This is a genomic window from Pseudomonas sp. DSV-1, assembly GCF_035830915.1.
In the GTDB taxonomy this organism is placed as follows: Bacteria; Pseudomonadota; Gammaproteobacteria; order Pseudomonadales; family Pseudomonadaceae; genus Aquipseudomonas.
Genome location: NZ_JAYMYG010000003.1, coordinates 1 through 53,901, shown reverse-complemented (window position 1 = coordinate 53,901; position 53,901 = coordinate 1). Strand labels below are relative to the sequence as shown.

64 protein-coding genes are annotated in these 53,901 nt (G+C 54.8%); 28 read left to right on the top strand and 36 right to left on the bottom strand.

The features are described from left to right. Positions 1 to 117 precede the first annotated feature (117 nt). From VSQ83_RS26610 to VSQ83_RS26595, 4 genes are all read right to left on the bottom strand, one after another. A complete protein-coding gene (locus tag VSQ83_RS26610; protein ID WP_326427932.1) occupies positions 118 to 555 on the bottom strand; it encodes a DUF6530 family protein in 438 nt (145 codons plus the stop codon). Between the two features lie 150 nt (positions 556 to 705). Then, positions 706 to 3,675 (bottom strand): MobF family relaxase, encoded by a 2,970-nt coding sequence (gene mobF, locus VSQ83_RS26605; RefSeq protein WP_070414896.1) that lies wholly within the window; start codon positions 3,673 to 3,675, stop codon positions 706 to 708. 10 nt (positions 3,676 to 3,685) lie between these two features. Further along, positions 3,686 to 5,239, bottom strand: coding sequence for a type IV secretion system DNA-binding domain-containing protein (locus VSQ83_RS26600; protein ID WP_070414895.1), 1,554 nt, complete (start codon positions 5,237 to 5,239; stop codon positions 3,686 to 3,688). After that, the gene (locus VSQ83_RS26595) at positions 5,239 to 5,625 is read right to left on the bottom strand and encodes a hypothetical protein (protein ID WP_032901706.1); all 387 of its coding nucleotides are present in this window, start codon (positions 5,623 to 5,625) and stop codon (positions 5,239 to 5,241) included. The genes VSQ83_RS26600 and VSQ83_RS26595 overlap by 1 nt, the downstream gene beginning before the upstream one ends. A gap of 428 nt (positions 5,626 to 6,053) precedes the next feature. Between VSQ83_RS26595 and VSQ83_RS26590 the strand changes: the two genes are divergently transcribed. The 4 genes from VSQ83_RS26590 (at position 6,054) to VSQ83_RS26575 (ending at position 8,545) form a co-directional block, all read left to right on the top strand. Continuing rightward, positions 6,054 to 6,503 (top strand): TraD protein, encoded by a 450-nt coding sequence (locus VSQ83_RS26590; RefSeq protein WP_070414894.1) that lies wholly within the window; start codon positions 6,054 to 6,056, stop codon positions 6,501 to 6,503. Beyond that, positions 6,500 to 7,222, top strand: a complete 723-nt coding sequence (gene stbB, locus VSQ83_RS26585; protein ID WP_070414893.1) for a StbB family protein — start codon at positions 6,500 to 6,502, stop codon at positions 7,220 to 7,222. The genes VSQ83_RS26590 and stbB overlap by 4 nt, the downstream gene beginning before the upstream one ends. 5 nt (positions 7,223 to 7,227) lie before the next feature. Next, entirely contained in the window at positions 7,228 to 7,617 is a 390-nt protein-coding gene (locus tag VSQ83_RS26580; protein WP_070414892.1) for a hypothetical protein, read from the top strand. Positions 7,618 to 7,750: 133 nt separating this feature from the next. Further along, on the top strand, positions 7,751 to 8,545 hold the full coding sequence (locus VSQ83_RS26575; protein ID WP_070414891.1) for a SprT-like domain-containing protein: 795 nt from the start codon (positions 7,751 to 7,753) through the stop codon (positions 8,543 to 8,545). 562 nt (positions 8,546 to 9,107) lie between these two features. On the opposite strand, the gene VSQ83_RS26570 is transcribed toward VSQ83_RS26575, so the two are convergent. From VSQ83_RS26570 to VSQ83_RS26535, 8 genes are all read right to left on the bottom strand, one after another. Further along, positions 9,108 to 9,377: a hypothetical protein gene (locus VSQ83_RS26570; protein WP_070414890.1), complete on the bottom strand. Its 270-nt coding sequence runs from the start codon at positions 9,375 to 9,377 to the stop codon at positions 9,108 to 9,110. A 58-nt stretch (positions 9,378 to 9,435) separates the two neighbouring features. Further along, on the bottom strand, positions 9,436 to 9,810 hold the full coding sequence (locus VSQ83_RS26565) for a hypothetical protein (RefSeq protein ID WP_070414889.1): 375 nt from the start codon (positions 9,808 to 9,810) through the stop codon (positions 9,436 to 9,438). Between the two features lie 164 nt (positions 9,811 to 9,974). Further along, positions 9,975 to 10,295: a hypothetical protein gene (locus VSQ83_RS26560; RefSeq protein WP_139145743.1), complete on the bottom strand. Its 321-nt coding sequence runs from the start codon at positions 10,293 to 10,295 to the stop codon at positions 9,975 to 9,977. Positions 10,296 to 10,299: 4 nt separating this feature from the next. Next, the gene (locus VSQ83_RS26555; protein WP_070414887.1) at positions 10,300 to 10,674 is read right to left on the bottom strand and encodes a hypothetical protein; all 375 of its coding nucleotides are present in this window, start codon (positions 10,672 to 10,674) and stop codon (positions 10,300 to 10,302) included. Then, positions 10,674 to 10,868: a hypothetical protein gene (locus VSQ83_RS26550; RefSeq protein ID WP_070414886.1), complete on the bottom strand. Its 195-nt coding sequence runs from the start codon at positions 10,866 to 10,868 to the stop codon at positions 10,674 to 10,676. Before VSQ83_RS26550 ends, VSQ83_RS26555 begins: the two co-directional genes overlap by 1 nt. Beyond that, entirely contained in the window at positions 10,865 to 11,182 is a 318-nt protein-coding gene (locus VSQ83_RS26545) for a TrfB-related DNA-binding protein (RefSeq protein WP_070414885.1), read from the bottom strand. The genes VSQ83_RS26550 and VSQ83_RS26545 overlap by 4 nt, the downstream gene beginning before the upstream one ends. A gap of 53 nt (positions 11,183 to 11,235) precedes the next feature. Beyond that, a complete protein-coding gene (locus tag VSQ83_RS26540; RefSeq protein WP_070414884.1) occupies positions 11,236 to 11,694 on the bottom strand; it encodes a hypothetical protein in 459 nt (152 codons plus the stop codon). A 54-nt stretch (positions 11,695 to 11,748) separates the two neighbouring features. Beyond that, on the bottom strand, positions 11,749 to 12,582 hold the full coding sequence (locus VSQ83_RS26535) for a DUF932 domain-containing protein (protein ID WP_070414883.1): 834 nt from the start codon (positions 12,580 to 12,582) through the stop codon (positions 11,749 to 11,751). A 179-nt stretch (positions 12,583 to 12,761) separates the two neighbouring features. Between VSQ83_RS26535 and VSQ83_RS26530 the strand changes: the two genes are divergently transcribed. The 4 genes from VSQ83_RS26530 (at position 12,762) to VSQ83_RS26515 (ending at position 18,542) form a co-directional block, all read left to right on the top strand. After that, on the top strand, positions 12,762 to 13,064 hold the full coding sequence (locus VSQ83_RS26530) for a type II toxin-antitoxin system RelE/ParE family toxin (RefSeq protein ID WP_032901694.1): 303 nt from the start codon (positions 12,762 to 12,764) through the stop codon (positions 13,062 to 13,064). Then, positions 13,061 to 13,354 (top strand): addiction module antidote protein, encoded by a 294-nt coding sequence (locus tag VSQ83_RS26525; protein WP_032901693.1) that lies wholly within the window; start codon positions 13,061 to 13,063, stop codon positions 13,352 to 13,354. The genes VSQ83_RS26530 and VSQ83_RS26525 overlap by 4 nt, the downstream gene beginning before the upstream one ends. 800 nt (positions 13,355 to 14,154) lie before the next feature. After that, positions 14,155 to 16,176 (top strand): site-specific DNA-methyltransferase, encoded by a 2,022-nt coding sequence (locus VSQ83_RS26520; protein ID WP_070414882.1) that lies wholly within the window; start codon positions 14,155 to 14,157, stop codon positions 16,174 to 16,176. Beyond that, on the top strand, positions 16,173 to 18,542 hold the full coding sequence (locus VSQ83_RS26515) for a DEAD/DEAH box helicase family protein (RefSeq protein WP_203321047.1): 2,370 nt from the start codon (positions 16,173 to 16,175) through the stop codon (positions 18,540 to 18,542). Before VSQ83_RS26520 ends, VSQ83_RS26515 begins: the two co-directional genes overlap by 4 nt. A 164-nt stretch (positions 18,543 to 18,706) precedes the next feature. On the opposite strand, the gene VSQ83_RS26510 is transcribed toward VSQ83_RS26515, so the two are convergent. The 5 genes from VSQ83_RS26510 to VSQ83_RS26490 all read right to left on the bottom strand — a co-directional run bounded on the left by VSQ83_RS26510 (position 18,707) and on the right by VSQ83_RS26490 (position 22,658). Continuing rightward, positions 18,707 to 19,258, bottom strand: coding sequence for a hypothetical protein (locus VSQ83_RS26510; RefSeq protein ID WP_032901689.1), 552 nt, complete (start codon positions 19,256 to 19,258; stop codon positions 18,707 to 18,709). Between the two features lie 519 nt (positions 19,259 to 19,777). Further along, positions 19,778 to 20,401, bottom strand: coding sequence for a recombinase family protein (locus tag VSQ83_RS26505; protein WP_070414863.1), 624 nt, complete (start codon positions 20,399 to 20,401; stop codon positions 19,778 to 19,780). Between the two features lie 232 nt (positions 20,402 to 20,633). Further along, positions 20,634 to 20,975: a TrfB-related DNA-binding protein gene (locus VSQ83_RS26500; protein WP_070414864.1), complete on the bottom strand. Its 342-nt coding sequence runs from the start codon at positions 20,973 to 20,975 to the stop codon at positions 20,634 to 20,636. After that, positions 20,972 to 21,880, bottom strand: coding sequence for a ParB/RepB/Spo0J family partition protein (locus VSQ83_RS26495; RefSeq protein ID WP_070414865.1), 909 nt, complete (start codon positions 21,878 to 21,880; stop codon positions 20,972 to 20,974). The genes VSQ83_RS26500 and VSQ83_RS26495 overlap by 4 nt, the downstream gene beginning before the upstream one ends. A 10-nt stretch (positions 21,881 to 21,890) precedes the next feature. Continuing rightward, positions 21,891 to 22,658: a ParA family protein gene (locus VSQ83_RS26490; RefSeq protein WP_070414866.1), complete on the bottom strand. Its 768-nt coding sequence runs from the start codon at positions 22,656 to 22,658 to the stop codon at positions 21,891 to 21,893. Between the two features lie 914 nt (positions 22,659 to 23,572). Here VSQ83_RS26490 and VSQ83_RS26485 point away from each other — a divergent pair. Genes VSQ83_RS26485 through VSQ83_RS26420 form a run of 15 tightly spaced genes read left to right on the top strand, consistent with a single transcriptional unit; the run spans position 23,573 to position 35,402 of the window. Then, complete coding sequence (locus VSQ83_RS26485) at positions 23,573 to 24,043, top strand: TrbC/VirB2 family protein (protein WP_070414867.1); 471 nt, start codon at positions 23,573 to 23,575, stop codon at positions 24,041 to 24,043. Beyond that, entirely contained in the window at positions 24,040 to 24,339 is a 300-nt protein-coding gene (locus VSQ83_RS26895; protein ID WP_081036823.1) for a VirB3 family type IV secretion system protein, read from the top strand. The genes VSQ83_RS26485 and VSQ83_RS26895 overlap by 4 nt, the downstream gene beginning before the upstream one ends. Further along, positions 24,326 to 27,010, top strand: a complete 2,685-nt coding sequence (locus VSQ83_RS26480) for a type VI secretion protein (RefSeq protein WP_238933283.1) — start codon at positions 24,326 to 24,328, stop codon at positions 27,008 to 27,010. Before VSQ83_RS26895 ends, VSQ83_RS26480 begins: the two co-directional genes overlap by 14 nt. Then, on the top strand, positions 27,010 to 27,696 hold the full coding sequence (locus VSQ83_RS26475) for a type IV secretion system protein (protein ID WP_081036824.1): 687 nt from the start codon (positions 27,010 to 27,012) through the stop codon (positions 27,694 to 27,696). Before VSQ83_RS26480 ends, VSQ83_RS26475 begins: the two co-directional genes overlap by 1 nt. 29 nt (positions 27,697 to 27,725) lie before the next feature. After that, positions 27,726 to 27,938, top strand: coding sequence for a hypothetical protein (locus VSQ83_RS26470; RefSeq protein WP_048377561.1), 213 nt, complete (start codon positions 27,726 to 27,728; stop codon positions 27,936 to 27,938). Then, a complete protein-coding gene (locus VSQ83_RS26465; RefSeq protein WP_070414868.1) occupies positions 27,931 to 28,320 on the top strand; it encodes a hypothetical protein in 390 nt (129 codons plus the stop codon). The genes VSQ83_RS26470 and VSQ83_RS26465 overlap by 8 nt, the downstream gene beginning before the upstream one ends. Next, positions 28,308 to 29,168: a type IV secretion system protein gene (locus VSQ83_RS26460; RefSeq protein ID WP_070414869.1), complete on the top strand. Its 861-nt coding sequence runs from the start codon at positions 28,308 to 28,310 to the stop codon at positions 29,166 to 29,168. The genes VSQ83_RS26465 and VSQ83_RS26460 overlap by 13 nt, the downstream gene beginning before the upstream one ends. Further along, positions 29,168 to 29,833, top strand: a complete 666-nt coding sequence (locus VSQ83_RS26455; protein WP_070414870.1) for a type IV secretion system protein — start codon at positions 29,168 to 29,170, stop codon at positions 29,831 to 29,833. The genes VSQ83_RS26460 and VSQ83_RS26455 overlap by 1 nt, the downstream gene beginning before the upstream one ends. 26 nt (positions 29,834 to 29,859) lie before the next feature. Then, entirely contained in the window at positions 29,860 to 30,639 is a 780-nt protein-coding gene (locus tag VSQ83_RS26450; protein ID WP_070414871.1) for a TrbG/VirB9 family P-type conjugative transfer protein, read from the top strand. Positions 30,640 to 30,641: 2 nt separating this feature from the next. Continuing rightward, a complete protein-coding gene (locus VSQ83_RS26445) occupies positions 30,642 to 31,901 on the top strand; it encodes a TrbI/VirB10 family protein (RefSeq protein WP_070414872.1) in 1,260 nt (419 codons plus the stop codon). A 9-nt stretch (positions 31,902 to 31,910) separates the two neighbouring features. After that, the gene (gene virB11, locus VSQ83_RS26440; RefSeq protein WP_070414873.1) at positions 31,911 to 32,939 is read left to right on the top strand and encodes a P-type DNA transfer ATPase VirB11; all 1,029 of its coding nucleotides are present in this window, start codon (positions 31,911 to 31,913) and stop codon (positions 32,937 to 32,939) included. Continuing rightward, positions 32,923 to 33,837: a lytic transglycosylase domain-containing protein gene (locus VSQ83_RS26435; protein WP_070414874.1), complete on the top strand. Its 915-nt coding sequence runs from the start codon at positions 32,923 to 32,925 to the stop codon at positions 33,835 to 33,837. Before virB11 ends, VSQ83_RS26435 begins: the two co-directional genes overlap by 17 nt. A 29-nt stretch (positions 33,838 to 33,866) precedes the next feature. Next, the gene (locus VSQ83_RS26430) at positions 33,867 to 34,193 is read left to right on the top strand and encodes a TrbM/KikA/MpfK family conjugal transfer protein (RefSeq protein WP_070414875.1); all 327 of its coding nucleotides are present in this window, start codon (positions 33,867 to 33,869) and stop codon (positions 34,191 to 34,193) included. Next, positions 34,183 to 34,758, top strand: a complete 576-nt coding sequence (locus VSQ83_RS26425) for a phospholipase D family nuclease (protein WP_070414876.1) — start codon at positions 34,183 to 34,185, stop codon at positions 34,756 to 34,758. The genes VSQ83_RS26430 and VSQ83_RS26425 overlap by 11 nt, the downstream gene beginning before the upstream one ends. A 14-nt stretch (positions 34,759 to 34,772) precedes the next feature. Further along, entirely contained in the window at positions 34,773 to 35,402 is a 630-nt protein-coding gene (locus VSQ83_RS26420) for a KfrB domain-containing protein (RefSeq protein WP_070414877.1), read from the top strand. Positions 35,403 to 35,537: 135 nt separating this feature from the next. Here the strand turns inward: VSQ83_RS26420 and VSQ83_RS26415 are convergent, their stop codons facing one another. From VSQ83_RS26415 to istA, 5 genes are all read right to left on the bottom strand, one after another. Beyond that, complete coding sequence (locus tag VSQ83_RS26415) at positions 35,538 to 36,257, bottom strand: hypothetical protein (protein WP_070414878.1); 720 nt, start codon at positions 36,255 to 36,257, stop codon at positions 35,538 to 35,540. A gap of 15 nt (positions 36,258 to 36,272) precedes the next feature. Next, the gene (locus VSQ83_RS26410) at positions 36,273 to 36,488 is read right to left on the bottom strand and encodes a hypothetical protein (RefSeq protein WP_070414879.1); all 216 of its coding nucleotides are present in this window, start codon (positions 36,486 to 36,488) and stop codon (positions 36,273 to 36,275) included. Next, positions 36,481 to 36,765, bottom strand: coding sequence for a hypothetical protein (locus tag VSQ83_RS26405; protein ID WP_070414880.1), 285 nt, complete (start codon positions 36,763 to 36,765; stop codon positions 36,481 to 36,483). Before VSQ83_RS26405 ends, VSQ83_RS26410 begins: the two co-directional genes overlap by 8 nt. 209 nt (positions 36,766 to 36,974) lie before the next feature. Further along, entirely contained in the window at positions 36,975 to 37,778 is an 804-nt protein-coding gene (gene istB, locus VSQ83_RS26400; protein ID WP_010454871.1) for an IS21-like element ISPst3 family helper ATPase IstB, read from the bottom strand. Further along, positions 37,771 to 39,270, bottom strand: a complete 1,500-nt coding sequence (gene istA, locus VSQ83_RS26395) for an IS21-like element ISPst3 family transposase (protein ID WP_024012635.1) — start codon at positions 39,268 to 39,270, stop codon at positions 37,771 to 37,773. The genes istB (VSQ83_RS26400) and istA overlap by 8 nt, the downstream gene beginning before the upstream one ends. Positions 39,271 to 39,431: 161 nt before the next feature. On the opposite strand from istA, the gene VSQ83_RS26890 reads away from it, so the two are divergent. Continuing rightward, positions 39,432 to 39,752 (top strand): c-type cytochrome biogenesis protein CcmI/CycH, encoded by a 321-nt coding sequence (locus VSQ83_RS26890; RefSeq protein WP_032677089.1) that lies wholly within the window; start codon positions 39,432 to 39,434, stop codon positions 39,750 to 39,752. Between the two features lie 238 nt (positions 39,753 to 39,990). Next, positions 39,991 to 40,836 (top strand): AraC family transcriptional regulator, encoded by an 846-nt coding sequence (locus VSQ83_RS26390; RefSeq protein ID WP_003464995.1) that lies wholly within the window; start codon positions 39,991 to 39,993, stop codon positions 40,834 to 40,836. A gap of 29 nt (positions 40,837 to 40,865) precedes the next feature. Here the strand turns inward: VSQ83_RS26390 and VSQ83_RS26385 are convergent, their stop codons facing one another. After that, positions 40,866 to 41,384 carry a YkgB family protein gene (locus tag VSQ83_RS26385; RefSeq protein WP_003464991.1) on the bottom strand — a complete coding sequence of 173 codons (519 nt, stop codon included), beginning with the start codon at positions 41,382 to 41,384 and terminating at the stop codon, positions 40,866 to 40,868. 730 nt (positions 41,385 to 42,114) lie between these two features. Between VSQ83_RS26385 and sdhC the strand changes: the two genes are divergently transcribed. Further along, positions 42,115 to 42,489 carry a succinate dehydrogenase, cytochrome b556 subunit gene (sdhC, locus tag VSQ83_RS26380; RefSeq protein WP_005005993.1) on the top strand — a complete coding sequence of 125 codons (375 nt, stop codon included), beginning with the start codon at positions 42,115 to 42,117 and terminating at the stop codon, positions 42,487 to 42,489. Positions 42,490 to 43,349: 860 nt separating this feature from the next. Here the strand turns inward: sdhC and VSQ83_RS26375 are convergent. The 5 genes from VSQ83_RS26375 to VSQ83_RS26355 all read right to left on the bottom strand — a co-directional run bounded on the left by VSQ83_RS26375 (position 43,350) and on the right by VSQ83_RS26355 (position 46,247). Further along, on the bottom strand, positions 43,350 to 43,616 hold the full coding sequence (locus tag VSQ83_RS26375) for a hypothetical protein (protein ID WP_003464988.1): 267 nt from the start codon (positions 43,614 to 43,616) through the stop codon (positions 43,350 to 43,352). A gap of 169 nt (positions 43,617 to 43,785) precedes the next feature. Next, positions 43,786 to 44,067 (bottom strand): DUF427 domain-containing protein, encoded by a 282-nt coding sequence (locus VSQ83_RS26370; protein ID WP_003464986.1) that lies wholly within the window; start codon positions 44,065 to 44,067, stop codon positions 43,786 to 43,788. Between the two features lie 67 nt (positions 44,068 to 44,134). Then, positions 44,135 to 44,407 carry a glutaredoxin 3 gene (gene grxC, locus VSQ83_RS26365; RefSeq protein WP_005005995.1) on the bottom strand — a complete coding sequence of 91 codons (273 nt, stop codon included), beginning with the start codon at positions 44,405 to 44,407 and terminating at the stop codon, positions 44,135 to 44,137. A 453-nt stretch (positions 44,408 to 44,860) separates the two neighbouring features. After that, positions 44,861 to 45,607, bottom strand: a complete 747-nt coding sequence (locus VSQ83_RS26360) for a ferredoxin reductase (RefSeq protein ID WP_002118292.1) — start codon at positions 45,605 to 45,607, stop codon at positions 44,861 to 44,863. Next, a complete protein-coding gene (locus VSQ83_RS26355; protein WP_002118288.1) occupies positions 45,600 to 46,247 on the bottom strand; it encodes a sulfite oxidase-like oxidoreductase in 648 nt (215 codons plus the stop codon). Before VSQ83_RS26355 ends, VSQ83_RS26360 begins: the two co-directional genes overlap by 8 nt. Positions 46,248 to 46,669: 422 nt before the next feature. Between VSQ83_RS26355 and VSQ83_RS26350 the strand changes: the two genes are divergently transcribed. Continuing rightward, entirely contained in the window at positions 46,670 to 47,140 is a 471-nt protein-coding gene (locus tag VSQ83_RS26350; RefSeq protein WP_003464979.1) for a TlpA family protein disulfide reductase, read from the top strand. 325 nt (positions 47,141 to 47,465) lie between these two features. Here VSQ83_RS26350 and VSQ83_RS26345 read toward each other — a convergent pair whose 3' ends face one another. The 3 genes from VSQ83_RS26345 to VSQ83_RS26335 form a co-directional block, all read right to left on the bottom strand. Further along, the gene (locus VSQ83_RS26345; protein ID WP_010591688.1) at positions 47,466 to 47,759 is read right to left on the bottom strand and encodes a DUF1330 domain-containing protein; all 294 of its coding nucleotides are present in this window, start codon (positions 47,757 to 47,759) and stop codon (positions 47,466 to 47,468) included. Between the two features lie 58 nt (positions 47,760 to 47,817). Further along, entirely contained in the window at positions 47,818 to 48,249 is a 432-nt protein-coding gene (locus tag VSQ83_RS26340) for a GlcG/HbpS family heme-binding protein (protein WP_005006001.1), read from the bottom strand. Positions 48,250 to 48,321: 72 nt separating this feature from the next. After that, the gene (locus tag VSQ83_RS26335) at positions 48,322 to 49,335 is read right to left on the bottom strand and encodes a zinc-binding alcohol dehydrogenase family protein (protein WP_002118279.1); all 1,014 of its coding nucleotides are present in this window, start codon (positions 49,333 to 49,335) and stop codon (positions 48,322 to 48,324) included. 75 nt (positions 49,336 to 49,410) lie between these two features. Between VSQ83_RS26335 and VSQ83_RS26330 the strand changes: the two genes are divergently transcribed. Beyond that, positions 49,411 to 49,578 (top strand): hypothetical protein, encoded by a 168-nt coding sequence (locus VSQ83_RS26330; protein ID WP_016487060.1) that lies wholly within the window; start codon positions 49,411 to 49,413, stop codon positions 49,576 to 49,578. A gap of 204 nt (positions 49,579 to 49,782) precedes the next feature. Here VSQ83_RS26330 and VSQ83_RS26325 read toward each other — a convergent pair whose 3' ends face one another. The 5 genes from VSQ83_RS26325 to istB (VSQ83_RS26305) form a co-directional block, all read right to left on the bottom strand. Continuing rightward, positions 49,783 to 50,751 carry a magnesium and cobalt transport protein CorA gene (locus VSQ83_RS26325; RefSeq protein ID WP_003464971.1) on the bottom strand — a complete coding sequence of 323 codons (969 nt, stop codon included), beginning with the start codon at positions 50,749 to 50,751 and terminating at the stop codon, positions 49,783 to 49,785. Continuing rightward, the gene (locus VSQ83_RS26320; protein WP_003464969.1) at positions 50,748 to 51,452 is read right to left on the bottom strand and encodes a glutathione S-transferase N-terminal domain-containing protein; all 705 of its coding nucleotides are present in this window, start codon (positions 51,450 to 51,452) and stop codon (positions 50,748 to 50,750) included. The genes VSQ83_RS26325 and VSQ83_RS26320 overlap by 4 nt, the downstream gene beginning before the upstream one ends. A gap of 140 nt (positions 51,453 to 51,592) precedes the next feature. Then, positions 51,593 to 52,132 carry a peptide-methionine (S)-S-oxide reductase MsrA gene (gene msrA / locus VSQ83_RS26315; RefSeq protein ID WP_003464967.1) on the bottom strand — a complete coding sequence of 180 codons (540 nt, stop codon included), beginning with the start codon at positions 52,130 to 52,132 and terminating at the stop codon, positions 51,593 to 51,595. 1 nt (position 52,133) lies between these two features. Beyond that, positions 52,134 to 52,577, bottom strand: coding sequence for a peptide-methionine (R)-S-oxide reductase MsrB (gene msrB, locus VSQ83_RS26310; protein WP_003464965.1), 444 nt, complete (start codon positions 52,575 to 52,577; stop codon positions 52,134 to 52,136). Positions 52,578 to 53,097: 520 nt separating this feature from the next. Next, the coding region (gene istB, locus VSQ83_RS26305) for an IS21-like element ISPst3 family helper ATPase IstB (protein WP_010454871.1) at positions 53,098 to 53,901 on the bottom strand (804 nt) is incomplete at its 5' end.

Below are 53,901 nucleotides of genomic sequence, written 5' to 3'. Positions count from 1 at the left end.
CAATGCAGGTTCATTCGCAGCTAACGCTGGTTTGCCGGACCGGACAATCGCAGTTAATCCTGGTCGGAAAACGCCTTGATTGCAGGTCGGAACGTTTTCGTTTGCAGGTCGTTACACCTAGCATTTGCCTAGTTTTTTCAACGCAATCACCAAGCGGTTCAGACTCACGTCGAGATGCTCTTTGTTGGCGGCCAGTTCTTTTTTCATGATCTCCAGGTACCGCTTCAACTCCTCGTTATCGGTCGAAAAGGAAATGGGGAAGTCTTCAGTTGATGTCAGTTCGTTGCCATTTTCCGCGTAGCGAATGGCAGCACAGACCAGGGTGGCCAGATCGATCACCCTGTGCAGGGGTAACTCTTCAGATTGGCGGGACCATTTTTCGCCGGTATTGCGCCACACCTTGGCCGAGATCTCCGTGCAACCGGGCTCGTTCCATTGCGCCAGTCCTACCGAAAGCCCCTTCGCATCGGTCTTCGTCCTGTAAGGACCGTCGAGTTGATCGTAGTTTGCGACTTCAAGAACGGGCTTGTGCTTCAAGTGCGTCGGGATTTTCATGTGTTCGCCGTTTTAGTGAATTTAGTAAAATTACTGAAGTTAGTAATTTCAGTAAAGTTAGTAGAATTCGATCTCGAAAGGAAGGCCTTACTCGACATTTTTTCGAGTAGCCTTGGCTTGACAGCTATTTCCCGTTTTCTCTCTTCTTCCCTATTTAGTGTGTTCCATGCTGCCGCTTGGGCTGTTGGGCCGCATGCGTTTTTCGCGTTCCAAAGCGCGCTCGGTTTTTGGCCCATCCACCACCGTTTTCGGGGTGTGCGCTTTCTGCAGACGTTGCGCGTCACGCTCTTTCTGCAGAGCCAGTGCCGTAGATTTGTCGTAGCGCTTGGCAATGGCCCCCGGCAAACCGGCGATAGCATCGGTGTAGATCCTCGCCTCCAACCGTGCCCGACTGATGGCCACGTAGAACAGATTGAGCGAAGTGGTACGGCTCTTGGTGTTGACGGAGATCATCACCCGATCATTGGTCAGGCCCTGCGCACTGTGAACAGTCGCGGAGTAAGCGTGTTCCAGGTGCAGCGGTTTATTCGCGGGCAACTTCACCACGCGCTCGGGCTTTCCGTCGCGCTCTTTGGTCGAAGCCAGCTCGATCATTCCGTTGGCTGTGCTGACCACACGCATCCGGTCGCCGTTGGTGAGGTCGAGTGATGGGGTATTGCGGGTGATGCGTACCAGGTCGCCAATGGACAGCTCCGGGCGCTCCATCTTATAGACGCTGAGCTTCGTAACCTGTCGAGGGTTGATCTGACGACTCTCGCCATCGGCGCCGATCACTACAAGGATGTTCCCCGGCAGCGCCTGCTTGACGGTGTAGATTTCGCCACGGGCCAAGCCCGCCTTTTTGTAGTCTTTCTCCGGCTGAATCACCATCCCTTGCTGGTAGGTCGGGGCAAAGCGGCGCTCTGCCTGGGTCATGTCAACGCGGTTCAACGTGTCGAACTTTGTCCCTTGGCCCTCAAGTCCCAAGGCCTTGCGCGCCAAGGTGTTGATCTCTTTACGGTCTTTGTTCGTACCGGCAACGATCAACACCTCTTTGCGCTCCTGGTCAGTGAGCTGCATGTAGTCGTTCACAATCGCCTGGTGTCGATCGGTAGGATTGCGCAGTTCCTCAATGTGCTTGATGTGCTGCAGGGACATGGGGGTATTGCCATCGGCGGCGTGCTCGACGGCAATTTTCAGTTCGGGGTCTTTCTGCCGCTGGATTTCCTTGATCCGGGCGGTTTGCATGCCGTTCTGCTGGAGCTGGGCGAATGGCTTGCCCGCCTCGATGGCCTCGGTCTGTTTGGTGTCGCCCAGCTGGACAAGACGGGCGCCGGACTTTTCCACCAGGCGCATGAGCTGTTCCATCTGGCGAGCGCCGACGACACCGGCCTCGTCGAGAACAATGATCGTCCTCTCGTCCAGGGTCTTGTCTTTGGTGTTGAAAAAGCTGGCCAGGGTATGAGCGTCCATCCCCTCATTTTTGAGTGCGGCAACCTGGTTGCCATACGGAGCCAACGCGAGGATCCGGTAGCCGGGTTGATCCTCTGTTTTGCCGTAGCTCATTGCCTCGTTGACGGATGTGAGCAATTGCACGGCCCGTTCGACAGAGTAGGTTTTGCCCGTCCCGGCATCACCCTGAATACCCACAAACCGATTTGGCGTGCTGACGATGGCCTCGACGGCTTGCCGCTGGCCAGCGGTGAGGGTTGACCCTTCGAGTGCTTTAGCGACCTGTTCCTGAGACATGAGCGGAGTAACCTGGCCCCGGCCAGTGCGCTCAATGGCAAGAATGGCTTTCTCGCGTTTCAAGCCCTTCTGCGTGGTGTAGCGCTTTTCGGTTGGCACCAATGAACCCCGTTCGATGGCGGTGGCCACGTACTGTTTTGCCTGCTTGTCCGTCCAGCCTTTCAACTCCTGCAGGTGAGATTGCCAACCTGCAGGCGACAAAACAGGCGCGTTCTCCGTGGGCTGCGCCATTGCGTAGGCCGGTGCCGACTCTATGAGCGTGCCCTGTTTTACCAGGCGATCTATTTCACCCCTTACCTGGTCAGGACCGGCCAAACCTACCGAACGTCGAAGCGCCACGGTCATTAGATCCTGTTCGGTAACTACCTGCTCGCGCTCGGTCAGGTGATTGATTGCGTACTGCACAACGGCTTGGGCTGGTGTGATCGCTGCGGGTAAGTTGGGATCAGATGGAACACCTGCCCCTGACGCTGGGCCTGTTTCACCATATTCGCGGCCATCCAGCCGACTCTGTGGGCCGTAGTCGATTCCCAGCTCGCGGCTTTTCGTCACCCAATACTGTTTCACCAGGTCCCGGTCGCGTTCGTCCTTGTGCGGCCTGGTGGCCATGGAGATAACTTGTTTTTCAAGGGTGGTCGCGTCGGCCCGGGTTTTCCCGTCCTTGGCCAGCGCTTCCTCGATGACCTTGCTACGGCTGGAGAATGCTTCGATCTGTTCCCGTGAAATGTGATTCAGCTCGAAGTTGCCTTTGCCATCGAGTACGCGGATCTCGTAGCCCAGCTCGCGCAGCTCCAAGGCCAGTTGGCCTTTGTACATGGCATCAACTTCATGCTGAACCTTGAAAATATCGTCGTTGAACAAGGCACGCCATTTACCATCGGCGCGCTGCGTCATGTTCATGATCACCGCATGGGTGTGCAGCTGGGGATCCTTGCCGCGACTCATTTCGTGGCGAAACTTGCCGATGACCATGTTCCCGGTGCGTTCGCGAAGGAACTTGCCCTGCTCCTTGCGCCGTGCCTGGGCGAGTTTTTCGACGTGGTGCATGGCCTTGGCCACCGCCCGGTCGTGAGCCAGGGTGACATTTTTGTCGCCGGCGACGAGTGCTTGCATCGACACCGATTTCGGCGCCGAGAATGTCATGTCCAAGCCCATGCGCCGCTTGTTGGTTTCGGCATTGAACGTGGTGTGAATCCGCTCGCCGTTCGGCAACTTGCCATCAAGCAGTTTGGCCAGTTGCAGCTGATCGACGGGGCCGACCAGGCCGAGCCGTTCGGCACCTTCGCCTTGCCACTCGCCGGGTGTTTCCTTGGCGTAGTAGTCGTCTGCAGCAGAAAAATAACGTGCTGCAGCGTACTGGTTGTTTCCTCGAATCGGCGTGACGTTGAGCATGCAACCTCCGTTACGCCGCCTGACCGGCAACGACTATTCCCTGCGCTCTCTCTTTGTGATTCACATAGGGCAGCTTGATTTTGGTGATAGGGAAGTCCTCACCGAATTTCAGATAAGCCTCAAGGTCTTTCAAGTTTGAGATTTCGGAGTCCATGACCACGGGCTCTTTCTTGATCTCTGGCGAGCGGTTGCTGCGACCGTTGCTGAAAGAGACACGCATACGCCTGACTTCCTGCTGGCCAAGGATCTCGCTGGCCTTGTCCGAGGTTTGTGCGTTGGATGCGGCAAGAATCACGTAATTACGGAAGCAAGACAGCACCGTTTCTGCATCGTGTTGGCCATAGCTGGTGATCAACTGCGACCAGTCTTGCAGACTGGCAACCATACGAAGGCCGTGTTTCCGGCCTTTGGTGGCTGCTGGCACGAACGATTCGAGTTTGCCCAGCGACTGCAGCTCGTCCAGGAACATCCAGAGACGTTTCCCGGTCAGGGGCTCATAGCTGAGGATGGTCGCGCAGATCGTGTCAATCCACATGGCCACCAATGGCTGCATGGTCGAGCGCATGTCCTCCCGCCAGGTGATAAACAGATTGCCCGCATTCGGGTCTGTCACCCACTTATGGATCGAGAAACTACCCTTGGTCATGAAGCGCAGCGGGCGAATGTACTTGTTCATCATGAACTGAATACTGGCAATCGCCTTTTCAGCGTTGTCGCGGAAATAGCCCTCGGAGTCGGTGTTGGCCAGGAACGCCCGAATGGTGTCCCCATCCTCCCGAACCAGCAGGTTTACCAGCGTGTCCTGGTTCGGGTTGTTGGTTTCCTTGAGCTTACGCATGGTGTCGGCCAGTACGTCACGGGCATACGCGCACCACTGTTCATCACCTGGATCCACCTGCGGCGGGATGATGGATTTCGCCATACGGTCGAAGTCGTGAACACCCCTGATCTCGTTGAACACCGTCCAACCTGCTGACCGTGCATCGAAGGGGTTGAGAATCACATCGCCTTTGAAACTGAACTTTGAGTAAAAGGTGCCGTTGGGATCGACAACGGCCATCTTGTCGTTACGCTTCAACGCCGAGGCCATCATGCTTTCCATGGTGACGGACTTACCGGCACCGATGGACGCGCAAATCATGGTGTTTCGATCTTCAAGGTGCAGTGGCATCGGCACTTTGCCGACCATGATCGGTTCGATGTTATCCAGCCCACTTTTGCGGCGTTCCCGGTTGGTTTTGGCGTTACGTCTACGGACTTTGCTGTCCACGTAGTGCCAATTTCGCATGCGAGAACCGCGCAAATGCTCAATGAATCGTTCGCCACGGAACCCATCGTCGCAATACTCATTGAGGTAGTAGACCAGGGCACCGGCCACCACGGAGGTGGCCACCGTGCATCCGGCCATGATTGGGTTCTGTAGTGTCTGGTGCAATGTCTCGCGGAAGGCGCCGGGGAATGGTGTAAACGGCATCTGCGCCAGGTAGGCGCCGCCGACCCAACCGGCGATTGGCAGAGCAATCCCCGCCGTCAATGTTGCGCTATCGACTTCTTGTTTGTGCACTAGTCCTCTCCTGATAGACGTTCAATGTCCTTAGCCAACTCGGGCAACAGAGCGGCTAATGCTTCCTCGTTGCTCCCCAATGCGGACAGTTCGGCGCGCAGCTCGTTGAGCTTTCCTTGCGTGCTGTTCTGTCGCAGCAGGTAGACCACGATGGCCAGAATGGTTCGGTTAGTGGCCTGCGCCTGGTCGAGTGATTCGAGCAAACTCAAGATGCGTTGTTGGTCTGCCCACTGGTCGATTCCGCCCTGGTGGCTGTCCACTTTGGACGGCTCAAGCAGACGATCACGCATGTAGGTGGACAGGTGTTTGTAGCCTGCCAAAGCAGCCGATTCCTCGACCCTGGCCAGCTGCTCATCGTTCAAACGTATCGGTACGGTCTTCCCCACATTGCCCCCTCATGGCGGTCAAAATCCCCCCTTGAAATGGGGGGGTCCAGGTCTTCGAGTTCATGTATTACAAATGTAATACACAAAACACTAGTAAAATATGGCCAATATTGTATGTATGTAATACATGTGTATCACATGTGCATTCAGGCAAAACCCAGTGGAAGCACTGTATATGCTGGGCTGGCCTCCCGCTAGGGAGGTGCGTGATGTGTATTAAGATTTTGATCCTGTTAAGGATCAAAAATTATGCTCTTGTTAAGGGCGTATCCATCATTTAGGTCGAAGACCGTAGGGTAGGGTACAGATAGGGTGCAATATGGGTGCTGTAAGGCTGCAAAATGAATGCAGAAGGGTTTAGCTTGACTATGTATATGGGGTGAGTAGGATGCACATAGAGAGCAACAAGGGTGCATATAGGGTGCAATATGGCAAAGCTAGACCTAGCGACTGCATTGCAGGCGGTTGAACCGGAAACCAAGGCGGCACAAATACGCCAGGTGATGCCGATTATCGAGCAGCAATTGAAGGCCGGAGTGAGACGGCAAGCGATCCTGGATGTGCTCAAGGCGCAGGGGATCGAGATCACCATGGAGACGCTGAAAAGTTACCTGTATCGGTATCGCAAGTCGGTCAAGGCCGGAACGGTCGAAGCACCTGCAAATGTGCCGAGTTCGCAGTCAGCGGCGGTAGTGCCAGAGGCACCCGCCGAAAAGCCGGAAATTGTATCGTACGATACAAAGCCGGAAAGTCAGGATCTACCGGCGCCAATGGCGCCGAACGAATTGAGCAAGATCATGAACCCTGGGGATGATGTGAACGCCTCAGAACTGGCTCGCTACGAGAGTGTGAGCCCAAGCAGAAGGAGACGCACATGAGCAAAATCGCCGTAGTGAATTTCAGCGGTAACACCGGCAAGACGACTGTATCCGATCAGTTGTTGTCGCCACGGATGGACGCGCCACGCTTCGCCATTGAGACGATCAACGCGGGGGCTTCCGACACTGCTGCCGAGATCGAGCGTATGAAGGGTCGCCAGTTCGGCGAGCTGCAAGAATGGCTGATGGTCGAGACCAAAGCGGTGGTCGACGTGGGAGCCTCGAACGTTGAAGACTTCTTCAAGTACATGGGGCAGTTCGCTGGCTCGCAGGAAGAGTTCGATTACTTCCTGGTGCCCACGGTCAGCGAGAAGAAGCAGCAGGCCGACACAATCAACACGATCAAGACGCTTTCCGCGCTTGGCGTTCCAGCCAAGCGAATCCTGGTCGTGTTCAACAAGGTGCAGATCGACGATGCAGACGATCTGCCGCAAACCTTCTCGGCGGTGTTCGGCTTTCACAAGCTGGAGAAGAAATTCACCCTCAACCCTGACGCGGTGATCTATTCCAACGAGGTGTTCGAGCGGCTGCGTGCGCTCAAGAAAAACATTTCCGAGGTCGTGAAAGACACCACACCGTACCGTGAGCAGTTGAAAGACGCGAAGACCGAGGAAGACAAGGAGCACGCTATACGGATGATCTCGGTTCAGCGCCTGGCTAAGTCAGCCTGGAAAAACCTCGATGACGTGTACGCGGCGCTGTTCGGGAAAGGGAAGTAACGGCGATGGCCAAGGATCCGACAACCGCCCGCGAAGCGTTGGCGGTTCAGATGATGGAAGACATTGACGCCCTGGTGCGCCGTCTCGAAGAAGTGGACGGCGAACTGGGCACGAAAATGGAGCAGGCGATCAAGGACGGCGCGGCAAAGGCGTTGCTGCAGACGCGGTTGAACTTCGAGTCAATGATGGAAACCCAGCAGGTAGCGTTGCTGCAGGCTGGTCGTGAGGCCGCTGCCAGGATTGGTAACGAGCTGAACCGCAGTTCAGCGCCGTTGATCCTCGCAGCCGGAGGCTTGCGCCGTTGGTTCGTTGTGTTCGCACTTACAGCGGTGGTGTCGGCGATTGTCGCCGGTGCCGTGGGTGCTTTCATCGGGTATCGCCTGGCCGCAATGTAAGGGGGGGCGCCCCCTTTTTTGAGATTTATCCTGTATCGTACGATACAGGATAAACTTTCCGTATTGCCACAACCCTCCCTCCGCAGGCGATCAGGCCAGGGGGGATTTCTCGCGTGCGAGAAAAGGAGGACACATGACCGCAACTGCCAGTCAGGAACTGTACGAAGAAATCGAAGGCGCCTATGCGTACTTCAATGAGGTGCTGTTTGATGGCCAGCTCCCTGGCTGTCTGTTCACGTTGCAGCGCAAAAGCAACACGTTCGGGTACTACTCTGAGTCGCGCTTTCTTCGCCGGAACGGCGACGGAAAGAGCGATGAGATTGCGCTGAACCCTGCATATTTCGCGCACCGTCGCGTAGAGCAGACCCTATCCACACTGGCACATGAGCAGGCCCACCAGTGGCAGGCCCATTTCGGCAAGCGCTCCCGATCCGGGTATCACAACGCGGAATGGGCGAACAAAATGCAGTCCATTGGGCTGATGCCGTCCGACACTGGTGAGCCTGGTGGGAAACGTCATGGCCAACAGATGACGCACTACATCATCGAGGGTGGGCCGTTCGATCTTTCCTGCAAGGAATTGATCGACCAGGGCCGCATGTTGTCGTGGATCGACGTAGTAACCAAACGGGTTCCCATGTCAGCGGTGCTGCTTTACGGGCCTGGTGGCGAGCCGGTGCCAGGTACGCCGGAGGATCCGACGATAGATATATCGGCGCTGACCTCGGCGGGTTTGCTGCAGCCAGATCCTGGCAAGGAAGACCCGAAGAACAAGCGCAAGTACACCTGTCCGAGTTGCCACCTGAATCTATGGGGCAAACCGGGGCTTAGCGGTCGCATTCAATGTATTGAGTGCGCAGTCCCGTTTGTAGACTCGAAAGAGCTGGTCGAAGTCCCGCCAGAGGTGGCGGCTGAGAGCGGCGAATAGGCCCGCACAGATCGCGGGCGAAGCCCGAACCATTCCAACTTGCGGATCCAAGGGGGGCACCCCCTTGGTCGCCGAAGGCATTCCGATGCAACGGCCAGCGCACACAAAAATCGCCCAGCGAGCGGGGCCCGTCAGAGGCCAGAGCGAGCGATGCAGTTATCCACGGGGCGGGAGGCTTCTTGCCCGGGCGGTGGGTAACTGCAGGGTGATTTCCTGAGTCGTGCGCAGATCCAGGACGCGGGCTGTTGCATCGCCCGGGCTGGCCCGGGCTATCGGCTTTTTCCCTGTATCGTACGATATAAACCGAGTGGGGAACGTTGACCTGGTGCAAGCGGAGCGCGCAGCCCGGGACGGGCGAAGGCGTGAGGATCGAAGCCCGAAGGGCCAAGACCCGGCGCGCTTTTGGCCGGGGCTTGGTTTACGAGAGCCGTTTCGGCGAAGCCGAACACGCACAGCGGCGGGGTCACACCGGCTCGCGTTGCGGATATTCGCAAGCGGAGGGAGTTAGAGCGCGGATTCTCTTAAAAAGTGGGGGTGTAGAGCCCCGCGGATTCGTCAGATTTCAACGTAGCGCGGGGTATCCCTGGTGCGGTGACCACCGCTCCAGGTGATTATTGTGTGTCGTCGCCTTCGAGATCCGACAGCTATCTGCAAGGTCGATTTCCACCGGAAAGTTATCCGAACTGGCCACGGTAAACGAGCAGGCGCTACCGTGTTCCCCTGCGGCGATACGCTCTTGAAAATAAAGGTCAGCTACGGCCTGTGCAGCGTCTTTGTGGTCGCCCATTACTTCGACGTCCACCGTCCAGGTTACGGTGTATTGGTTGCTCATCGCGTCCTTCCCTTAACTGGTGGCAACCAGGTCGGTTGCCGGGGCGGTGGGGTTGGGATCATGCCGCCTGGCGGATGCCAGCGGCGAAGGCGCGGAAGTCGCTCATGGTGAGCCAATCCAAAGAGGCCAATGCGAATTCACGATCTTCGGCTTCTTGCTCTGCCTCGATCTCGGCGCGCAGGGCGGCAAAATCTTCGTCATGGCATGACTCGAAAAGATGATCGTATTCATCACCTTCGCCGGTATCGCCCTCGAAGTGGCCGCAAACCGTGCAATGGATGTTGTTATAAGCGTTGATCGCACCGCCTTCGCAGGCTTCCCAGTAGCGGGCGATTGCCTTGCCTTTGCACGCTGGGCATTGAACTTCGTCGTGGTTGTCGTCGAGATCCATGCCGTCAGGTTCTACACCAGGCCCAAATACGCGAGTAGCCATGTTGTTGCTCCTTCTCAGACTTCCCGGAGCGGTTGCCGCCGCTGGATCCGGGTGCCGAAGCGATATTGCTTCGACGGGGTTAGTATCTCAAGCCCCGCCCGACATGTCAACTAAATGTAAAATATTAGTTTACTTAAAGTGTGCATTCTCGCGTGCGAGAAAAATCACTCAATGACCCGAAACTGTGCCCGCTTCTGCCTGGCCCGCGATTCGCTACCTGAGTGAGCAAGGGAAACTTTCCCAACCAAGTCGCCGCCCTGGTCGGTGATGATGAAGCCAGACCGACCAAGCAGGCGAAGTGCTGCGGCCAGCTCCTGGTCTTCAACGTCCAGATCCGGCGCGTAGTAATGGGCTTGATACCCTTTTTTTGCCAGGACGGATAATGCTCGATCCCTGGCAAATTCGCTAAGCATCATCGGTTCTGGTCGCTGAACAAACAGCCCGACAACTCGCCCGCGCACCGCCATGTATGCCGTCTTGAACATCAGCTCAGCCCTTCTGCGCATTGCGCGGCAATGTAAGGTAAGCGGACATCATGCGATCTAGTTGGGTGGACAGCAGGAACAACGGGGGGCCATAGGTGCCATCGTCAAAACTCGGCTTCCCGTCAGCCCAGCCAGCCACAAACAAACGATGATCGCCGGCGACGTTCTCGACGAAAGCACCGTGGTTCAACTCGAACTCACTTTCCAGATTCCAGAACTCTATTGAATCAGCGTCCACGTCCCAAAGTTTGGCCAGTACCTCGCGGATCCCGAGCCTTGCCCCGTCGCGGTTCTCTGCCTCGATGAAAACCCGGCGCTCGACGCAATCACGGTCGGCCCAGGTGGGTGAAGTTGAAACTGCTAGAGCTCTATAAATCATCAATCACCATCCTTTGGTTGATCACGTTTAATTTTTTCCAGCTCGTCACTGAATGCACGATCCAGCAGCGATTGGCGTTTTTTCCACGGCATACGCGAGGGTAGCGGCTGTGCCGCGTACAAAGTGCTTTCGCCCTGGTAAGCCTGTGTCATGCGCTCCAGGTCGGCGCGGATCTCGTCCTTACTCTTGCTCATTTCGTGCTGGCCTTCCCCTTGCCTGCTGGCTGGTCATAAGGCGCTGCCATTTGCCGAACCTGCTCGGCCAGCTCAGGCGGGAGCCAAACCATCACCGGCACCAACTCTTGCGCCTGGTGTTCCTCCAGAATCTTGCGAACCCGTTGAACGGCGGCATAGACAAGCTGGCGGGACACGTCAGATTGTCGCGCCAGATCCGAAGGTCGCACACCGTCAACCAATACCGCCTTGGCCATCTCAACAGTGCCGACAGCCAAACCGCGAAAGGCCGGGGAAACCTGTTCCCATTGGGCGGCTGTGTACTTTGGCTGCATTCGTTTTCTCCGTAGGTGAAGCGCCCGCAGATCTGCCAGGCGCTTTTAGCGTTTTAGTGTGGTGGTGAACCGTGAGCCTGTCGATCAGTGAACAGGGTTCCTGTAGCGCTGATGGTGACGCGCTGGATAATCATCTGATGCGTGAGGGTGGCCAACCCCAAGAAAGCCCAGTAGCGGCCATGACAGAGCGCATAGATGCGCGTCAGATTTCCAATCTCGTACTTTTCGAGCTTGAACGAGTAAGTTTTGCCGTCAGCGGCGAAGTCCAGCACCGGTAGACGGGTTAGCGCGTAGTCGTAGCGCGCCTCTGTGATTTCTTGGGGTTGCGTACCTAACGAGGCTTCCTGGGCCAGCAAGAAGGCTTCTTCATCACCCAGCACCGCGCCGGGGTGGCAGACGCGCAACTCGGGCAGCATCAGCATTCTGCAGCGGGTTGCCCACATATTTGGGGCGATCTCGCGGGCATAGTCGATGATCGAAGTTTGGCCGGGTACATAGAAAACTTTGGACATGGCTGTATCTCCTACCGCACAAGAACCGGGCGCACTAGGCGCCCGGTTGGGTGATTAAGCGGCCTGCTGAGTGCGCAGGGCCTGGGCCAGAACCCACAGGGCGCGATTCAGTTTCACGTCCTGGTCAATGCCACCAACGGCGCGGGTAGTCGCCCGGCGCCCTTGCTTGTTACGGCCTCGCAAGCCCCCCTTGATCGAGTTTTCTTGAATGCGGTTGAAGGTAGTCCACAAGTCGTTGTCGTAGTCCTGGACACGGCGCGGGCTGAGCAACTGGCTGGACGTCACCGGCGCCGGTCCCTCTTTCGGGTCGTAGCGGTAGGCCAGCGCGGCCATGGCGAAGGCTTCTTGCTCGTCCGGGCGCAGCTTGATTTGCTTCATGCACTCGCGCTGATCGTTCACGGCGTCGAACTGATTGAGCACTTCATAGGCTCCCTCGATCACGTCGCTGATTACGTCACCGCGACCGCTGTGCCGTACTTTCTGATCAATCGAGCAATCGCCGATTACCAGGCCATTGGCGCAAACAAACCGGAATATACCCGCCATCATCTGGTAGCTGCTGGTGCCGTCATGGCTGTTCAGCAGAATGATTTCGTTGGCCTCCTTGTTCATGATGGTGTTGGCATGGCGCAGGCGCAGCATGTGTTTAGTGTGTTCGCGTTTGTCAGAGTTACGAACGCGGGTTTGGCACGCCATGAATGGCTCGAAGCCTTCGGCGCGCAGCGCGTCGAGTACCTTAATCGTTGGGATGTACAGGTAACGATCGGAGCGACTGTCGTGCGCTTCCTCGGCAAAAATCGAAGGTGCAACGCTCGCAATCTGTTCATTGCTCAAGGCTGCATCGCTGCGGATCATGCAAGGGTTACGGAAGTTACTGGATAGACGCATTTTTGAATCTCCTTCGCAGAATTCCCGGAGCGGTTGCCGCCGCTGGTTCCGGGCTATCGAGGCGGTGTTGCTTCGACGTGGTAAGTATCTCAAATGCAGCGTATTACGTCAACTATCTGTAAAATATTATTGTACATAAAGTGCTTGCGCTTCCGTGATTTATAAACTACAATCAGTCTATGAAAACGATCAAACAAACCGCCACGTTTATGACGTGGGAACGCAAGCTCAAAGATCACCGCGCAAAGGCGATCATTGCGGCGCGGGTATTCCGGGTAGCCAACGGCCTTTTGGGTGACGTTGAGCCGGTTGGCCAAGGCGTAAGCGAGTTGCGTATTCACTACGGCCCCGGCTACCGGGTCTATTTTCAGCAACGCGGCAATGAGCTTGTGCTGTTGTTGTGCGGTGGCGACAAAAGCAGCCAGGCACGCGATATAGAAACCGCCAAGATGCTTGCCAGTCAGTGGAGTGAGGACGAATGAAAGAGCCAATCTATGAATATGATCCAGCGGCAGCGCTGACCGATCCTGAAAGCATTGCCATCTTTATGAGCGATGCTTTTGAAACCGGCGACGCTGGCTACATTGCCAAAGCGCTAGGCGTTGTTGCCCGCGCCAAAGGCATGACAGAGCTGGCCAAAGAATCCGGGTTGTCACGTGAGCAGCTTTACCGTTCGTTCAGTGACAAGGGCAATCCAACCCTAAAAACCATGCTCGCCGTCATGCGCGCTGTCGGCCTCGATCTGACAACCCGGCAACACGCACACCCTTGATTCTCGCGTGCGAGAAAAGCGGCGAATTGCTTGACGCCGCCGCTCTCGCGGGCTGCTCCGAGGCCGAGTGTTAGAGCGGTAAATAAACGCTTTTCAGCCGTCCGCGAAGCGGGCGCAGCAAAGTCTCTCGATCTGGAACGCGCTGCCGCTGGTGGTCTGCTCGTCAGCGTCGGTCGGTCGCGGTAAGCCCGGACTATCCAGAGCCTGGCCGCGTGCAATGGGACCGTGGAATACCGCAGGCCCAGCTTCACCGGGCCGAGGATATGCCGCGAAAGCCCATTGCAGGCAAGGCTAGGCGGCGGATAGGCCATTGGGGCGATCCGCTACCAACCGATGATGATGAGCCACCTGGTGAACGTGGAAGGTCGAGCAAGCCGTCCTGCAGGACGGCGCGCAGGCCGAAGGCCGGAGGTAAGCGGAGCGCGCAGCCCGGAACGGGCGAAGGCGTGAGGATCGAAGCCCGATGGGTCAGGACCCGCCGCGCTTTTGGCCGGAGTTTGGTCCACGAAAGCCGGTGAAGCGTAGCTGAGCACGCCTAAATATATCGGCCCTTCACTCAGGCTTTTTCAAAGCCTCATTCTGTACCTGCGTCTCGATTTCCGTCGTCACGTGGGAGCTGGAACGATTACTTAGTAAATGGATCGACGTAGATTTGTGAGATCATTACCGCCTCGAAAGCTGTATGTATTTACAGTATTATTGGCTCAATGAGCCGCCGGCAAGATCCGGCTACAAACCCTTTTGGCACAGAGTAGAGGTTTTGCTAGTCAATCCCTTTCCTCCTAGAGTGAGATCACCGAATGAGCTACGAGCAAATGACTCGCAGTGACCTGATAAGATTGCTTGAGCAGCATGATCTGGCTCGCTCCGAAGCAGGCAAAGACGGCATTGTCATGTCGTACACAGGCCGAACAGCTCCTTGGCAAATCATTCGCCAAGTCAAACCAAAAATGACGAAAATCAACCAACGGCTTTCCACTGGTGCCGTGCACGAGCAAGCAGAAAATATCATCATGGAGGGCGAAAACCTCTCTGCGATGGTTACGCTGTATAAATACAGGGGACAGGTAGACTTGGTCCTCACTGATCCTCCATACAACACAGGTGAGGATTTCAGGTACAACGATAAATGGGATCAAGATCCAAATGATCCGGATCTCGGCGATCTAGTCCCTAAAGAAGATGGTTCTCGCCACTCCAAATGGCTACGCTTCATGACTCCACGTCTGTGGATGATGAGAGAAATGCTAAAGCCCGGCGGGGTGATTGCAATCTGTATTGACCACCGTGAGCTTTATCGCCTCGGGATGCTAATGGACGAGATTTTCCGGGAAGAAAATCGCATTGGGATCATAAACTGGCAAAAAGCTTATTCACCTAAGAGTGATACAGGTGGGAAAAAGGGTGGGCTGTCTACAGCTACCGAATATGTCCTTGTCTACGCTAAAGATATTGATAAGGCAAAGACAACCCTGTTAGACCGTACGGAAGAAATGGATGCTCGATACCAATCGACGGTTGATGATGATCCGCACGAATGGAAGTCCGGTGATTGCTCAGGTCCTAATGCTGCTACCCACCGTAAAATGGTCTACGCCATTCAAAGCCCATTTACGGGGAAACTTCACTATCCCCCGGAGGGTCGTTGCTGGGCTAATGAAAAGCCAACTATGAAAGCTTGGCTAGAAGGTTGGGGACACGAGTACCAAGAAAAGTGGATTGATGACGGTAACGAATACACCGACAAAAATTCCAAGACGTGGAAAGTCAAAGCCTTGGTTTTAAAAGGTACCAGTTTCGTTCGTGGAGAGCAGGTCGCTGGCCAAAAAATATTGAAAGATGCTCGTACATTAGCTCTTAAAAAAATGAAAGATGGCACTTGGCCTTCACTGTTTTTTGGGTTGACTGGTGAAACCGGGCCTCAACAAAAGCGTTATCTTAAAGATGTTAAAAAGGGTAAGGTCGCTATGACCTATTGGGCAAACGAAGATTACACTGTTCCTTTAAATATTGATTCCCAGTCTTGGGATCATGAGGAATCAGGTCATAGCCAAACAGGTATTAATGAACTTAACGCCGTTGTAGGCAAAGGTCACGATTTTAAGACAGTAAAGCCTATACGTTTAATGTCAAAAATTATTCAAATATGGTGCAAACCTGATGGAATAGTTTTAGATCCTTTCGCAGGGTCTGGCACAACTGGACATGCAGTATTAGATGTAAACCATAAAGCAGGCACGAATCGGCGTTTTATACTCATAGAACAAGGTAATGATGTAAAAGGCGATTTGTACGCTAAAACACTTACAGCTGATCGCATACGCCGTGTCATTACTGGTGATTGGAAAGCTGGGAAATGCGCTCCGTTAGGCGGCGGGTTCCAGTTCCAGGAGTTAAAGAGGCAGCAAGTGGACGCCGCTGCAGTCAGCGCTTTGCAGCGAGAGGAGATGATCGATCTTCTCTTAACTAGCCACTGGGATAAATCCGAGCGGACTAAAACATCGCTGACCCGCCTACTTCCAGGGGATAGTAGATATTTGTTCGCGGTTAATTCCAGAAACGAAGGTTTCTTCTTGATTTGGGATGGTGCAGATAAACCGTCGGTGCTCAATCGCGAAACATTTAAGAATATTATTCAAGAGGCAAAAGAGCATTCGTTAGCTGAGCGATATCACGTATATGCAGCCTTAGCTCCATACTCAGGCCGCACAGTAGAATTTTACAAAATACCAGATCGAGTCTTGGAGCATATTGGTTTCAATTCGCGTGCTGATGCTTATAACAATGATGTTGAAGTAGAAGTTGAGGTTGAGCAGGGATGAAAGAAATAAAATTTCAGAATGATGCCGCGCAACAGATAGCGCAGCGTTATGCATATTTTGCAAATCATGATGCCCGGCCAGGTACGCGAAAGACTTCTGATCCTTTCTTTCAAGCTCTTTCAGCACTTACAGGTGCTGGTAAAACCCCAATACTAGCGGAAGCTGTAACGCTCATTCGTAATGAGCTACAGGGGGAACCAATAGTTCTTTGGATGTCCAAGGCCAAGTCAGTGGTTGGACAGACGTATAATAATTTTAATGGCGGTAAGTACGCGCCGTTGATAGAAGGTTTTCAAGTCTGCTTGATTAAAGACCTTACACCGTCCTTGATACAAGACAGTGGCTCGCCTCTACTCATCTTAACCACGACTGGGCTTTTTAATAATAAAGACCAAGCGGAGGGTGATCTGAAGGTTTACAGGCCCGGTGAGGACAAGCTTGGAAGCCTCTCGATGTGGCAAAGGCTTATTCAGCGGAATGACGGTTCCGTCCGTAGACCTTTGATCATCGTATATGATGAGGCTCATAACCTTTCAGAGCAACAGACCGATATTCTCCGTGAGTTAGAGCCGGAGGCGTGGCTGCTTGCCAGCGCCACAGTTAAGCTACCAGCAAAATTTCAAACAATGGTCATTCAGCAGATTCGAGGTTGGGTGCTGCGCTGTGAAAGCGAAGTTCCAGCATTCAAAACTCTAAATGCCCTCAAGGACGGTGTTCCTGATTCAGACGCTTTTATGACTACAGCGGTTGACAGTAAAGAGGTCGTGAACGCAGAGCTAGTCAAAAATGCTATCAACTTCGACGGATCAACTGCGCCAATGGAGCGCAGTTTGGATGAACTTATCGAACGTTGGAAGCTGATCAAGGGCGAGGTAGCAATAAGAGATCTACAAATTAAGCCGAAAGCGATTTATGTTTGTAAAACAAATATAAATGATGACGGCCAAGTTGATGATCCAACCCGTCCGTTTAATTTGCGTCAAGCACCGCCAATCAAAATATGGCGGTACTTGGTTGAGGATAAAGGGATAGATCCGTCAACAGTTGCAATTTATGCAAACTTGAAATTCTCTGATGGTAGTAAACCTGACGCTGTAATTCATTACTCTCAAGGTGATGATGATTTTGATAATTTCCAAGAAGGCGATTACGAACATATAATTTTCAACCTATCACTTCAGGAAGGTTGGGATGACCCAGAGTGTTATCTAGCTTATATAGATAAGTCGATGGGCTCTTCATTGCAGGTTCAGCAGCTTATCGGTCGCGTATTACGCCAACCTCATGCCACACATTATGATAGTGAGGCATTAAATGCAGCTCACTTTTTCATACGTGTGGATAAGAAAAGTGTTTTCAACGAAGCTCTAGATCTTGTCAAGGCTAAGCTTGATCAAGAGGGTGCCCCGATTGCGATATCTTCATCGTTTGTGACCGGTAATGCTCCAGGTGCAATTGAAGTCTACCCTAAAGAAGATGTTCTTCCTGAACTCCATAATATATATGTTCAGAAAGAAGAGGCGATGGAAACAGTTAATCAACTGTTATCGGTCTTTCCAACATATTCGGAAGGTTCTGAGGATACGACTGGTAAGGCCGAGTCTGCAAGAACTTCGATAAAACTAGGGGACAAGCAAGGTAATAATGTAGGTATAGAGTGGCAGGAGGGTGGTCATACAAACCCTGTGCGTCTACGCTGGCTCCTATCTCTGGCAGTTCGCTCTTCTGCCCCTCAAGCCAATAAAATTCTTGACTCAAAACACCCTAAATTTGACGTGCGAGTTCAGGTTAGGAGTAATGCAGAGCATCAGGTGAAACTGCTTGCTGATAAAATCGCTGATGCATATTTTGATCACTCTGAACTAATTTATGAAGATCAAGACGCCTTCAAGTTCAGTCCTATCAGAGTAGTGAAAGAAGGAAGTAATCTTTTCACTAATAGCCTCTATCCACAATATGGGAAAATGAATTCCGAAGAGTTGGCATTTGCGAATGCATTAGATGAGTCGGGCATGCTGTGGCACAGAAACCCATCGACAGGTGGTTATTTCATTCCGCTGTTATCTTCAGGGGATACTGCCAATTTTTATCCCGACTTTCTTGTTTGGAGTAAGGGGCTTGTTTTTGCTTTAGATACAAAAGGTAAACATCTGTTAACAGACGCCCTCGCCAGAAAAATGTTTGATATTTATGAAGGCAAAACTATTCGGATGCACGTCAGGTTTATTGTGAAAGGTAAACAGGAAGAAATAGACGGTAAGACTACGAGTAAAGAGGGCTATACAATTTGGCGAATCAAGAGCAATCAGCCAAAGCCGTTTTACGTTGACACGATTGGTAAGGCCGTAAAAGAATGTCTTAAGTGATTTTCTATGCAGCTGACTGATCGGGGTATGGGCTTGCGAATACGCTTTGCTGCCTGCGTTGGTGGGAAAAGCCTTGGCGAAGCTGTAGAATAACGAGACGGTCTTTGCTCCTTCGCAGAAACCTAGAAACCCGCAAGCATTGCCGTGCTGCGGGTTTCGTCGTTTCAGGCTTCTGAATTGTCGGAGATCGACGGCAAGTCTGGCAGCATGCTTTCGAATGTTTCTTGAACTGGCGGGGCCAGACCATCACCAGCTGGCAACTGCAAATCACCTGGTGCCATGACCGGTGCTTTCAACAGTTTGCCGCTGCCCAGGTCACTTTGATCTTCGGACGACACAAGCACACGCGCATTGAAGCGTGCGAAGCGGATATTTTCGCGGCTATCCGCCCAAGCGATCCTGCTGTTCACCACGTAGGCCAGCGCACCGCCTCGATCACTCCCCAGCCGGATTGTCTGAATCCAAGCCTGCTCGATCAGTACCGACAACGCTCGCTTTGTCGTTGCTGTAGAGGTTTCCATCAGCTTGGCCAAAGTAGCTTGGCTGGCAATCAGGGCACCGCTCTTATCCATGTTGGCCACGAGTATGTGCAGCAGCTGTGCCGCACGTGGAGCGTGCGCGATCAGTTGCGCCCAAGCTTCATGGCCAGCACGTTCTGTCTGAACCCAAGTCCCGCGTGGTGCGGGTTGGTGTAGATTGCGGATTTCCTCAGACATTGACCCTCCTGTCAGATCATCCAAAAGTGTTGTTTGCTATCTCTCAAACTTGTCAGATAGCGAGCAAGAATGAGCCAAGGGTAGCTCACGCTGTGCTCTATGGCTAGATCAAATTTGTTCGCTATCTGACAGACTTGTCGGATAGCGCGCAAAAAATGAGCTAGGGGTAGCTCATGCTGTGAGCTAGGGGTAGCTCAAGGATGTTTGCTATCGAGCACCGATGAGCGAGGGGTAGCTCATCCACGGGGGTAGCTCATCAGGTGAGCTAGGTTAGGTCACGGTCTATGAACTAGGTTGGTTCACAGTTGATGATCGAAGGTTCGCTCATAGGCTGAGCTATCTACTGCTCTGGAGGCCCCGTAAATCAAGGGGTTAGAAGTCCTGCTTCTTATGATCTCTAACTGTCGTCCTCTGCCTTGGGGTTGATAAGTCAAAGTCGCCTGCCGGCGGCGGCCACTCGTAAGCGCCTGACAGACTACGGCTTTGCCTCCGCTAGTCAGTCACTTCCGACCGGCTCAACTAACTGAGTTGTTGAACCTGGTCACGGATTTTGAGAACGGTCGTGGTTGAACAACCAGCGTGACGGGCAGTTGCTCGAATGCCCAAATTTGCTGCAAGCAGTTCACGTACACGCTTGTGCAGATCGGCATCAATGGGTCGGCCTTTGTATGCCCCGGAGCTTTTGGCTTTAGCGATTCCCTGGGCTTGCCGCTCGCGGCGTTGTTGATAGTCCTTACGAGCAATAGCCGCCATCATTTCGATCATCATGTTATTGATTGCTCCAAGCATGCGGCTGGTGAACTCGTCGCCTTGGGTGATTCTCAATGCCAGGTGACTGGTTGGCAGATCAAGCGCGACGATGCGAAGTCCTTTTGAGTCGATAGTCGTTTTGAGCATCCGCCAATCAGGATCTTCCATGCGTGACAGCCGGTCGATGCTTTCAACCAGGAGAACGTCGCCTTTGCGCGCATCCTTGAGCAAGCGAAGAAGTTCGGGTCTGTTCGCTTCGGTGCCACTGGCATTCTCTGTGTATGTACTGGCAACAACCTGGCCATGATCCGCTGCAAACTGTTCCAACGCGCCATTGGCTCGGTTCGCGTCCTGCTCGATGGTTGAGGCTCGCAGGTAAGAACGGATGAACATAACGGGCTCTACTCCTTCGTATCATTTTGAGTGTTCATTTAATAGTGTATCAAATTGAACGTATCACTAATCGAAGTAAAGCCCTGCCCGGTTTACCTCTGACTGTCTCAATTCATGTATGCCCTAAAGAAACAGTCCCGCAGTCAATGCTCACGCTTCTGTGCTGCCATTCTCGATAGCGGTTTCAGCAGTTTTGAGATTGCTCGATAGTCGCTTTATCGATCATGCGTTCTTATCCTTTTTTGTTGTGGATTTGCTCTGCCCAATACCTCAATCGCTCGGTGTCGGCTTCTTTGACGAAACGATTGATCATTTCCTCGGGGGCGCAGATTTTCGCATAGCTCCAGCCTTCGGGAGCCTGGAGTAGATAGGCTGAGTAGATTTTGTCCCTTATGGCTAAAGCGCGCTGTTTCGTCAGTCCGTGCGCGTTGGCCACTGCTACAAGCTTTTTGCCCTCAACGAGGATTTCAAAGGCCACGTCAAGGCTGCGGTTGTGCATCTTTGAGTTACTGCGGATACGCTCGAAGTCTTCGGGCGGTATTCGTAGGTCCTGGTCAGCGAGGCGGGTAGTCATTCTGCAGGTTTCCACTGGTCGGCGATTTGTTGCCGTGCTTTCTCCAGTTCCTCAGAGAGATACACCTTTTCAGACTTCAAGGTATTTACCTGCTCGGTCAGGAGGGCAACCTGTTCTTTCAACAAATCGAGTTCTGTCGCTTTGCCTGGTGTCTTGGGCTTGGCTTTGCCCCCGCCTATCCTGAGCGCCTTGGTTGTTTTGAGTTCCGTGCGTACTTCGTTGCGGACGTTCAGGTCAGGATCAGCTTCGGCACGCTGTACCACATTGGCGGCTGCAGCGGGGTCTAGACGTTCAAGGCGCGCTAGGTCGTTTACCACTGATACGTCAGCGGTTATACCGTTCTGTACTGCTGTACGGGTAGCTCCCCCCGCTTCGATGGCATCGAGATAGGACAAGCGTTCAGCCACCCAACTGATGCTCTTTTTCCATTCGGCAGCAACTGCCTGCAGGGTGCCTAATTCTTCCTTGTCGGCTTTCAGGGACAGGGCTATTTCGATTTGCAGAAGTCCTTCGCGTTGGACATTCTCAGAACGTTGAATCCGTTTTGCCTGGGCGTCTGTGAGGTCGCGTACTACTGCTTCAAGCAAAAGGCTTTTGAGTGCGCAAGACCGCAACCGTCGCTCACCCGCGACCATTAGGTATTTGAACCCGCTTCCAGGGTTTGGGTGGGGCCGTAGGACGGCAGCTTCTGCCTGTCCGTTCTGTTCAATGTCGTCGCCCAGTTCAATCAGAGATTCTTGTGTGAAGCCTGGGTTGTCCTTGCCACGGATTTGCGGCTTGCACTCAACCTCGTCGGGGTTGACCTTGATAATGCGTTCACCTTCCAGAACTGCCGTTTTTTGCTTCTGAAAGTCAGAAAGCTTTTTGACTGCACCCCCGAATGCGTTGGGTTTCTTCGTTGTCATGACATGGCCCTCATTCAACCCAAACTTTATCGAGAACGGCCTTACAAGCCCGTTTCATTTCCCGGCCCGCTTCACGCTGACTGCCGCTGCGCGCCTTCCACCAGACCGGATTACCAGCGGCCAGCGATTTGTTGATACAAGGCCGGTAGATGATCTGCTCCGCGAACATGGCATCACCGTAGCTCTCGCGAAGTCCGGGGAGGGCGTCTATTTCCTCGGGCGAACGGCTGTTCACCAAGTTCGGCAAATAGCCCAAAAAGCGCAGATCAGGGTTGTATCTGTCTTGCACAGTTTCGATGGTGTTCATCAATTTCGGGAGTCGAGCAAGGGTAAAGGCGCTGATATTGAACGGGGCCACCACGGCATGGGAGGCCGTCAGGGCCGCAACCATGCGACGTTGCAAGTTCGGTGGGGTGTCGATCATGCAGAGATCAAAATCGTCAGAAAATCGTTCCAGTGCAGGCCGTAGAGCGTGGATTACGTCTAGATCCATATCGTCCACGTCGAGCAGTGCTACGTCAGCTTCGATCAACCAGATGTTGGGGCCGACCTGGCGTGGCTTACGCCCTTCATGCTCGCCATTGAACAACTGGCTGGACATTAGATAAGGCGTATTATCGCCATCCTCTGCTTGGGGAAAAAACTGCGATAGGTCGCCTTCATCAAGGTCTACGACCAGGACACGCTTACCATCCTCTGCCGCGCATGCTGCCAAGTGAATCTCTAGGGTGGTCTTCCCTACGCCGCCCTTTTGATTAGCTACAGTTGTGATCTTCATCATGATCTCCGGCTTGTCCGATAGTGGACCGTGGTTCAAGTTTGCATATGGTAAACCCTTTGGTCAACCCATAAATAGGGTTTACTTTGTGTTTTTCTCGCATGCGATAAATACACGACACCGCGTCGCGTTCTCGCACGCGAGAATTCGTTTCACGGCTGCTCGACTTCGCGACCTTTGCCCCTCCCCACGTCGAACATTCGTTCAACTCAGCTCAATACCGTTCATCAGCATTTGTTCAAATAATTGAGAAAAATCCGATCCCCGCTGTCACATCCGCGTGGAAGGCTATGCCCTCTTGCCTTACCTCATACACGACATGAAGCCGCCAGGCCTCAAGGGATAGATCGTGAAACGCCTTATGTCTCAATCACTTATCGCTACCCATCAGTACGCAGGTTTATTCCTGGGGCATTCGTTCGTCCACACTCTTTGCGGAATCCAAAAAACGCAACATGAAATGTTGATTTCGTTAAATTAAAAGAATATATTGAGTAACGAAATGCATAAAACGTTAAACAAAACGCTAAAGAGGAAGAAAATGCGAGGTGGGATCTAGAAGAAAAATGTCAGGGGCTACAGTATCCCCTCTGTTTTTAGCGCTGAGCTATTCAGAGGACATGATGCAATCCCTAGATAAAAAAGACCTGGTGGTTTTCACCAACGCCCAACCGGATTACCGAGTTCATCTACAAGAGCGGTACTTGGATAATGTTCGGAAGTGGGAACTCATCATCGAAAGTCCATCAACAGGGCAAGTGTTTTCGGTTGTTACAGCGTTAGGGAAGACCAGACTTTTTAAAAATGCCGATACTGCTATCGACTTTATAAAAGAGACCTGTCCTAACAATCCGCACAAAGCAATAACCATAACGTACGGGGATTCCCCGTCATGACTATGAAGAGGCAACGGTATGCAACTCGAAATTGGAAAGTCGAATTCCCGTAAGTCAGAAACCATTAAAAAACAATCCTGGGTAACAAAGCTTCAACAAAGCAACACGGTAACAACCCTTCGCAATATCTTCACCCCTAAACACGGAATGAACCACGCGGCCCTGATGCGCAAAGACTGGACTGCCAAGGCAGAAAAGATCGTCGTCATCGGGTCGCTGTTCTCCCTGAGCCTTCTCCCTGAATTTGCCAACGCGGCGATGGACTTCAGTTCGGTCAAGAACCTGCTGAAAGACATTGTTAGCTTCCTCATCTTTGATATCGGTTACTACCTGGGCATCCTGGCCATTGTGGTGCAGGGCTTCCGGGCTAAGTCGGGCCGTGTCGAGTGGTCCACCTTCGGTTGGACTGTCGCCGGTGTGTTCCTGGTGTTCTTCGCACCGAACATCGTCGCCGAGATCAAATCTGGCGCAGCAACCTCATTGCAATGAGTGCGGTCGAGCATGCACCCGATGAGGGTGAGGTGCTCGTCTTAGCGATGGCTCGGCCATCTATGGTCGGCGCCTTCACGCTATCGAGCATCCTTATCAGCATCTTTGGGCCGCTCATAACAGCATTGGTAATTCGCTCGTTATGGCCGGTTGGGGCAATACCACTTCTGTTTGGCATTTCGTATTACATCTGCAGCAAAGACGTTTACTTGTTTGGTGTCTTGCAATCTGCATTTCGTTTACGGGCCTCTCGGAATAGGAAATTGTGGGGGTATCGGAGTTATGCGCCTCGTTGATAAAGCGTTTAGGAAATTGACGCGCAATCTCGACTTGTCGCTAGGCGTTCAACAGCCAGCAGGATCCGAAGAGGATCTGCTGGAGTTGGAAGTCAGCGCAATGGTGCCGTATGACTATCACTACGATGATCAGACGGTAATGACCAAGGAAAGCGCGTTAGTCCAAGTTATAAAAATTGATGGCTTGCTCTTTGATTCGCTGACCGAAGAACAGGTTAAACAGTTTGAAGTTCGCCGTAACACGCTGCTGCGTACCGTCGCATCCAGTAACTTGGGCCTGTACGTGCATACCATCCGCCGTAAGGTCTTTGATTTCCCAGAAGGCGAGGGCGGCACCTGGTTCTCCAAACAACTCAACGCTGCTTGGCGTGGCCGCTATCAACACAAAGGGTTCTACGTCAACGAGATCTATATCTCGCTGGTACGCAACCGTTTCCGGTCTGGTGTACCAGGGCTGATGGATCGAGGCATTGCGCTGATTACAGGGACGAGCCCGACTAAGCAGGATGCTGAATCCTATGACGACATGGCTGACGATCTGTACAAGGCTGCGAATCTGCTGCTGGGTGGACTGTCCGAGTACGGTGCGACTCGCCTGAAAGTGCAGCGGCACCCTAAAACCGATTCAAAGATGATCGACCGTGACCGGGCTTATGACGCGGTGCGTCGTTTCCGTTGGAGCTGGGCGGATTTCAAAGAGCACAACGGCGATCACCAGCAATACCCTTCAGAGGTCGTGTATGACTTCCTGGGAGAGGAATTCTCTGAACTCAGTACGTTCTTCAACTACTTGATCAACCTTGAGGATCGCAAGATCCCTCTGAGCGATCAGAAGCTCTGCGAAACGTTGACATACGCTCGTCTTAATTTTCGTGTGTTGGCAACCATGTGCGAAGTACGTGGCAGCACCAGTTCGCGTATCGGCGCGATGTTGAGCATGGCTGAATGGCCGCGCAGAACTCCATCGCGGATGATGAACAAGTTCCTGCAGCAGCCGGTGGAATACATCACCACGCAATCGTTCTTCTTCTCTAACCGAATCGAAGCTGAATCGGCGATGACGCAAGAACAACGGCGTCTGACTGTCTCGGACACCCACGGCATCGCCGACGATGACAGCAAGGAACTGACTGAGGGTATTCGGGCGTTGCGCCGTGGTGATGCTGTCAACGGTCTGCACCACCTGACCATCTTTGTGCATGTGCCGTCGCTGCCTATGGACTCGGAAGCGAATCGTAAGCAGAACGCTAGCGAACTCGATAAGGCCGTGGGCCTGGTGGAAAACTGCTTTGTTGACCTGAACGTCAAATCGGTACGCGAGTGGATGGGCCTGGAAACCTTCTACTGGTCGCAGCTGCCAGGCCAAGCACAGAATCTGATTGGTCGTCGCGGCAAGATCAAATCGACCAACTTCGCGGGGTTTGCTTCGTTGCACAACTTCGCCAAGGGGCGTCGGGATGGCAACTTGTGGGGGCCAGCCATTACTGCTTTTGAAACTGAGAGCGGGACTTCCTACAACTTCAACTTCCATCGCGAACTGGAAGGGATGGTTGCAGGACACACGGCAATTGCCGCTGATACGGGTTCGGGCAAGACCACCGTTATTTCTCTAATGGTCAGTGAGGCCGACAAAGCCGAGCCGCGAGTATTCTGGTTCGATAACCGCTACGGCGCAAAGGTGTTCATGAAAGCTATGGGAGGTGTGCATACCACGCTTTCCCCTCATAGCGGCATGAACTGGAACCCCTTCAAACTGCCCGATACAGCTGAAAATCGTGCGTTCCTGGTGGATCTGCAAGTGCTGATGCGTCAGTGCTACGCATCAACCCCTACGTCTGCTGATGACATCAAGCGTTTCAAGGCTCTGGTGGACGAAAACTACAGCCTGCCGTTCGAGGATCGCCGGTTCCGCAATATCGTGTGGACGTATGGCCAGGGCGAGCTGGCCGATGTTATGGCCATCTGGCACGGCGCCAAGGGTGTCACTGGCGCGAATGCCGGTGTCTTCGACAACGTGAATGACTCCATCGACCTGAGCACGTCGAGGCACTACTGCTTTGAAATGATGGAACTGCTCAAGGGCGGTGAGGCGCGGCCAGAACTTCCGGTCGTGTTGAGCTACCCCCTGCATCGCATCGAGCAAGCAATGGATGGCACGCCTTTCATCCTGGTACTGGAAGAAGGGCAAAACCTGGTGAAGAACGAGTATTGGAAGAAGCGAATCGACAACTTCATCATGCAGATCCGTCGCAAAAACGGCCTGATTATCTTTGTCACGCCTGATGCCAAGTATTTCCGCAGTGAAACCGACTCAATCGACAAACAGAGTGCCACCAAGATCTATCTGTCGAACGACGCGGCCACTGATGAAGATCATCAAAACCTGACCGTCGCTGAACGTAAGTGGATCCGCGAAATCGGCCAGGGCTCTCGCAAGTTCCTTATCCGTCGCGGCAAAGAGTCGATCAAGGTTGTATTCGATCTGACCTCAGAGGATCCGAAGGCCGATCTGTCCGACTTCATCCCTGTGCTGTCCTCGAACGATGTTGGTGTGGCTCTGATGGAGTCGATCATCAAGCGCCTGGGCACTGACGATCCAGAGCAATGGGTTCCGGTCTTCATGGCCGAAGCCAAAGCCAAAAACACTCACAACTTGAAGGCGGTCAAATGATGACGACTATCAAAAAGCTGAGCCTCGCTACGGCGGTGGTTATGGCTATCAGCGGCCAAGCACACGCAACGGGTGTTCCAACTGGTGACGCTGGCACCTGGGCTGCGTTGGCCCAGCAATACCTCGTGTTGAAAGATCAATTTGACACGTTGAAACAGTCCTACGAGACGCAAAGCCGAACCCTGGACAGCCTCAAAGGCTCGTACGGTCGCGGCGCTATCGGTCTGAATGACGCGATCAACTCAGCCTCGGTCGTGCCAGGTTCATGGCAGGAAGTCGTTTCCCGTCAAAGCTCGGGCGCTTATGGCAGCAAGCAGTCGTATTACGAGCAACTGATCAACACGTTGCCGCAGGAACTGTTCAACAACCCGCAGGGCCAACGGGCTCAGAATTATCAGCTCAGTTCTGACTCTGTTCGCGCTGCAATGTCTGGTGGTGACGCGCTGTACAGCGAGGTGCAAGTCCACCTGAACAACTTGGCCACGCTCTCGGCGCAAGTCGATCACACCGCCAATGCCAAGGACGCAGCAGACCTGCAAAACCGTATTGCCGCTGAAAACGGCATGTTGTCCTCGGCTCAGTCGAAGCTGTCAGCGTTGAACATGAACCTGCAAGCGAACCTGAACAACGCTGAGAACCAGGCTACATCGGACAACGAAAAATTCTTCAAGTGGAAAGATCAGTAATTCTCGCGTGCGAGAAAAGGAGTAACCGCATGAAAGCAATCGTCTTCATCTTCAAAGGCGTCACCCTCCCGATCTGGCTCCCGCTGTGGGTGGTGTTCAAGCTCTGGAAAGTGGTGCTGCTGGCCGTAGTGGTCAGTGCGGCCTCGGGCTGTGTCACCAACACCGGCAAGATTGATAAGTCGCCTTGCGCTTGCCAGTTCACCCCGTTCGTCACAGCAGACCAGGAGCGCAGCAATGCTTAAATTCAAACTGCATCACGTCCTTTCGGTAGTCGTTGCCGTGGTCGTTGTCGGTAGCGTGGTTTACATCAATACCGCTTCGTACTTCTCGACGGAACCTGCTGAACCAGGCAATCCAACAGCACCGATCAGCGTCGGGAAAAACCCTCTGTTGAGCGCATCAAAACGCGACGTTGGCAACTGGTTCCCTGGCACTTGCTTTGCTGAGATCTACATGAAGTCGTCGTCGTACGGTGGTTCGCTGGTTCAAGGCTGCATCGAACAGACTTCCAGAGAGATCAAGGCACAAACCGGTGTGCAGTTGAGTGCCAATGACTTCCGCGACCCCGAAGTGCTCTCCCACTTCAAGGGTGTGTACGGAGCATCGAACCCATGGCGCAGCTGACCCTTGAGGGCTTAATCGGTGCCACTGACGAAGTGACTACCAGCTTCGTCGCCCAGGTGTTTCCTGACTTGGCGGAACTGGTTTCCCCAGCCGTGTACCTGATTGCCGTTGCTTACTGGGCAGTGCTCGGGTTCACGATCTACAACGGCCAAGCCATCAAGTATTGGGATCTGGCGCAAAGGATGTTCCTCACTGCCATGGTGTTCCTGACGCTGAATTGGTCTACGGGAGGGCTTGTGTTCTACCAGGCATGGGGCGGTTTCACAGAATCCATTGCCGCGAAGATCATGAGCGGGGGTATCAACTCGACGTCGATGCTCGACGCCTTGTATGTGAATGTCGGGAAAGTAGCCAGCGTTCTGATGAACGTCAGTTGGCGGCAGTTTGCAATGATCATGATGGGCTACGGCTTATTCGTTATTAACTGCATTCTGTTCGTGGTCGCGATCTTGAACATGCTGATTGCTAAATTTGGTGCAGCTATCAGCATGTCGATTCTTCCGATCCTGGTCGCGTTTTTCTTCTTTCCTCAAACACGGGGTTGGGGAATGAATTGGCTAAGCAAGATGTTGAACTTCTCGCTTATCTACATTCTGTCCATCGCCATTATCCGGTTCGGTTACTCCGTCTTCGGAGACGCCATTAACGAAGTTGCGCAAACCGCGACTATCAGTGACGCAGCCCTGATGACGGCTCAACAGTACGGCACATTATTGATCGTGGAAGGAGTCTTGATTATCTGCATGTTGCAAGTTCGCGGTTGGGCCGCTGCGTTGTCCTCTGGTGCAACTGTAGGGGGTTCGTCGCTGGTGATGATGGCTGTTAGAACTTTGGGAGTGAAAATGTAATGGACAAGACATTCAAGAATGATGAGGCCGTGCGCCGCAATTCATTGCGAGAGCAGCAGAAGGTCAAACAGGAACGCAATCGCTCCCTGTTCCTCAATGGTGCTCAGGCGATTTCCATTGTTGCGTTGGCTTGTGCGGTCTATGTCCTGTCGGATCTGCACACTGTAATTCCCGTGGTAGCCACCATCGGCGCAGACGGTGAAGTCCTGAAAATGCGCGTCATTGACAAGGACAATGTTTCGGCAGAACAAGCCTTGATCGAGTCAGACCTGTACGCCTTCGTGAATGCGTGCAACACCTTTGATCCACGCAGAAGGCAGTCACTTTCTGACACCTGCCACCTGTACACAACGCCGGAGGTTGCCCGCCAGTACGAGCAGGAAATCAATCCTGATAACCCAAGAAACCCCTACGCATTGCTGGGTGAAAAGGAGTGGATTGAAGCCGAGGCGTACAGCATCAACAAAGTAGGCGACATTTATCAAGTTTCATTCACGTCAAACTTTCATCAAGCAGGGAAAGCTGATCCCGTACCAACAAACTACACAGCGAACCTGAAAATAGCGAACACACTTGTACCGCGTCAGCTCGGTGATCGCTGGGTTAACCCGCTCGGTACTGTGATTACTGTTTATCGAAAAAGTGAAGAACTGAGCCGCCGGTAATTCACTCAATTCAAGGAAACTAAACCATGAAGCAACATTGCATTTTGCCGACCGCTATCGCCCTGAGTTTGTGTTTTTTTGGTGGTTTTGCACACGCCGCTAAGTTGCCAACCCCGCTCTTGACCGATAACCGGGTTAAACAAGTTGCTTATGACCCGAACCAAGTCTACGAACTGGTGGGCACTTATAACTATCAAACATCCCTCGAATTTGAAGCGGATGAAATGGTGAAAGTTGTTGCCTTGGGCGACACCATCGCCTGGCAAACCATCCCGTTCCGCAATCGTCTGTTCCTCAAGCCGGTCGAGGAAAACGCGGACACCAACCTGACCGTGATCACCAGCAAGCGTACTTACTATTTCCAGCTGGGTAGCTCCAAGAAAAACACCGGCCAGTCGTACCTGATTCGCTTCATTTACCCAAGCAGCCGCGTGTCCTCTTTCACTGAGGTCAAGAGCAATGAGCCCCCGCCTGTGGTCAGCACCGGCACGCCAAGCTCCCCGAACATCAACTACGGCTATGCAGGTGACAAGGACGCCATTGGCTTGCAGTCGGTCATGGATGATGGCCAGTTCACCAAGTTCCTGCTCAAGAAAGGGGCTGACATGCCGCAGTTCTACCGCGTGTTGCCCGATGGCACTGAGGCCATGGTCAACAAACGCCGTGAGGGTGATTACGTGGTCATAGAGCGCCTGGACAGTATGTTTGTCCTGCGTGACGGCAACGCCCATGTCTGCGTGGAGAACCTAGCCAACCCATACAAGCACACCGTTACTCGGGGCGCTCGTGATGGCGGGGGGGCGTAAGCATGAAAAATGACGACAACAAACCCGTTCCGGAGAAAACCCGCGAGGACGAACTTCGTGAGTGGAACGAATCACAGTCGAACTCGATGCTCAAAGCGAAGCCCGGCTCAAACAAGGCTGCCGGTGTCGCTATGGCGCTCACGGCGGTTGCGCTTTGTGGGTTTGTCTACTGGTTAAAACACAGTGATGAACCTGTAGCCGGGAACAGCGTTGGTAATGACGCGATCACCGCCGCACAGCCGCGCCGAGTGCAGGATCCAACCCCCAAGCGCCAAGCGGCGCAGGTCGCTCCTGTCAGCAATGACGGCAGCACTGCACCCGCTGACACGCCGCGCACGGTGGTAGACCGTGAAAATCAAACCGGTATGAGCGAAGCCGAGAAGCGTCGCCAGGCCATTGAGCTGCAGCGTGAGCTTGAAGAACAGAAGATGCAGGCCGCACGTCAACGCTCGGCCATCATCGCCACTGCGAAAGACGAGGGCTTCACGGATGAAGCGGAGGGCCAGAAGGGTGGGTCTGGATCCTTGGGCGGGGGGAGCGATAGAAACGCTCCTGTCCCGTCAAATGCCAATAGCGCTTATGCATCCTCGACGTTCACCGATGGGGTTGCGGTATCCAAGGTGCGCAAGATGGAAAACCTGGAATACAAGGTTCTGCAGGGCGCTGTTATCGAGGCTGTGTTGCAGCCCCGCGCCCAAAGCCAGTTGCCGGGGCAGATCTGCGTAGACATTCAGCAGGACGTTTACGCGGCGGTCGGTCGCCGGGTTCTGATTCCGTGGGGCTCGACGGTTTGCGGCAGCTACAACGCCAGTCTTCGCCCTGGTCAAGAACGCTTGTTCACCATCTGGAATTGGTTGCGTACGCCGAACCTGCCGGGACGTCCAGCAATGGAGATCGCGATCAATAGCGCGGGCTCTGACCAGTTGGGCACCGCTGGCCAAGGTGGCGTAGTCGATAACCATTGGGGGCAAATCTTCGGTGTTGCTGCAGCGGTTTCGATCATCGGCGCCGGTGCCTCGAATACCGGCGTGTCGTCCGGCGATCAAGAAAACTCGGCGTCACGCTATCGCACGGAAGTACAGGAAGCCGCTTCTGAGTCGGCCCAAACGATCCTGGGTCGTTACGCCAGTATCCAACCGACTTTGACCGTGCCCCATGGCTCGCGTGTGGTGATCTACCTGCAGCGCGATTTGGATTTCACCTCGCAGTTTGAGGCCGAGATCGAGCACGCCAAAAGTGGCGGCGTCACCTTCATCCAGTGAGGAAGCGGTATGTCTGAGATTGCATCGTTCCGCGCCAAACTGAAAAACCTGGTCACGCTTCTAGACGATCCAGAAGTGACCGAAATTGCGATCAATGGCCCCGACAACGTCTGGGCCGGGTATCGCGGCAGTCGGTTCATGAGGCCGGTGCAGATCGAGGGGGTAACAACTGGATTGATTACCTCGCTCGGTGAGGTGATTGCCGCTCATACCGGGCAACAGGTTGACTCGTATACGCCGATTCTGTCGGGCCGTATTCCGATCAATCTCGCCGAGGGTGTGCCAGACAACCAGCGCGGCGATTACCGCGTGCAGGTTGTCTTGGCGCCTGCGGTCGAGCAGCACATTGGCGGCATCGTCTGTATCCGTAAGCCCGGTATCAAGCAAATCACCCTGGACGAATACCAGGACACCGGGGCTTTCGAGCATATCAACGAGCCTCGGTTGCACAGCGATTATTCCGACGATCACCTGATAGCGCTGTATCGCGCTAAGCGCTGGAAAGAGTTCTTCATCGGGATCATGAAAGCCCGCAAGAACATCATGATTTCAGCCGGAACCAACGCGGGTAAAACCACCTGGCTCAACGGGATGCTGGAGCACATTGATCCGCATGAACGTCTCGTCACCATTGAAGACACCCGCGAGATCCGCACACCCAACAAGAACGTGGTTCACCTGATCTATTCACGCGGCGGTCAAGGTCGCGCCAAGGTCACACCGTTTGACCTGCTTGAGTCGATTCTTCGACTGACCCCCGACCGGGCAATCATGGGCGAGATCCGCGGCGGCGAAGCCTTCCCGTTTTTGGAGCTGCTGAACACCGGTCATAGCGGTTCGCTTTCCTCGATTCACTCGGACTCGCCGGAAATGATGTTCGACCGCTTGGCGTCCATGGCTGCCCGTGGCGGCGCCGAAATGAACAAGTCGCAACTGATCGAATACTCGCGGCAACTGATCGATGTCGTCATTCAGTGGGAGTACGGCTTTGATGGCCGTCGCTACATCTCGGAGGTTCAATATGCAAAAGCTGCCTAAGTTCGCGGTAACGCTGTTGGCACTGGCCTGCACCCTCGGCCAGGCCTGGGCCGATGAACAAGCCCCGGTGCCGTTCTCTGAGCTGGCAGCCAAGTGCGCGCCTGCCGTGCATCCGCAGACCCTAAAGTCATTGATCGGCAATGAATCGACCTACAACCCCTACGCGATTGGGGTTGTCGATGGCCGATTGGAGCGTCAGCCCCAGTCGTTGCGTGAAGCGGTGGCCACCGCCGAACGGTTGGAGCGCGAAGGCTTCCGTTTCTCGGTCGGTATTGGCCAGCTCCTGGTGACGAACATGCGCGCTCTTGGCCTGAGCTATGCCCAGGCATTCGAACCATGCCGCAACCTGCAGGCGATTAGCGAGCTGATGGTCAAGAACTACACCAAGGCCCTGACCGCGAATCCGAACCCTCAAGAAGCCCTGCGCGACTCGCTGTCGATGTACTACAGCGGGAGCCCTGTACGTGGTTATCGCCCGGACAAAGAGGGTGATCTGTCCTATGTGCAGAAAGTCGTGGTCGGTGCCCTGAATCCTTCGAGTGCTGATCCGATTGTGCCTGCTGTGGCGGCCACTGCAGGCGATGAGGCGATACCCGTAGCGGTTGCATCACTAGGGGCACGGAAAGCGCCTGTGCGCGCTCGTACGGCTTCGGCAAAACATAGTGACCCATGGGTGATTGTGACCGACGAAAACGGCCAGGCACCGCAACCCGCTCAACAGGCTGCGATGCAACCGGCGAGCCCTGAGCAGCCAAGGATTCAAGTTGCGCTGGACACTGGCGATGCCGCGCCGGTTGAACAGTTCCAACGCTTCGCTGATCCAAAACAAGCCGTTGCGCCTGCATCCGGCCAAGGGCAAGCGCAAGTCGAGCCATCTTTCGTACAGATCATCAATTGAATTTCTCGCACGCGAGAAAAGGGGGATTTATGCAAAAACTTCCATCCGTTTTTTTGCTGGGAGCGTTATTGCTGTCAGGTACAGCCGCTGCTGATGACCCGGTCCAGCCGCCCTATGGCCATGACAGTAACCCCGACGCTTGCGGTGCTGTGCTTTGTCTACTTGGCATGACCCGCGATGGTGACTGCGACAAGTACATCCAGAAATATTTCAGTATCAAGCGTTACAAGCACGGACATTTCAGTCCTGCGCGCACGAAAGCCGCACGTGGGGAGGCTGTTGAGTCCTGCAAGGACGATGAGGGTTTGACTAAAAAGGCCAACGATATTTGGGGGCCTGTAGAACATGGTTTCTAGAGTTTTCAAGCCACTGGCGTTGACGATGGCACTGGTCGCGGGGGTCAGCCAGCAAGTGCTGGCCCTGGCTGCTGACAACGAGGGCGACGGAAGCCGTCGCATCGATGTCGGTTTCTCGCCCGAGGGCTCTGCACAGAAACTAGTCCTGCGCACCATTGACGCGGCCACCAGCTCTATCCGCGTTGCTGCGTACGTCTTCACCAGTCCAGACGTTACCCGAGCGCTGGTTGCCGCCAAGCAACGCGGTGTTGACGTGGCGGTGGTCGCCGATCACCGCAGCAACCTCGAAGAAGCGCGCTCAACCGCTGGGCGCCATGCCCTGACGCTTCTAGCCAAGGCGGGTATCCCGACCCGTACGGTCAAGTCTTACCCGATTCATCACGACAAGTTCATGGTTGTCGATGGAATGGCGGTGGAAACCGGAAGTTTCAACTTCACCGCAGCAGCCAAGAGCAACAGCGAAAACGCCCTGGTGGTTTGGAATGATCCGGCACTCGCTGAAACCTATCTGAACCATTGGCAAAGCCGCTGGGATCAAGGTCAAGCCTTCAAGGTAAAATACTGAGAGAGGGTTTACACATGGCAAAACCAGAAGTTACCTATTTGCTCAATCAAGAAGGCAAAGACCGTCAGGTCTTTACCGATGCGGCCAAAGCAGGCGAGGCTTGGCACAAGGCGGATGTGAACTCGAAGCCGATGATGCTCGTTGAGCAACCTGGCCAAAAGGTGCAGATCTATGCCAGCACCGGCAATACCGATGGGAAACTATACAAAGACCTACCGTTTGATAATCAACCAGGATCGGCAGAATTCAAACAGTCATTCAAGCAATCCATGGAGCTGGGCAACGCCACGCTTGGAAACGCGAAGTTGGCCAAGCCTGATCAGAATGCAGCGGCGTCCGGCATGAATGCGAAGCATGACATGCCCGCTATGAGGAAGGCTGAGGATGGCAAAACCTACGAAGGCAAGATCGTTTCGTTCAACTCGGGCAAGGTGGTACAAGCTGTTACCGATGGAAAGCAAACCTACTTTGTTGAGCACGACCGGGCTGCTCTGAGTGGTGCCAAGTCCGGCCTGATCGCGAAAGACAAGGACTTGTCTATTCGCTATGCCTACGCCGGGGTGGTGGTAGTCAAAGACAAGGCTCTGGAGCGCAAAGTGCCGGAGTATCAGGCCAAGGGTTTTGGAGGCGCGGGCCGTTTCTGAGTAAGCCCTAGCGACGCTCTCTGCCAGGATCCATTACGATATTCGTCGTTGCCCTGGTAGAGAGCACACTGTCATGGCATAACTGAACTGCAGCAAGCGGCCTAACGACCGCATCTGTCCGGTTCTCGCGGTCGTTTACGAAACGTCAATCTCCAGGACGTAAACCGGTATCCGCTTTTCGGGGTATCCCCATTTACCAGCCAGGTAGTCCTCGTGAATGAGGGTTTCGGATCTCAACACCAGTTCCGCACCTGCTGCGAGGAGGACTTCGCTCTCATGCCCAAGATTCGTGCCTTTTCGCTTGAACACGAAGGCCTTAGTTATTGGGTTCGTAGCTCTTAGGACGAGCAGGTCAATCCGGCCGGCATCATACGCTTTGCCCTTATGATCCGCATTTCTCAAGGCAACTTGGGGGCAGAGGGATGTGGAAAACGGTCGATCAGTGACATGGCTGTCGCAGCCGTTCCATAGCCCGCCGTGAAACAGACATTGACCTTCACTGAGCACGCCCCCCACCGCATCGATCTCTTTGGAAACTTGGTCGAAATCACACTTCGGGTAGCTCTTCTGATAGCGTGAAAGTTCGGCTGGCGTCGCCGATGGCATCGCTTTCCGCCAGGATTTGTACTCCGGGCTGTTGTCCAAAGCATCTTGGATGAAGTTGCCCAGCCCATTGTCAGCTCCTTCATCCGCCATATAGATGGCAGCTTCATGGGCGGTGGAGACGCGGGCTTTGAGCGTTTCGTTGACGTAAATAATGGGCTTGCCCGCTGCGAGCATCTCTTCGAGAGTGGCATGCCTGGTTTGCCAAGCCTCATAGGGAAGATAGAACGGATCAACCAATGGTAGAGTCATGAATCAAACGCCCTGTTAAATAACCAGTCGAGGTTCCTGCGTGCCGCCCGTTGTGATGACTTCACGCACCTGGCAGACTTTCGTCATCAGCCGATCAGCATCCTCTTGGATTTTGCCAACATAAGCCAGTATCGGGGCTAATAGAGAAAACGGAAATTTTCGTACGCTAAGCGCTTTGTCTGTCAGGCTGGCCAAAGATCGCAGCGCGTCCTCATGGATACCTTCACGCATCGTTAGGCAAACTCTGGATTTTTTCAGCGGCCACGGCCATGGCCACACATGCCATTCGATCACGCTGAATTTCAGTGATGACCCCCGCATCGCGTAAGCCCAAGGCATACCCCTCAGCACGACCGGCCACTTCCATCACCTGGTGCAGGGATCTGCCTTCGATAATCTTGAGCAGCAGGTTCCCCCACCGTGCCGTATGCCCGCTGCTTAGCCCCAAAACAGCCTCATACGCGGCGGGAGAATTCAACACATTACGGTCAGTTGGATCGCTTGACATGGATCAGATCCTTATTGTTGGCGCTGATGGAAAATTGACCCACCCTGCCGATTGAAATTTGACCCAGGGCGGATTGCTGATTTTGTTACCAGCAACTGTGGATAAGTCTACCAGCGCAGCTGCTGTTGCCCCCACTCCTTCGCTAGCCCAGTTCAGTTGTTTAAGACCTGCCACACGCAGCCATGTAGCAGGCCGTCGTCGCCATGAAATCAGAACGGCTCATCGTCCTCCGGTTCCTGGCCGCCCTTACGCTTTCGCTCCCGTGATTTGATCTTGGCCTGGGCCGCCAAGCTACTGTGTTGCAGGCGATAGGACTCGTTACCGGTTTCGACGATGTGGCAGTGGTGGGTCAGCCGATCCAGCAGGGCGGTGGTCATCTTGGCGTCGCCGAACACGCTCGACCATTCGGCGAAGCTCAGGTTGGTGGTGATCACCACGCTGGTGTGTTCGTACAGCTTGGATAGCAGGTGAAACAGCAACGCACCGCCGGCCTGGCTGAAGGGCAGATAACCCAGTTCGTCGAGGATGACCAGATCCATGCGCAGCAGAGCTTGGGCGATCCGCCCGGCTTTGCCGTCGTGCTTTTCGCGCTCCAGCAGATTGACCAGATCGACCGTGGAGTAGAAGCGCACGCGCTTGCCGTGCCGGGTGATGCCGGACACGGCCAGCGCAGTGGCCAGGTGGGTTTTACCGGTGCCAGGCCCACCGATCAGCACCACGTTCTGCGCGGTGTCGGTAAAGGCCAGACTGGCCAGTTCGCTGATCAAACGAGCGTCTGCGCTGGAGGCGCTGAAGTCGAAGCCGGCCAGGTCGCGGTGCATCGGCAGCTTGGCCATGTTCATCTGGTGGCTCACCGAGCGCATGGCGCGATCTGTGTGCTCTTGTTCCAGCAGGTGTTCGAGCAGCCACTTGGACGAGGCTGTGTTCGACTCACCCTGCGCAGTCAACTCCGCCCAGGCCGTGGCCATGCCGTGCAGGCGCAGCTCCTTGAGTTCCGCCATCAAATCACGCATGACCGATCTCCTCGGTCTGGCCACGCAGGCGGTCGTAGCGCGCCGTGTTAGCGACGGGGGCTTCCTTGAGCGACAAGTGGGTTTCGACGCTGGGTGGTGGTTCGGTCGCGGCCAGGCGCGCCACGACATTGAGGATGTGTTCGGCGCTCAGGCTGCCGCTTTCCAGTACCAGCTCAACAGCCACCAGCACCGCATCGAGCCCGGCGACCGGTACGGCAGCCAGAACTTGCGCCATGATCCGGTCACCGCCGGCATGACGCCCCAGACCGTGCTTAAGCTGACGCAGCGGCGCCGGCAGATCAGCAAAGGGCGCGCCGTTGCGCAGCGCACCGGGCTTGCGTTCGATCAGCGGGAGGTAGTGCTGCCAGTCATAGCTGACCTGGTCGCGATCCAGCAAGCGGACATGGCTGGCGATCAGCGCGTCGTCAGCCACCACCTCGATTCGCGTCGGATACAAACGGCTGCTGACCCACTTACCCGCATACTCACACGGCACCGAGTAGCGGTTGCGCCCGACGCTGACCAGGCAGGTGCTGGAGACCCGCGCAGGCCGCTCGACGTAACCGTCGAATGGCGCTGGCACAGGCATCAGTTCAGCGCGCTCCAACTCCAGCACTTCGGCCACACTCAGCCCGCTGTATTGAGGGTGCGTCAGCTCGTTCCAAAGCGCGCGGCAGCGCTGGCCCAGCCAGGCATTGAGTTCCTCGAAGGAGTGAAACTGGCAGTCCTGGGCGTCTAGCCAGATACGCCTGCGGCTGTCTTGCACGTTCTTTTCAACGATGCCCTTTTCCCAACCAGCGGCGACGTTGCAGAAGTCCGGATCGAACAGGTAATGCGCGCACATCACCGCAAAGCGCGCATTCACCGCCCGGCCTTTGCCCTTATTGACCTTGTCGACGGCGGTCTTCATGTTGTCGTAGATGCCCCGGCGCGGCACGCCGCCCAAGGAGCCGAACGAGCGTGTATGGGCGTCAAATAACATCTCATGGCCCTGGCTCGGATACGCCACAAGCCAGAACGCACGGCTGGCACACAGCTTCAGATGTGCCACCTGCATACGCCGGTAAATGCCGCCGACCAGCAAGCCTTCCTCGCTCCAGTCAAACTGAAACGCCTCGCCAAGAGCAAAGGTCAGCGGCACAAAGGCCTGCGACGCCTTGCCCTGTCCCCCTCGCCAGGCACGGATAAACGCGGTGAGCTGGCTGTAGCCACCGTCATAACCTTCGGCTTTGATTTGCGCCAACAGCGCCTTGGCACTGCGCCGCTGTTGCTTGGGCCGCAGCGAATCGGCTTTTAGCGCCTGCTCCAGCGTGGCGTGAAAAGGGCTGAGTTTGTTGAAGATCGCGCGGCGTTGGTAGACCGGCGGCTTGGCCTCAGGTGCTCTGACCCACTTGCGAATCGTGTTGCGCGCCAACCCGGTGCGCTTGGCTATCTCATGCAGCGACAGCTTGTCGCGGAAATACATCCGGCGAATTTTGCCCATCATTTCCATACTGATCACCCTGTGTTCTCCTGCTCAAAAATTGAGCAGAAGCAGTTGAACACCTGGGTCAGTTTTCAGTCGGCAGAACAGCCTCTACTGGGTCAGTTTTCGGTCAGCGGCAACAGATTAACCATGTTGCTGGCTTGCCACCAACACCGCTCAAGGTACGGGTGGACATTTCCCCGGAAATTTTCGAAAAGGTCGCTTTGGATGACAGTGTGTTCGTTTTCGTACAGACGCTATCGGGCTCCAAGGTACCTCTCGCTACCATACGACTTAAGGTCTCAAGTCTGCCGGCCGAGGTGGAGTTTTCAGGCGCTGATGCAATAGTTACCAGCAACACCTTATCGCAGACAGCCGCGATTCAAGTGACTGCTAGGGTCTCTAGGGGAGGGAAGAGTAGGTCGGGGGAATGGTTGGGCCGAAGCTCGACGACATTAAATTCGAAGAGCGCTAGGCTGAAGCTTACGATCAACCTTCCGGATATCTGATCGACTGCACCGCAAAGTGCTGTTGCCAGGTACTGTAAAATAGAAGAGTGAGCACTTGATTTGCTGGTGCTTTCAAACAACGGTGTTGTTTTTTTAACAGCCGAACTGGAAAGGGAGGCTGAGCTGCTCAGTGATCACTTTATCCGTTGGCTGATTTACGCCGGCATGTTCGCTACAGGCACTGAACGACAACGCAGATGGTATGGTCTGTGCGTTCTGACTCGTCAAGGATCGGCCAATGGATCGTTTGTCTAATTTGCTCTCGCGGTTCGGCGTGCGGGCCAATCTGTTCTATGACGGCGACCTATGCGGCTCTGCATCTTACGATGGCGCCGAGCGGCGAGGTTATATCCATCTGCTTCAGGCCGGCAGCGTGACGTTGCTTGGTCCCGATCGCAAGGATTTGCAGCTCACTCGCCCTAGCTTGATTTTTATGCCACGCCCCGCCAAGCATCAATTGTTTGCGGGTGAGTCCGATGGCGCAAAGTTGTTGTGTGCTTCCATGGAGTTTGAGGGCGGAATTGATAATCCTTTGTCGGCTTCATTACCGGACTGTTTGGTGCTCGCACTCGATGATCTGCCCATGCTGGCAGACACGTTGGAGTGGATGTTTGCCGAGGCGGCAAATGTGCATTGTGGAAGGGAAGCCGCGCTTGAGCGCTTATTTGAGCTCCTAATCATTCTGTTGCTCCGTTACCTGCTCGATCATCACCAGTTGCGCACCGGAATGATGGCTGGACTGGCCGACATGCGGCTTGCCCGATCGCTTTTACAGATGCACAACTCCCCGGAACATGCCTGGTCAATAGCAGAGCTGGCCAGTGAGTCAAATATGTCACGCGCTGCGTATGCCGTGCATTTCAAGAGTGTCATCGGACAGACGCCTGCTGATTATTTGTTGAGTTGGCGAGTTAGCCTGGCTCAGAAGCTGATGCGAGAAGGGCGCTCGATTACGCTGATTGCAGCTCAAGTCGGCTACGAAAGTCCTTCGGCGCTGTCTCGCGCATTTAGACGCAAGACGGGGTTGAGCCCTCGTGACTGGTTGAAAGATCTGGCGGGGGAAAATGATGGCAAAAAGGCCTAAGGCATTACTGCCTTAAGCCATTGAAAAAATTATGCATTAATTTTACGTTTTTCCAGTTCAACCAGCGAATGGCCTGCCACAAATATCGAAACAGCAAGCAACCCTAAGTCTTTAAGCAGAAACTGACCTGGCGCAACGGAAATCGCCGGAAACCCTAAACTAGGCTCAATGACGCCCGGAGTGGAAAACATAAAGCTAAGGGTTGTGAAGAACAGGCCTGCAGACAGAGCGCCTCCTACCACGGATAGTTTGGGCGACAGCATGCGGCCTGCGATCAGAGTGCCGATCGAAATCTCTAGTATGCCGAGCAGGCTGGAGAACATGTCGACCGAAAAAATGCTATACACCCATCCCAAAAGCGGGCTGTTGCTCACCAGTGGAACCAGGCCCTCGGCCTCGTAGTGGGTAAATTTCATGCCGCCGAACCAGAAGTAAATAATAGCGAGAGCCAAGTACGCGCCATAGATACCTAGCCCCATAGTTTTGGTTCCAAGCGTTAAGTGGGCCTGTACGCTGGACTTCGAGTTTTCAATGCCTATGGTTTTCATGTCTGAGCTTCCAGTAGTGAGTGAGAGTGTGTTGGCTGCCGAACGCCGTATGCGTTGGCGATGAGATGATTATGGCTGGCATCTCTAATCAAGAGGCATCAGAAAGTATTGATTTCAGTGCAGATCGTCTTGGGCGGTGCAATTCGCGATGAAGGGATCGCCGTGGAGAGCGATGAGTGCACTATTTCGATAAAGGAGTCGTTTTACATAGGTCGATGAAGCGCGTTGCGGCATCGCCTACTGTCATTTCTCAAATCTGACTATGGGGCTTGGGGCGAAGGGCGGCACTGACTAGGCTTAGAACAGCTACCAACTAGCCGCGCGGCCGCGATGCACAAAGAATGGTAACTGAGCCGTGAGTGCGGTGGGCGCCCGCATTTATTTCCAAACCCTACAGATACATCGATCTTCGACTTCAACCGGGCAGATAGCTGTTGCAGCAAGCCTATCAATCGACTTTGACGTGTTAAAGAGGATAGGTTTTCCAGGGTTGGGGAACAGCATGCCCTGCAGAACGACACACGTCACTTTTGTTAAATTAATAAGCTAGCTACCTATTGGGCATAACCTTGCAATTTGCTTCAATTTACGCACATGCACTTGCGACCTCAAAATGCAACGTAAGCCCCGAATATCTCCATTATTGTCGCCGCCAGCCTTAGTTACAGCTGCTATGATGAATGAGATCGAAAACTGAAATCCCCCACTAGAATTGTTGACTGGAGTCAAAATGAATAAAAAGCGGCCGGTTAATCTTGATATTCGAACCATTCAGCTTCCTCTCACGGCGCTTACATCGATTCTGCACCGGATTTCAGGAATTATGCTCTTTATTTTTCTGGGACTGATACTGTATATGCTGAGCAAATCGTTGGAGTCAGAAAAGGGTTTTAATGAAGTCAAGGAGATTTTTTCTTCACCTTTCGGCAAAGTTAGTTTCTGGTTGGTATACTCTTCATTTATTTATCATCTCGTAGCCGGAATTCGACACCTAGTTATGGATGTGGGTGTTGGTCATACTTTGAAAGGCAGCAATCGCGCCTCTACTATTGTTTTAGTAGTGTCGGGTGTTTTAATGGTTGCTGGCGCCGTATGGATTTGGTAGCTGTGGAGTCGTAATGCGTATTTACAAGGACTAAAAGCGTCCTTTAAAGCTAACTTACGAAAGTATTTATAATCGACGGTTCACGCTTAAACGGTTGAATCCTTTCGGGCTTCCGAATAGCTGTTAGCTGAAAGCTATCATGAGCTAAGTTTTCTGTGCATCATCAAATGTGTTAATGGGAGCGCCATAGTACTAGGTACAAATATGGCTCTAGGACAATGTTAGATGTTTTGGATTTTGAGGCGGATCGCTCTTATCGAAGATCGTCTAATTCGCTCTGAAGCGCAGGTTTTTTGAAACTATCACCTGGTTGGCACACTGTGCGAATCAACATCAGATATGAGAAAGCCAATCAGGTGAACACTACCCTCGAGGGCTCATCTGTCCAGTTAAAGCCTCGAGTCTTTCTGGGTGCGCAAAAGACAAGAAGGTTATATGGGAAAATTATGAGGCCTGGATACCATGCGTCATGGGCGTGCCGATGCTGTGAGTGACAGAGCGAGAAGCAAGTGAAAGTCCCTGAAGTAGGGGCGGGATGCGCCCGAGTGGCATTTTTTGTCTTAAGGTAGATCGCGTAGCTGTTCTTCAGAATAATCTTCAGAGCGTTGACGACAGCCATCGCTGTGCATTCCTCAAGAATAGAATGTGTCGGAAGGGTGGCGTCATTGGTGTTAGTCATCGCTTAGGATTTCTCAATCTGGCTTACACGGGCGCCTGTACCGATATCCCCGCGGATGGCGACGTATCGATGTTGAATTCCTCGCCAGACGAAGTGCAATGAGCTGCGGCTATAGGCTTGCGCAGCCTTAGATAGCCGGCCGTCGCAGGCGCGCCGGTTGGCCGGGATCTTCTTCTGCCCGTCAGGTGTCCGGTCGGAACTCCAGCACGAACGCTACGACCTTTTCGGCGGACATTTCGCACGGCTTCAACAATGTCCTATCTGATGTAACGCGGAAGAGGTTGAAGCTGACAATGTCAGTCCCGTCCAACTCCCTGGCGAACAGACTGTTGCGACGTCCGTCCCCAGATCGCCGGACGATCAAGCTGAAACGCCGGCCTTCATAAGTCCCTTCTCTGTATCCCTCCGCAAGCTTCGCGAAAGCGGCATCGAACTCGGAATGCTCCATGTCATCCATCCTTATTGATAGAACAGAGGCGCGGCGGGTGCGAGACCGCCAGTGCCGGGTCGCGCTAAGGTGCCGGGCAGATTCCTGCAGCCGACGAGGCCCGGGGTGGGCAGGATAATTGAGATGTCGGCGCCCGCATGGCTATCAGCGAAGTCGTCCGTCCAGTCTGCTAGGCAACGTCCACGCCTTTCCAGAAAGCGATGTAATCCCGGATACCCTCGGCATCCGGAGTGGGGGCGGGATAGGTCCAAGCGGCGTTCACGTTGAGCGCGTCACCCGCGCGAACATGAAAGAAGCGCGCGGCGCCTTTGATCGGACAGACAGATGTGTGCGGGCTCATCTCAAGCAGGCTCAGGTCGACTCCTGACGGTGGGAAGTAGTGATTTCCCTCGACGATGACTGTTTCGTCGCTTGTGGCGATAGTAGTGTCTTTCCAGATGGCTGAGACCAACGGACTCTCCTTTTGTATTCATCAACCGGCGAAGGCTCGCGGGCTGGCTGCCCCAAGCCGCACCTCCTCAGGTGGCAGGCGGGTTGCGCCCGAGAAGTTTGTCGAGCTCGCCTCTGACATCGAGCGCGAATAGCTCATCGGAGCCACCGATAAGGGTGCCATTGATGAAGATCTGCGGCACGGAGCTTCGCCCCGACGCTTCCGCCATGGCCTGCCGGTGAGCCGGATCCGCCTCAATATCGAGCTCCTTCCATCGCACGCCCTTTTCCTTGAGGAGCGCCTTCGCTCGGCGGCAGAACGGGCACCAATTCGTGGTGTACAGCAATACATCAGTTGTCATATTGCATCTCCGGCAGTTGCACGCGGATCGCTGTCATGGCGTTGATCTCCAATTCGCGGCGTTCAAAGATGGCGACTGCACCTTGGCCGACATCGGAGCAGATGCTGACGATTGGCCGCTATCCAGGCGACATGGCCCAAAGTGCTTTCACCGCCAGGCAGAGGCCGCACGCGCCTCCTGTAGCGCCGAGCCGATGCTCTAAGGTAACCGAGCCTCGATTGGGACGGAAGCGGTCCCGCTCGAATCGCCCATCATGCTGGTCGAGCATATCAGGACGACGGATAGTGCAGGAACTTTCAAATTGAGCTTGATGTCGAGCCAGGTATCGCGAGCGAAGGCGTTCTAGAGGCCGGGGGGTACGAAGACTGTGTTCGGCAAAACGGTTCACGTTGATCGCCAAAGCTTCCCAGGGCGCACGTCTACGATCGGCGCGACGTGAGATAGCTCGCGCCGCTAGCCCCCGTAGCGCTCCGTCTTGATGATGGAGGCGTCCAAGCCCGCCAGCAGCGCGCTATCGGTTGCGATGTTGACGAATCCGTTAGACCCGCAGACGAACACTTGCGTCGGCTTTCCCTGAAGCCTGGTTAGAATTTCTTGGACCATCATGCCGTCGATCCGTCGCGCAAAGTCCGATGCGCGAACCGGTTTCTCGCGCGTAATCGCGAGCGCCAGGACGAACGCCGGATCGCTGATTTCGATGCAATGAAGTTCTTCTGAGAAGAGAACGTCCTCGGCGGTTCGTGCGGACAGGAGCAACGCTGTCGGAACGGCTTGGGCCAATGCGCGGCGCTGCCGGATCATTGCCATCAACGGCACGAGGCCGGAGCCTCCCCCGATCAACAGAACCGGATCTATGGCAGGCTCAGGCCAAAGGAAATGGCCACCGAGCGGACCGCGAACTTCGATTTCGTCACCAATCGCCGCGATGTCGTGAAAAAACGGCGAAACTTCGGCATCCGGCATGCGCTCGATAGCTATCTCGACGATCGGGGTCGAAACTGCCGATGACGCGATCGAGTAGCTGCGCATTGCACTGTAGCCGTCGGGCGCGGTCAGCCGGATATCGACGTGCTGACCTGCGGTGTGCGCGAACGGCTTGCTCAACCGAAGGAAGAAGCTCTTGATACTCGGTGTTTGCTGGATGATGTCGTCGATCACGCATGATTGCCACGAACGGACTTGCGCTTCGTTTTCAGTCATGGGTGTATCGTTGTTCGCGCCACGGATCGCCGTAGATGTGATAGCCGTGCAGCTCCCAAAAGCCGGCCTCGTCACGCGTCGTGAATTGCAGCGCATTCACCCATTTGGCGGATTTCCAGAAGTAAAGGTGCGGCACTAGAAGACGCGCCGGCCCCCCATGATCGCGGGAAAGTGGCTTGCCCGCATAACTGAGGGCGACCATCGCTTTCCCGGAAAGCAGATCCGTCAGAGGGACGTTTGTCGAATAATTATCGTAGCAGTGCGCCAAGACGAAATCGGTAGGCCGATCAAGCTCTGCATCTGCAAGGATGTCTTCAATGAGTACACCCTCCCAAACGGTATCCAGTTTGGACCAAGAGGTGACGCAGTGAATATCCTTTGTCACCTGGGTCTTTGGTAGAGTGTTGAATTCGCCCCAATTCCACGTTTTGACGGGCTTCGGACCAATTTTGACTGTGAATTTCCAGTCGGAGGGCTCTACCCTCGGCGTAGGGCCGGCCGACAGAACAGGGAAATCCTCCACCAGATGCTGACCTGGCGGAATCCGATCGGACTGGTCGCCTGAACCGCGACCGGTGAAACCTCTGGTGACCATAGTGACCCCTCTTGCTCGATACGGCAGACCGAAGCCGGCCTTCATTTCAGTACTCTGCGTAAAGCATTTGCCCGCACATCCGCCGAATAAGCCAATCGACTAAAAATCAGATACAGATGCTCTATCATCGTAAAAAATCGCGTATCGAACATAGCGTCAGGCCAGCATGATTCCCAATACCCAATGGCTATAGGGTAGATAACCCCAAGGCTGCGTACGCTGATCTGCGGTATGCGGAGCGGAAGTTGCAGGTTCGCTCTCAAACGGATGGGCAGCGTGCAAAGCTCAAGGCTCACCAGCGCATGGTTGCCCAGTTCGCGCTCGCCGGCAGCTTGAGTATATTAAGGACGAAATGTCGATCTGATCTATTCTGGCTTCAGGAAATAGGGAAAATAAGGTCGGACGTTCGCGCACCGTCGCGACGCGCGATCATCCACTAAGCTTCTGTATCGGGGTTGGAGGATCAGATGAACGAGATCGAACGACAAGCGCCTGAGCTGCGGGTGCAAAAATGGATTGGCAAAGATGGGGAAAGTATCGCGCCGTTCAAACTGTCAGATATCGGGCCCGGCCCGAAAATCTTGTTTGCCTTCCAGCATTGGTGCCAAGGTTGCCATTTGCATGGGTTTCCGACGCTACAAAAGTTGCATGCAGCGTTGAGCTCAAAAGACGTGGGGTTCGCAGTGATCCAGACCGTCTTCGAAGGAACGCATGAGAATACCTTCGAGAAGTTGCGCGTGAACCAGCTCAAGTATGAGCTTCCTATCGTTTTCGGTCACGACGAGCAACCGACCGGCTCGCCGTTTCCAACCTTCATGGAAGACTACCGCACACGAGGAACTCCGTGGTTTACGGTTATCGACGCTGGCGGTAGCATTGTTTTCTCGGACTTCCATCTCGACGCGGAGCGACTAGTGAAGCAACTTGAGCAAGGTTAATCGTTGGAAGGTGGGCAATCATCCTGATTGCCACCCATCCCCTGATGCCCACTACAGGCGTTGCGCGCTGTAACTCTGTTGATCAGCGTGCGAAAACCCGGATCCGGATAGGAGGAGCGTCAACGATTGAATCAATCCGTTGGGAGAGGGCGGCTCCGCTCCGTCAGCTCGGCAATAGATAACCCATTCTCGCCGAGCAACTCTCTGATCCGATCGACGATATGAGCCCCTAGCGCCGCTGTCTTGGTCCCCCCCACAGATTCCCAAGATGCGAGTTCACACGCCGATACCTCGTGGTCAGCGCCGAAGTGCTTCTGTCGGTATGTCACCGCCGCCCTTCAATGATAAAGGCGCGGTAACGGGAACCGGCAAAGCGTTGAGCAGCGATGGTTTGGTAGGCGGGACTGTCATACCAGTCGCGAGCGGCCTGCATCGTCGGGAAACGCAAGATTACGGCCCCTTCGATGGGCGGCCCCTCCAAATGCTGGATCGCGCCATAAGCGGCGAGAAAGGTAACGTCGTGACCATCGAACGATGGTCCGACGCCTGCAGAATAGGTTGCGAGTGCATGTGGGTCGCTGGTTTCTTCCCGCGTAAAGACGACGAACGCTTCCATCATTAGGCCTCTCAAAGGTTGGATCTGTTGGCCATTACCACCGGTGATGGCCTCACAGTCGTCAGGCTGGCAACTGGAACCCGATTTTCATGAGTGCCTCGACGCACGCATCCTGATCCTGCTGATAGTTGCCTCCGGAGATGCCTATGCCGCCGATCAACTTCCCATCCTCCAGAATCGGATAACCGCCGCCGACAGCGACCATCCGAGGGCGATAGGCTAGCGGCGCCACTTTTGGATCGTTGGTCACATAGTCGTTCCAGACATGGGTCGGGAACCCAAACGAGGCGGAACTCCAGGCCTTGTCGATGGCAACATCGACGGTAAGGAACGGCGCATCGTCGGTGCGCTCGAACGCGCGCAGGTTACCGGTGGCGTCGACGACGGCGACGGCAGCCGGGATGCCGATGGCACGGGCCGCAGCGAGCGCCGCGTCGATGAGGGCGACTGCGGTTTCGCGGTTGATCGAGGCGGTGGCAATAGATTTGGTCATGGGATTCTCATCGCTGGGGCATAACCCGTTCGGCTTTTTGAGGTTGGACAAGATGTTTGGCGATCGCGGTCGTTAGAAGCCTTCGAGGACGATCTTGCCTTTAGCCGCGCCACTTTCGATCAGTGCATGCACCGTCTTCAGATTGGCGGCATTGATCGGCGACAGTCGCCGGGTCAGCGTCGTGCGGATTTTGCCGTCGTCAACCAGCGCTGCCATCGCATCCAGAATCTCGCCCTGCTCATTCATGTCGGGCGTGCCGTAGATCGACCGCGTGAACATCAGCTCGTGGTGGATCGACACCGCCTTGCGCTTGAAAACCATGATATCGAATGCCTTGGGATCGTCGATCAGTCCGAACCGTCCTTGTGGGGCGATCAGTTCGGCGATGTCGGCGACATGTTGCTCGGTATGTGTGGTCGAAAAGACGAAAGCGGGAGCACCGATGCCGAGTTCGGCGATCTGTGGCGCGAGCGGACGAGAATGGTCGATGACGTGGTGAGCTCCAAGCCCTCTTACCCACTCTTGGGTTTCCGGTCGAGAGGCTGTGGCGATGACGGTGAGGTCCGTGCGCTGTCGCGCGATCTGGACGGCGATCGACCCAACCCCGCCCGCGCCACCGATGATGAGGATCGCCTCCGCCGCACCGGGTACGGGCTTCGCCACGTCCAGGCGGTCGAACATCGCCTCCCAGGCCGTCAACGTCGTCAGCGGCAGCGCCGCCGCTTCCGCCCAGGAGAGCGACGCAGGTTTGTGACCGACAATCCGGGCGTCGACGAGATGGAACTCCGCATTGGTACCGGGCCGTGTGATCGATCCGGCATAATAGACCTCGTCGCCTAACTCGAACTGCGTGACGTCGGGGCCGACCTCGCGCACAATCCCGGCGGCATCCCATCCCAGCACCTTCCAATCGCCATCTGCCGGCGGCGTGCTGTTGCGGACCTTGTAGTCGACCGGGTTGACCGAGACGGCCTTCACCTCAACCAGGATATCGTATCCTGCAGCGACAGGCCGAGGCAGATTGATGTCGACCAGCGCGGCATCCGCGGCGATGGGTCCCGGAACCTTGTAACCAATGGCTTTCATAAATGTCTCCAGCTTGCTTGATCGGATGACGCGAATGCTCGTTAGTCAACTTCTTCTACATTGAGGTCCCGACTCTTGAACTGGGTCGCGGTAGCAGATTTCATCGAACACGTCGATCAACAGGCCCTTATGCTCGGTCGCCGGATCGGTGATCGCGTAGAGGGTGGAGGCGTTATCGCCATCATCACCGCTTCCGAGGCGAAACGCCGCGTCGACGCAGATGCCGCACGGACCGATGGTTGATCCTGGCTCGAGATCGACGAGATTGCTGTCCTTGACGCGCTATTCGCGGTCTTAGCCCTTGGCGATGAAGGACTGAACTGCTTGTAGAGCGTCGGTCAGCTGCTATGTCATGGACGCACCTTCATCTTGAGTTGGATTGGACAAGCTTCCGTATAAGGCCCGCTGTAACCGTCAGATGACGGCGAAGAAAACGATGGGCAGTATTCACAGCCACTTAGCCTTCTTGAAGCGCACAAATAGGAAAACGCACGATATCGCTATCACTCCGAGCACGACAAAGTATCCGTAGGCCGTGTCCAGCTCCGGCATGTGCTTAAAGTTCATGCCGTATATTCCAGCGATCGCCGTCGGGACTGCCAGTATTGCCGCCCAAGCCGCCAGCTGGCGGGTGATCACCCCCGTCCTTTGCGCTTCAAGAAGGCTGCTGGCCTCAAAGACCGTGGACAGGACAAGCAGGAGGCCGTCGACCATGGACTGCACGCGGTGGACATGGTCCGCGACGTCGTGGAAATATGGTGTCATTTCGGCGCTGATGCAGGGAAAGTGGCCGCGAACGAGCTTTCGCACCAGCTCGGCCATAGCCCCGAGCGTGCGCTGGAACCGCGTGAGTTCGGACCTTAGTTCGAAGATTCGCGCCACCTCTTCTGGCCCGAGGAAATCGTGCAGCGACCGTCGCTCCATCGCCAGGACGTCGTCCTCGATCATTTCGAAGATGGGCAGATACTGGTCGACCACGCGATGCAAGATCGCGTGCAGCACATAGTCGACACCCTTGCCGAACTGCGTCGGCGATGCCTCGAGTTGCTCCCGAAGTTTGCCCAGCGCTCCGGCATTGCCGTGCCGCACGGTGATAAGGTGATTGTGACCGGTGAAGATCGCCATCTTGCCGTAGCTGATCCGGTCGCCGACCAGCTCGGCGGTCTGCGCGACGACGTACAACTCATCGTTGTAGACCTCGAGCTTGGGCGGGCACAGCGGGTGCATCGCGTTGTCGATCGCCAACGGATGAAGATTATATGTCCTTTGGATCGCGAGTAGTTCCTCGGGGGTGGGTTCGCTAAGCGCGATCCAGCAGAAGCCCGAGCGACTCTCGCCCAACTTGACGTGCTCATCGAGCGCGATTTCGCGAACTCGCTTGCCTTCGTTGTAATAATAGGCGGCGATGATGCTCATGCTGGCCTCGCGGGAATGTGGAGGCCACGCTGGACGGCCGGTCGAGCCAGCCCGCGTCCAAGCCATGCGCGGACGTTCGAAAAGCTGCTGAGGCCAAGGATGTCACCCGCAGCGTAGAATTCCACCAGCGCATTCACCCAGCCGAGCGTCGCGATGTCCGCGATCGAATAGTCGTCGACGATCCAGTCGCGGCCTTCCAGCCGGCGATCCAGAATCCCCAGCAGACGCGTGGATTCGTCGATAAAGCGCTGTTGCGGCCGCTTGTCCTCATAGTCCTTGCCGCCAAATCGCAGGAAGAAGCCGAGCTGACCGAACATCGGCCCGATGGCCGACATCTGAAAGAACACCCACGCTAGGGTCTCGTAACGCTGGCCTGGTTCGGTGGAGATGAACTGACCCGTCTTGTCGGCCAGATAGAGGAGGATCGCACCGGATTCCCATAAGGCGATGGGTCTACCGTCAGGGCCAGCCGGATCGATGATCGCCGGTATGCGTCCGTTCGGGTTCAGCGACACGAACGCCGGATCCTTCGACTCGTTGTTCGAGATGTCGATCAGGTGGGGCTCGTACGCCAGGCCAGTCTCCTCAAGCATGATCGAGACCTTGACGCCATTGGGCGTAGGGGCTGCGTAGAGTTGCAGGCGATCGGGATGAGATGCCGGCCAGCGCTGCGTGATCGGAAAGGACGAGAGGTCTGGCATAAATCTGCGATCCTGGTGTTGCGATGGCGACTGACTGGAACGAGCCGTCACTCTGAAGTAGGGTTCGATGACCGCGTCGCTGAACGACGCGGTCACGAAGATTGCGGACCGGATCGGCGCAGTGGCAACGGCAGTGAAGCCTATTCCGCCGCGGTCCCGGCCGCTGGCTGTACGTCGTCAACCTTTTGGCGCTTCGGAAGCACCCAGCCGGGACGGACGAAGTGGCAGGTGTAGCCGCCCGGGCGCTTCTCCAGATAATCCTGGTGATCGGGCTCGGCCTCCCAGAACTCGCCGACCGGCTGGACCTCGGTCACCACTTTGCCATCCCACAGCCCCGAGGCATCCACATCGGCGATCGTATCCTCGGCGACGCGCTTCTGCTCCTCGTCGACATAATAGATGCCCGACCGGTAGGAGAGCCCACGATCATTGCCCTGGCGGTTCAGCGTCGTCGGATCGTGGATCTGGAAGAAGAATTCCAGGATGTTCCGGTAGCTCGTCACTGTCGGGTCGAAGACAATCTCGATCCCCTCGGCATGCGTGCCGTGATTACGATACGTGGCGTTCGGAATATCGCCGCCCGTGTAACCCACACGGGTCGAGATGATGCCGGGCCGCTTGCGGATCAGATCCTGCATGCCCCAGAAACATCCTCCTGCGAGAACAGCGCGCTGATGCATGTTAAGCCTCCTCTACTTGATCGAGATATTCACCGTATCCCTCGGACTCCATCTCGTCGCGCGGGATGAAGCGAAGGGACGCTGAGTTGATGCAGTACCGCAGACCGCCGCGGTCGGAAGGACCATCGGGGAACACATGGCCGAGATGACTGTCTGCGTGTACTGACCTGACCTCCGTCCGGACCATGCCGTGTGCGCTGTCCCGCACCTCGTTCACGTTTGCCGAAACGATCGGCTTGGTGAAGCTGGGCCAGCCAGTACCCGAATCGAACTTGTCCGTCGAAGCGAACAGTGGCTCTCCCGACACTATGTCGACGTAGATGCCAGGCTCCTTGTTGTCGTTGTACTCGCCCGTGAAGGGCCTTTCGGTGCCCGCCTCCTGGGTAATTCGGTGTTGCTCGGGAGTCAGGTGGTCGATTGCTGTCTGTGACTTTTCAAACTTCATTACAGTCTCCAATACTTATCTAGAGGGCCAGGCACGCTACCGCTAATTTTTTATGTCTCCTGATTTGCTCCTACAATGGTAGTGGGATGGCAAACGAGGTTTTACTAAGTGTTGGAAAATTAGAGATTTAAATTTCGCGTCTATTAGTTCTAGCGCAACTGAGTGGTTAAGCAAGTACGTAATCAGTAAATATTAAAAAAATAACACAAAAGCACGATTATATAATACAGTGTCAGTGTTTTATGATAATCAACAACGCCTGTTTAGATGCTGGTAGATGCGAATTTTTTGGCGTACAGTCAAAATTTTCTGATGGTTGCTTAGTGTGTTGGCGCTGATGGAAAATTGACCCACCCTGCCGATTGAAATTTGACCCAGGGCGGATTGCTGATTTTGTTACCAGCAACTGTGGATAAGTCTACCAGCGCAGCTGCTGTTGCCCCCACTCCTTCGCTAGCCCAGTTCAGTTGTTTAAGACCTGCCACACGCAGCCATGTAGCAGGCCGTCGTCGCCATGAAATCAGAACGGCTCATCGTCCTCCGGTTCCTGGCCGCCCTTACGCTTTCGCTCCCGTGATTTGATCTTGGCCTGGGCCGCCAAGCTACTGTGTTGCAGGCGATAGGACTCGTTACCGGTTTCGACGATGTGGCAGTGGTGGGTCAGCCGATCCAGCAGGGCGGTGGTCATCTTGGCGTCGCCGAACACGCTCGACCATTCGGCGAAGCTCAGGTTGGTGGTGATCACCACGCTGGTGTGTTCGTACAGCTTGGATAGCAGGTGAAACAGCAACGCACCGCCGGCCTGGCTGAAGGGCAGATAACCCAGTTCGTCGAGGATGACCAGATCCATGCGCAGCAGAGCTTGGGCGATCCGCCCGGCTTTGCCGTCGTGCTTTTCGCGCTCCAGCAGATTGACCAGATCGACCGTGGAGTAGAAGCGCACGCGCTTGCCGTGCCGGGTGATGCCGGACACGGCCAGCGCAGTGGCCAGGTGGGTTTTACCGGTGCCAGGCCCACCGATCAGCACCACGTTCTGCGCGGTGTCGGTAAAGGCCAGACTGGCCAGTTCGCTGATCAAACGAGCGTCTGCGCTGGAGGCGCTGAAGTCGAAGCCGGCCAGGTCGCGGTGCATCGGCAGCTTGGCCATGTTCATCTGGTGGCTCACCGAGCGCATGGCGCGATCTGTGTGCTCTTGTTCCAGCAGGTGTTCGAGCAGCCACTTGGACGAGGCTGTGTTCGACTCACCCTGCGCAGTCAACTCCGCCCAGGCCGTGGCCATGCCGTGCAGGCGCAGCTCCTTGAGTTCCGCCATCAAATCACGCAT

Bases quoted from the DNA above. Each gene is read 5' to 3' on its own strand.
- VSQ83_RS26610 (WP_326427932.1), bottom strand. From the start codon at position 555: ATGAAAATCCCGACGCACTTGAAGCACAAGCCCGTTCTTGAAGTCGCA.
- mobF (WP_070414896.1), bottom strand. From the start codon at position 3,675: ATGCTCAACGTCACGCCGATTCGAGGAAACAACCAGTACGCTGCAGCA.
- VSQ83_RS26590 (WP_070414894.1), top strand. From the start codon at position 6,054: ATGGCAAAGCTAGACCTAGCGACTGCATTGCAGGCGGTTGAACCGGAA.
- stbB (WP_070414893.1), top strand. From the start codon at position 6,500: ATGAGCAAAATCGCCGTAGTGAATTTCAGCGGTAACACCGGCAAGACG.
- VSQ83_RS26580 (WP_070414892.1), top strand. From the start codon at position 7,228: ATGGCCAAGGATCCGACAACCGCCCGCGAAGCGTTGGCGGTTCAGATG.
- VSQ83_RS26575 (WP_070414891.1), top strand. From the start codon at position 7,751: ATGACCGCAACTGCCAGTCAGGAACTGTACGAAGAAATCGAAGGCGCC.
- VSQ83_RS26570 (WP_070414890.1), bottom strand. From the start codon at position 9,377: ATGAGCAACCAATACACCGTAACCTGGACGGTGGACGTCGAAGTAATG.
- VSQ83_RS26565 (WP_070414889.1), bottom strand. From the start codon at position 9,810: ATGGCTACTCGCGTATTTGGGCCTGGTGTAGAACCTGACGGCATGGAT.
- VSQ83_RS26560 (WP_139145743.1), bottom strand. From the start codon at position 10,295: ATGTTCAAGACGGCATACATGGCGGTGCGCGGGCGAGTTGTCGGGCTG.
- VSQ83_RS26555 (WP_070414887.1), bottom strand. From the start codon at position 10,674: ATGATTTATAGAGCTCTAGCAGTTTCAACTTCACCCACCTGGGCCGAC.
- VSQ83_RS26550 (WP_070414886.1), bottom strand. From the start codon at position 10,868: ATGAGCAAGAGTAAGGACGAGATCCGCGCCGACCTGGAGCGCATGACA.
- VSQ83_RS26545 (WP_070414885.1), bottom strand. From the start codon at position 11,182: ATGCAGCCAAAGTACACAGCCGCCCAATGGGAACAGGTTTCCCCGGCC.
- VSQ83_RS26540 (WP_070414884.1), bottom strand. From the start codon at position 11,694: ATGTCCAAAGTTTTCTATGTACCCGGCCAAACTTCGATCATCGACTAT.
- VSQ83_RS26535 (WP_070414883.1), bottom strand. From the start codon at position 12,582: ATGCGTCTATCCAGTAACTTCCGTAACCCTTGCATGATCCGCAGCGAT.
- VSQ83_RS26530 (WP_032901694.1), top strand. From the start codon at position 12,762: ATGAAAACGATCAAACAAACCGCCACGTTTATGACGTGGGAACGCAAG.
- VSQ83_RS26525 (WP_032901693.1), top strand. From the start codon at position 13,061: ATGAAAGAGCCAATCTATGAATATGATCCAGCGGCAGCGCTGACCGAT.
- VSQ83_RS26520 (WP_070414882.1), top strand. From the start codon at position 14,155: ATGAGCTACGAGCAAATGACTCGCAGTGACCTGATAAGATTGCTTGAG.
- VSQ83_RS26515 (WP_203321047.1), top strand. From the start codon at position 16,173: ATGAAAGAAATAAAATTTCAGAATGATGCCGCGCAACAGATAGCGCAG.
- VSQ83_RS26510 (WP_032901689.1), bottom strand. From the start codon at position 19,258: ATGTCTGAGGAAATCCGCAATCTACACCAACCCGCACCACGCGGGACT.
- VSQ83_RS26505 (WP_070414863.1), bottom strand. From the start codon at position 20,401: ATGTTCATCCGTTCTTACCTGCGAGCCTCAACCATCGAGCAGGACGCG.
- VSQ83_RS26500 (WP_070414864.1), bottom strand. From the start codon at position 20,975: ATGACTACCCGCCTCGCTGACCAGGACCTACGAATACCGCCCGAAGAC.
- VSQ83_RS26495 (WP_070414865.1), bottom strand. From the start codon at position 21,880: ATGACAACGAAGAAACCCAACGCATTCGGGGGTGCAGTCAAAAAGCTT.
- VSQ83_RS26490 (WP_070414866.1), bottom strand. From the start codon at position 22,658: ATGAAGATCACAACTGTAGCTAATCAAAAGGGCGGCGTAGGGAAGACC.
- VSQ83_RS26485 (WP_070414867.1), top strand. From the start codon at position 23,573: ATGCAACTCGAAATTGGAAAGTCGAATTCCCGTAAGTCAGAAACCATT.
- VSQ83_RS26895 (WP_081036823.1), top strand. From the start codon at position 24,040: ATGAGTGCGGTCGAGCATGCACCCGATGAGGGTGAGGTGCTCGTCTTA.
- VSQ83_RS26480 (WP_238933283.1), top strand. From the start codon at position 24,326: ATGCGCCTCGTTGATAAAGCGTTTAGGAAATTGACGCGCAATCTCGAC.
- VSQ83_RS26475 (WP_081036824.1), top strand. From the start codon at position 27,010: ATGACGACTATCAAAAAGCTGAGCCTCGCTACGGCGGTGGTTATGGCT.
- VSQ83_RS26470 (WP_048377561.1), top strand. From the start codon at position 27,726: ATGAAAGCAATCGTCTTCATCTTCAAAGGCGTCACCCTCCCGATCTGG.
- VSQ83_RS26465 (WP_070414868.1), top strand. From the start codon at position 27,931: ATGCTTAAATTCAAACTGCATCACGTCCTTTCGGTAGTCGTTGCCGTG.
- VSQ83_RS26460 (WP_070414869.1), top strand. From the start codon at position 28,308: ATGGCGCAGCTGACCCTTGAGGGCTTAATCGGTGCCACTGACGAAGTG.
- VSQ83_RS26455 (WP_070414870.1), top strand. From the start codon at position 29,168: ATGGACAAGACATTCAAGAATGATGAGGCCGTGCGCCGCAATTCATTG.
- VSQ83_RS26450 (WP_070414871.1), top strand. From the start codon at position 29,860: ATGAAGCAACATTGCATTTTGCCGACCGCTATCGCCCTGAGTTTGTGT.
- VSQ83_RS26445 (WP_070414872.1), top strand. From the start codon at position 30,642: ATGAAAAATGACGACAACAAACCCGTTCCGGAGAAAACCCGCGAGGAC.
- virB11 (WP_070414873.1), top strand. From the start codon at position 31,911: ATGTCTGAGATTGCATCGTTCCGCGCCAAACTGAAAAACCTGGTCACG.
- VSQ83_RS26435 (WP_070414874.1), top strand. From the start codon at position 32,923: ATGCAAAAGCTGCCTAAGTTCGCGGTAACGCTGTTGGCACTGGCCTGC.
- VSQ83_RS26430 (WP_070414875.1), top strand. From the start codon at position 33,867: ATGCAAAAACTTCCATCCGTTTTTTTGCTGGGAGCGTTATTGCTGTCA.
- VSQ83_RS26425 (WP_070414876.1), top strand. From the start codon at position 34,183: ATGGTTTCTAGAGTTTTCAAGCCACTGGCGTTGACGATGGCACTGGTC.
- VSQ83_RS26420 (WP_070414877.1), top strand. From the start codon at position 34,773: ATGGCAAAACCAGAAGTTACCTATTTGCTCAATCAAGAAGGCAAAGAC.
- VSQ83_RS26415 (WP_070414878.1), bottom strand. From the start codon at position 36,257: ATGACTCTACCATTGGTTGATCCGTTCTATCTTCCCTATGAGGCTTGG.
- VSQ83_RS26410 (WP_070414879.1), bottom strand. From the start codon at position 36,488: ATGCGTGAAGGTATCCATGAGGACGCGCTGCGATCTTTGGCCAGCCTG.
- VSQ83_RS26405 (WP_070414880.1), bottom strand. From the start codon at position 36,765: ATGTCAAGCGATCCAACTGACCGTAATGTGTTGAATTCTCCCGCCGCG.
- istB (WP_010454871.1), bottom strand. From the start codon at position 37,778: ATGCGTGATTTGATGGCGGAACTCAAGGAGCTGCGCCTGCACGGCATG.
- istA (WP_024012635.1), bottom strand. From the start codon at position 39,270: ATGGAAATGATGGGCAAAATTCGCCGGATGTATTTCCGCGACAAGCTG.
- VSQ83_RS26390 (WP_003464995.1), top strand. From the start codon at position 39,991: ATGGATCGTTTGTCTAATTTGCTCTCGCGGTTCGGCGTGCGGGCCAAT.
- VSQ83_RS26385 (WP_003464991.1), bottom strand. From the start codon at position 41,384: ATGAAAACCATAGGCATTGAAAACTCGAAGTCCAGCGTACAGGCCCAC.
- sdhC (WP_005005993.1), top strand. From the start codon at position 42,115: ATGAATAAAAAGCGGCCGGTTAATCTTGATATTCGAACCATTCAGCTT.
- VSQ83_RS26375 (WP_003464988.1), bottom strand. From the start codon at position 43,616: ATGGAGCATTCCGAGTTCGATGCCGCTTTCGCGAAGCTTGCGGAGGGA.
- grxC (WP_005005995.1), bottom strand. From the start codon at position 44,407: ATGACAACTGATGTATTGCTGTACACCACGAATTGGTGCCCGTTCTGC.
- VSQ83_RS26360 (WP_002118292.1), bottom strand. From the start codon at position 45,607: ATGACTGAAAACGAAGCGCAAGTCCGTTCGTGGCAATCATGCGTGATC.
- VSQ83_RS26355 (WP_002118288.1), bottom strand. From the start codon at position 46,247: ATGAAGGCCGGCTTCGGTCTGCCGTATCGAGCAAGAGGGGTCACTATG.
- VSQ83_RS26350 (WP_003464979.1), top strand. From the start codon at position 46,670: ATGAACGAGATCGAACGACAAGCGCCTGAGCTGCGGGTGCAAAAATGG.
- VSQ83_RS26345 (WP_010591688.1), bottom strand. From the start codon at position 47,759: ATGATGGAAGCGTTCGTCGTCTTTACGCGGGAAGAAACCAGCGACCCA.
- VSQ83_RS26340 (WP_005006001.1), bottom strand. From the start codon at position 48,249: ATGACCAAATCTATTGCCACCGCCTCGATCAACCGCGAAACCGCAGTC.
- VSQ83_RS26335 (WP_002118279.1), bottom strand. From the start codon at position 49,335: ATGAAAGCCATTGGTTACAAGGTTCCGGGACCCATCGCCGCGGATGCC.
- VSQ83_RS26325 (WP_003464971.1), bottom strand. From the start codon at position 50,751: ATGAGCATCATCGCCGCCTATTATTACAACGAAGGCAAGCGAGTTCGC.
- VSQ83_RS26320 (WP_003464969.1), bottom strand. From the start codon at position 51,452: ATGCCAGACCTCTCGTCCTTTCCGATCACGCAGCGCTGGCCGGCATCT.
- msrA (WP_003464967.1), bottom strand. From the start codon at position 52,132: ATGCATCAGCGCGCTGTTCTCGCAGGAGGATGTTTCTGGGGCATGCAG.
- msrB (WP_003464965.1), bottom strand. From the start codon at position 52,577: ATGAAGTTTGAAAAGTCACAGACAGCAATCGACCACCTGACTCCCGAG.